The organism is uncultured Tateyamaria sp. (assembly GCF_947503045.1).
Lineage (GTDB): Bacteria > Pseudomonadota > Alphaproteobacteria > Rhodobacterales > Rhodobacteraceae > Tateyamaria.
This window is the reverse complement of the sequence record NZ_CANNCF010000007.1, coordinates 1-57,671: the sequence shown is the minus strand read 5'-3', so window position 1 is coordinate 57,671 and position 57,671 is coordinate 1. Positions and strand designations below refer to the sequence as shown.

General features: G+C 54.6%; 53 protein-coding genes and 1 pseudogene (1 of these 54 running past the window's edge). 25 read left to right on the top strand and 29 right to left on the bottom strand.

All coding sequences use genetic code 11. The annotated features are described in order from the left end of the window. The 7 genes from Q1A89_RS21230 to Q1A89_RS21200 form a co-directional block, all read left to right on the top strand. Positions 1-277, top strand: partial view of a hypothetical protein gene (locus Q1A89_RS21230; protein WP_299733381.1) — the 3' portion only. It extends 1,019 nt beyond the left edge of the window; 277 of the gene's 1,296 nt are visible here — the last part of the coding sequence; the start codon falls outside the window, past its left edge; the stop codon is at positions 275-277. Between the two features lie 16 nt (positions 278-293). Further along, entirely contained in the window at positions 294-638 is a 345-nt protein-coding gene (gene icmT / locus Q1A89_RS21225) for an IcmT/TraK family protein (RefSeq protein ID WP_299733380.1), read from the top strand. Between the two features lie 152 nt (positions 639-790). After that, entirely contained in the window at positions 791-2,149 is a 1,359-nt protein-coding gene (locus Q1A89_RS21220) for an AAA family ATPase (RefSeq protein ID WP_299211178.1), read from the top strand. Then, the gene (locus Q1A89_RS21215) at positions 2,146-3,183 is read left to right on the top strand and encodes a ParB N-terminal domain-containing protein (protein ID WP_299211181.1); all 1,038 of its coding nucleotides are present in this window, start codon (positions 2,146-2,148) and stop codon (positions 3,181-3,183) included. The genes Q1A89_RS21220 and Q1A89_RS21215 overlap by 4 nt, the downstream gene beginning before the upstream one ends. A gap of 242 nt (positions 3,184-3,425) precedes the next feature. Next, positions 3,426-4,739, top strand: coding sequence for a plasmid replication protein RepC (gene repC / locus Q1A89_RS21210; RefSeq protein WP_299733379.1), 1,314 nt, complete (start codon positions 3,426-3,428; stop codon positions 4,737-4,739). Beyond that, positions 4,740-5,234 (top strand): AAA family ATPase, encoded by a 495-nt coding sequence (locus tag Q1A89_RS21205; protein WP_299211187.1) that lies wholly within the window; start codon positions 4,740-4,742, stop codon positions 5,232-5,234. 82 nt (positions 5,235-5,316) lie between these two features. Beyond that, complete coding sequence (locus Q1A89_RS21200) at positions 5,317-5,601, top strand: TfoX/Sxy family protein (RefSeq protein WP_299211190.1); 285 nt, start codon at positions 5,317-5,319, stop codon at positions 5,599-5,601. A gap of 32 nt (positions 5,602-5,633) precedes the next feature. Here the strand turns inward: Q1A89_RS21200 and Q1A89_RS21195 are convergent, their stop codons facing one another. Beyond that, entirely contained in the window at positions 5,634-6,725 is a 1,092-nt protein-coding gene (locus tag Q1A89_RS21195; RefSeq protein WP_299733378.1) for a tyrosine-type recombinase/integrase, read from the bottom strand. 282 nt (positions 6,726-7,007) lie between these two features. Here Q1A89_RS21195 and Q1A89_RS21190 point away from each other — a divergent pair, with 282 nt between their 5' ends. Next, on the top strand, positions 7,008-7,886 hold the full coding sequence (locus tag Q1A89_RS21190; protein ID WP_299733376.1) for a DUF1403 family protein: 879 nt from the start codon (positions 7,008-7,010) through the stop codon (positions 7,884-7,886). A 2-nt stretch (positions 7,887-7,888) separates the two neighbouring features. Then, positions 7,889-8,482, top strand: a complete 594-nt coding sequence (locus Q1A89_RS21185) for an SMC-Scp complex subunit ScpB (RefSeq protein WP_299733373.1) — start codon at positions 7,889-7,891, stop codon at positions 8,480-8,482. A gap of 162 nt (positions 8,483-8,644) precedes the next feature. Here Q1A89_RS21185 and Q1A89_RS21180 read toward each other — a convergent pair whose 3' ends face one another. The 10 genes from Q1A89_RS21180 to Q1A89_RS21135 form a co-directional block, all read right to left on the bottom strand. Beyond that, positions 8,645-9,655 (bottom strand): nucleotidyl transferase AbiEii/AbiGii toxin family protein, encoded by a 1,011-nt coding sequence (locus Q1A89_RS21180; RefSeq protein ID WP_299733371.1) that lies wholly within the window; start codon positions 9,653-9,655, stop codon positions 8,645-8,647. Positions 9,656-9,657: 2 nt separating this feature from the next. Continuing rightward, complete coding sequence (locus tag Q1A89_RS21175) at positions 9,658-10,254, bottom strand: DUF6088 family protein (RefSeq protein WP_299733369.1); 597 nt, start codon at positions 10,252-10,254, stop codon at positions 9,658-9,660. Positions 10,255-10,535: 281 nt separating this feature from the next. Beyond that, positions 10,536-11,909 carry a hypothetical protein gene (locus Q1A89_RS21170; RefSeq protein WP_299733367.1) on the bottom strand — a complete coding sequence of 458 codons (1,374 nt, stop codon included), beginning with the start codon at positions 11,907-11,909 and terminating at the stop codon, positions 10,536-10,538. 476 nt (positions 11,910-12,385) lie between these two features. Then, the gene (locus tag Q1A89_RS21165) at positions 12,386-12,877 is read right to left on the bottom strand and encodes a hypothetical protein (protein ID WP_299733365.1); all 492 of its coding nucleotides are present in this window, start codon (positions 12,875-12,877) and stop codon (positions 12,386-12,388) included. Further along, positions 12,870-13,361 (bottom strand): hypothetical protein, encoded by a 492-nt coding sequence (locus Q1A89_RS21160; RefSeq protein WP_299733363.1) that lies wholly within the window; start codon positions 13,359-13,361, stop codon positions 12,870-12,872. Before Q1A89_RS21160 ends, Q1A89_RS21165 begins: the two co-directional genes overlap by 8 nt. Positions 13,362-13,465: 104 nt before the next feature. Then, entirely contained in the window at positions 13,466-16,903 is a 3,438-nt protein-coding gene (locus Q1A89_RS21155; RefSeq protein ID WP_299733361.1) for an ATP-dependent helicase, read from the bottom strand. Positions 16,904-16,906: 3 nt separating this feature from the next. Then, on the bottom strand, positions 16,907-17,569 hold the full coding sequence (locus Q1A89_RS21150; RefSeq protein WP_299733359.1) for a hypothetical protein: 663 nt from the start codon (positions 17,567-17,569) through the stop codon (positions 16,907-16,909). Next, positions 17,556-18,350 carry a hypothetical protein gene (locus tag Q1A89_RS21145; protein WP_299733357.1) on the bottom strand — a complete coding sequence of 265 codons (795 nt, stop codon included), beginning with the start codon at positions 18,348-18,350 and terminating at the stop codon, positions 17,556-17,558. Before Q1A89_RS21145 ends, Q1A89_RS21150 begins: the two co-directional genes overlap by 14 nt. A gap of 274 nt (positions 18,351-18,624) precedes the next feature. Beyond that, a complete protein-coding gene (locus Q1A89_RS21140) occupies positions 18,625-19,173 on the bottom strand; it encodes a hypothetical protein (protein WP_299733355.1) in 549 nt (182 codons plus the stop codon). 364 nt (positions 19,174-19,537) lie between these two features. After that, complete coding sequence (locus tag Q1A89_RS21135) at positions 19,538-20,668, bottom strand: DUF3800 domain-containing protein (protein WP_299733353.1); 1,131 nt, start codon at positions 20,666-20,668, stop codon at positions 19,538-19,540. A gap of 111 nt (positions 20,669-20,779) precedes the next feature. On the opposite strand from Q1A89_RS21135, the gene Q1A89_RS21130 reads away from it, so the two are divergent. Together Q1A89_RS21130 and Q1A89_RS21125 are read left to right on the top strand one after the other, a co-directional pair. Next, positions 20,780-21,589, top strand: coding sequence for a hypothetical protein (locus Q1A89_RS21130; RefSeq protein ID WP_299733351.1), 810 nt, complete (start codon positions 20,780-20,782; stop codon positions 21,587-21,589). 154 nt (positions 21,590-21,743) lie between these two features. After that, positions 21,744-22,901, top strand: coding sequence for a hypothetical protein (locus Q1A89_RS21125; RefSeq protein ID WP_299733348.1), 1,158 nt, complete (start codon positions 21,744-21,746; stop codon positions 22,899-22,901). 130 nt (positions 22,902-23,031) lie between these two features. Here the strand turns inward: Q1A89_RS21125 and Q1A89_RS21120 are convergent, their stop codons facing one another. The 3 genes from Q1A89_RS21120 to Q1A89_RS21110 are packed head-to-tail and all read right to left on the bottom strand — an operon-like array spanning position 23,032 to position 25,875. Next, the gene (locus Q1A89_RS21120; RefSeq protein WP_299733345.1) at positions 23,032-23,574 is read right to left on the bottom strand and encodes an AAA family ATPase; all 543 of its coding nucleotides are present in this window, start codon (positions 23,572-23,574) and stop codon (positions 23,032-23,034) included. Continuing rightward, positions 23,571-25,109, bottom strand: coding sequence for a GNAT family N-acetyltransferase (locus Q1A89_RS21115; protein ID WP_299733342.1), 1,539 nt, complete (start codon positions 25,107-25,109; stop codon positions 23,571-23,573). Before Q1A89_RS21115 ends, Q1A89_RS21120 begins: the two co-directional genes overlap by 4 nt. Next, the gene (locus Q1A89_RS21110) at positions 25,084-25,875 is read right to left on the bottom strand and encodes a helix-turn-helix domain-containing protein (RefSeq protein ID WP_299733339.1); all 792 of its coding nucleotides are present in this window, start codon (positions 25,873-25,875) and stop codon (positions 25,084-25,086) included. Before Q1A89_RS21110 ends, Q1A89_RS21115 begins: the two co-directional genes overlap by 26 nt. A 59-nt stretch (positions 25,876-25,934) precedes the next feature. Here Q1A89_RS21110 and Q1A89_RS23555 point away from each other — a divergent pair. Next, positions 25,935-26,156: pseudogene (locus Q1A89_RS23555) on the top strand (HNH endonuclease); the annotation flags it as partial. A gap of 48 nt (positions 26,157-26,204) precedes the next feature. Continuing rightward, entirely contained in the window at positions 26,205-26,795 is a 591-nt protein-coding gene (locus tag Q1A89_RS21105; RefSeq protein ID WP_299733336.1) for a hypothetical protein, read from the top strand. Positions 26,796-26,873: 78 nt separating this feature from the next. On the opposite strand, the gene Q1A89_RS21100 is transcribed toward Q1A89_RS21105, so the two are convergent. From Q1A89_RS21100 to Q1A89_RS21085, 4 genes are all read right to left on the bottom strand, one after another. Next, on the bottom strand, positions 26,874-27,812 hold the full coding sequence (locus Q1A89_RS21100; RefSeq protein ID WP_299733333.1) for a tyrosine-type recombinase/integrase: 939 nt from the start codon (positions 27,810-27,812) through the stop codon (positions 26,874-26,876). A 246-nt stretch (positions 27,813-28,058) separates the two neighbouring features. After that, positions 28,059-28,595: an ACT domain-containing protein gene (locus tag Q1A89_RS21095; protein WP_299209222.1), complete on the bottom strand. Its 537-nt coding sequence runs from the start codon at positions 28,593-28,595 to the stop codon at positions 28,059-28,061. A gap of 250 nt (positions 28,596-28,845) precedes the next feature. Next, entirely contained in the window at positions 28,846-30,276 is a 1,431-nt protein-coding gene (locus Q1A89_RS21090; protein WP_299209225.1) for an NAD-dependent succinate-semialdehyde dehydrogenase, read from the bottom strand. A 12-nt stretch (positions 30,277-30,288) separates the two neighbouring features. Continuing rightward, a complete protein-coding gene (locus Q1A89_RS21085) occupies positions 30,289-31,773 on the bottom strand; it encodes an aminotransferase (protein WP_299733329.1) in 1,485 nt (494 codons plus the stop codon). On the opposite strand from Q1A89_RS21085, the gene Q1A89_RS21080 reads away from it, so the two are divergent. Together Q1A89_RS21080 and Q1A89_RS21075 are read left to right on the top strand one after the other, a co-directional pair. Next, positions 31,773-32,714, top strand: a complete 942-nt coding sequence (locus Q1A89_RS21080; protein WP_299733326.1) for a LysR family transcriptional regulator — start codon at positions 31,773-31,775, stop codon at positions 32,712-32,714. The genes Q1A89_RS21085 and Q1A89_RS21080 overlap by 1 nt on opposite strands. Before the next feature lie 566 nt (positions 32,715-33,280). Further along, the gene (locus tag Q1A89_RS21075) at positions 33,281-33,835 is read left to right on the top strand and encodes a hypothetical protein (protein WP_299209232.1); all 555 of its coding nucleotides are present in this window, start codon (positions 33,281-33,283) and stop codon (positions 33,833-33,835) included. Positions 33,836-34,017: 182 nt separating this feature from the next. Here Q1A89_RS21075 and Q1A89_RS21070 read toward each other — a convergent pair whose 3' ends face one another. Then, positions 34,018-34,491, bottom strand: coding sequence for a MarR family transcriptional regulator (locus tag Q1A89_RS21070; protein WP_299733323.1), 474 nt, complete (start codon positions 34,489-34,491; stop codon positions 34,018-34,020). A 145-nt stretch (positions 34,492-34,636) separates the two neighbouring features. Here Q1A89_RS21070 and Q1A89_RS21065 point away from each other — a divergent pair, with 145 nt between their 5' ends. The 6 genes from Q1A89_RS21065 (at position 34,637) to Q1A89_RS21040 (ending at position 43,034) form a co-directional block, all read left to right on the top strand. Continuing rightward, positions 34,637-35,557: a TRAP transporter substrate-binding protein gene (locus Q1A89_RS21065; RefSeq protein WP_299733320.1), complete on the top strand. Its 921-nt coding sequence runs from the start codon at positions 34,637-34,639 to the stop codon at positions 35,555-35,557. Positions 35,558-35,637: 80 nt separating this feature from the next. Further along, positions 35,638-36,054 (top strand): TRAP transporter small permease, encoded by a 417-nt coding sequence (locus tag Q1A89_RS21060; protein WP_299733317.1) that lies wholly within the window; start codon positions 35,638-35,640, stop codon positions 36,052-36,054. Continuing rightward, on the top strand, positions 36,054-37,358 hold the full coding sequence (locus tag Q1A89_RS21055; protein WP_299733314.1) for a TRAP transporter large permease: 1,305 nt from the start codon (positions 36,054-36,056) through the stop codon (positions 37,356-37,358). The genes Q1A89_RS21060 and Q1A89_RS21055 overlap by 1 nt, the downstream gene beginning before the upstream one ends. A 10-nt stretch (positions 37,359-37,368) precedes the next feature. Further along, on the top strand, positions 37,369-40,572 hold the full coding sequence (locus Q1A89_RS21050; protein WP_299733311.1) for a reductive dehalogenase: 3,204 nt from the start codon (positions 37,369-37,371) through the stop codon (positions 40,570-40,572). Positions 40,573-41,202: 630 nt separating this feature from the next. Beyond that, positions 41,203-42,141 carry an alpha/beta hydrolase gene (locus Q1A89_RS21045; protein WP_299733308.1) on the top strand — a complete coding sequence of 313 codons (939 nt, stop codon included), beginning with the start codon at positions 41,203-41,205 and terminating at the stop codon, positions 42,139-42,141. 104 nt (positions 42,142-42,245) lie between these two features. Continuing rightward, a complete protein-coding gene (locus tag Q1A89_RS21040; protein WP_299733305.1) occupies positions 42,246-43,034 on the top strand; it encodes an MOSC domain-containing protein in 789 nt (262 codons plus the stop codon). A gap of 17 nt (positions 43,035-43,051) precedes the next feature. On the opposite strand, the gene Q1A89_RS21035 is transcribed toward Q1A89_RS21040, so the two are convergent. Continuing rightward, complete coding sequence (locus Q1A89_RS21035) at positions 43,052-43,948, bottom strand: LysR family transcriptional regulator (RefSeq protein WP_299212045.1); 897 nt, start codon at positions 43,946-43,948, stop codon at positions 43,052-43,054. Between the two features lie 128 nt (positions 43,949-44,076). Between Q1A89_RS21035 and Q1A89_RS21030 the strand changes: the two genes are divergently transcribed. The 4 genes from Q1A89_RS21030 to Q1A89_RS21015 all read left to right on the top strand — a co-directional run bounded on the left by Q1A89_RS21030 (position 44,077) and on the right by Q1A89_RS21015 (position 48,424). Continuing rightward, positions 44,077-44,553 carry a nuclear transport factor 2 family protein gene (locus Q1A89_RS21030; protein ID WP_299212042.1) on the top strand — a complete coding sequence of 159 codons (477 nt, stop codon included), beginning with the start codon at positions 44,077-44,079 and terminating at the stop codon, positions 44,551-44,553. Positions 44,554-44,577: 24 nt separating this feature from the next. Further along, entirely contained in the window at positions 44,578-45,201 is a 624-nt protein-coding gene (locus Q1A89_RS21025) for a glutathione S-transferase family protein (protein ID WP_299212040.1), read from the top strand. Positions 45,202-45,300: 99 nt separating this feature from the next. Next, positions 45,301-46,296 carry an alpha/beta hydrolase gene (locus Q1A89_RS21020; RefSeq protein ID WP_299212037.1) on the top strand — a complete coding sequence of 332 codons (996 nt, stop codon included), beginning with the start codon at positions 45,301-45,303 and terminating at the stop codon, positions 46,294-46,296. A 154-nt stretch (positions 46,297-46,450) separates the two neighbouring features. Continuing rightward, positions 46,451-48,424, top strand: a complete 1,974-nt coding sequence (locus Q1A89_RS21015; RefSeq protein WP_299733299.1) for a pyridoxamine 5'-phosphate oxidase family protein — start codon at positions 46,451-46,453, stop codon at positions 48,422-48,424. 149 nt (positions 48,425-48,573) lie between these two features. On the opposite strand, the gene Q1A89_RS21010 is transcribed toward Q1A89_RS21015, so the two are convergent. The 9 genes from Q1A89_RS21010 to Q1A89_RS20970 form a co-directional block, all read right to left on the bottom strand. Then, positions 48,574-48,981 (bottom strand): ACT domain-containing protein, encoded by a 408-nt coding sequence (locus Q1A89_RS21010; protein WP_299211830.1) that lies wholly within the window; start codon positions 48,979-48,981, stop codon positions 48,574-48,576. A 238-nt stretch (positions 48,982-49,219) separates the two neighbouring features. Further along, on the bottom strand, positions 49,220-52,372 hold the full coding sequence (locus tag Q1A89_RS21005; protein WP_299733295.1) for an efflux RND transporter permease subunit: 3,153 nt from the start codon (positions 52,370-52,372) through the stop codon (positions 49,220-49,222). A gap of 3 nt (positions 52,373-52,375) precedes the next feature. Continuing rightward, positions 52,376-53,434, bottom strand: coding sequence for an efflux RND transporter periplasmic adaptor subunit (locus Q1A89_RS21000; protein ID WP_299733292.1), 1,059 nt, complete (start codon positions 53,432-53,434; stop codon positions 52,376-52,378). 178 nt (positions 53,435-53,612) lie between these two features. Beyond that, entirely contained in the window at positions 53,613-54,152 is a 540-nt protein-coding gene (locus Q1A89_RS20995) for a peptide-methionine (R)-S-oxide reductase (protein WP_299733289.1), read from the bottom strand. A 467-nt stretch (positions 54,153-54,619) separates the two neighbouring features. Then, positions 54,620-54,814, bottom strand: coding sequence for a hypothetical protein (locus Q1A89_RS20990; protein ID WP_299733286.1), 195 nt, complete (start codon positions 54,812-54,814; stop codon positions 54,620-54,622). Between the two features lie 59 nt (positions 54,815-54,873). After that, a complete protein-coding gene (locus Q1A89_RS20985) occupies positions 54,874-56,130 on the bottom strand; it encodes an acetyl-CoA C-acyltransferase (protein ID WP_299733283.1) in 1,257 nt (418 codons plus the stop codon). A gap of 121 nt (positions 56,131-56,251) precedes the next feature. After that, positions 56,252-56,902, bottom strand: a complete 651-nt coding sequence (locus tag Q1A89_RS20980) for a carboxymuconolactone decarboxylase family protein (protein ID WP_299733280.1) — start codon at positions 56,900-56,902, stop codon at positions 56,252-56,254. Positions 56,903-57,018: 116 nt separating this feature from the next. Then, positions 57,019-57,495 carry an ester cyclase gene (locus tag Q1A89_RS20975; RefSeq protein WP_299733277.1) on the bottom strand — a complete coding sequence of 159 codons (477 nt, stop codon included), beginning with the start codon at positions 57,493-57,495 and terminating at the stop codon, positions 57,019-57,021. Continuing rightward, positions 57,492-57,671, bottom strand: a 180-nt coding sequence (locus Q1A89_RS20970) for a hypothetical protein (protein WP_299733274.1), incomplete at its 5' end; no start/stop codon positions are given. The genes Q1A89_RS20970 and Q1A89_RS20975, both read right to left, overlap by 4 nt.

Below are 57,671 nucleotides of genomic sequence, written 5' to 3'. Positions count from 1 at the left end.
GCGCTATGCACCACGCGTTGCGGCAGCTTTTGTCTCTGGCGTTGGTGAAGCGCTCTCCGATCCGGGAACCTCGCTGATTGATCTTGGCGGCGTCACAGGCGTCACGCGCCCGGCAGCCACCATCGAACAAGGGCTTTACAAAGGCCTTGCAGAGGTCGGGAACGATCTGGCTGGAGAGTTTGTACAAAGCGCTCCGAAAGGCCCACTGATCTCGCTGCGCTCGCGTCAGATCATCGGCGTCCTGTTCACCAATAATGTAGAAACGCCCACGCGCTGAGAGCGAAAGGTCGATCATGGCGGATGACCGTTACAATATCTATCGCTCGACGGTACATTGGCGCTACGCCATGGCGCGACCGCATCTCATGTTCTTCGACGCACGGCTGATCTTCTTCATCATCCTGTTCATCTTCCACATCCGATGGTGGACCTTCGCCGTGCTTGTCTTCGCGATCGCAGGGTTCACGGTGGCGAGCTACTTCAACTATTCGCTTGAGAACCTCATGCGCCTGGCGCGATCAAAGCTGGTCGGGGCATTCCGTCCAGCTGTCTCGTATACGCGGCTTCGGCCGATGGTCGAGTATGGAGCGGATGCTCTTCATACAAGTCTCCCCAATTCACAGACAGAGCGATCTTGAATATATTCAAGAATTCAAAGTTCGCTCTAGTAAGGCCCATAAGAAGCGTCTATTTAGCATAGAAGCGCGTTATCTGTACAAGATATGCCTAACCATGCTACTACGGGTGCAGAATCGATTCCATAAGAGAATCGGGAGCAGCGGTAAGTATCATGAGCGGTACATTAGAACAATTTTTGAACGACCTCTCACGCGGTCTCGACAAGACAATGGTCTCGGTCAACAAGGACCTTACCATCCGAAATCGTATCGAGCGATCTTGGTCAATGCGTCAGTGCGCACGGTTTCTCAATGTTAGCATTCAGTATCTGACAAAATTTGCCAGAGAGAATCATAACTTTCCTGCCGGCGAATATGTTGGCAGAGAGCGGGTCTTCACGCTTGTCGATTTGATGCACATACGGGCCCTCTTGGCTGCATCGGCAAAACGGCCATACGATTATCTTGCTTGGCGCAAACCTGGCGATTCACTTCCGGTAATTTCGTTCGCAAGCCAGAAAGGCGGCACGGCCAAATCGCTGACAGCGGCCCATTTTGCTCAATACTTGAGTTTACATTTTGGGATGCGGGTTGGTGTTATGGACGCCGACCCTCAAAGCACAATCACTCTTTACTTCGTTGGCGGCGAAGGGCTGCCTCAACTCCCTACTGAGGACACTGCAACACTCGTTGACTTCGCCGGATTGTATATGACCGAAGATGGCAAGCCATATACCGAGCACTCTGCAGAAACCTTAGACAGCTTCTTCCTGAAGACTTCATGGCCTGGTCTGCGGCTATTGCCTGCACATGGTGAAACCTCTGAGGGCGAGCTGCAGATCACCCGATTAATCCGTGACAATCCCCCCGAAAAAGCCTTTTACAGATATCTTCGGGACAGCATTGAGCGCTGGCGCGATCACCATGAACCTAAGACAGCTCCTAATGAGCTGGTGGAGAATGGCACCGTTGATCTAAAGAAGTTCGACGATGCGCTCGGCGAGACGCTTGATTGCATAATCATCGATTACCAGCCGGCTCTCACTCTATTCCAACTCAATAACGTTGTTGCTTCAACCAACTTGGTCATTCCACAGACGATGAAAGGTTTCGATATTGCGACCTTGTCTACGTTCGTTACCGGCCTTCGCGGAATGATAAATCATATCCTCGACCACGATCGCATTGAGATTGGCACTGGGGCTAACATGCTGTTGCCTACAATCGTACAGCGAACAAATGATCAAGATCTCAAGCAAGTAGCCAATCTGCTGGAGCACTGTCCAACCGAAGTTTTGCCAGTGTTCTATCTGCGGTCAGATGCGATTGCCAACGCGTCAGACGTTTATCAATCGGTTTATGAGTACGAGCCCGACACGCGGGGCAAGAAGAAGGGCATCGAACGGTTCCTCACAAATGCTGACGCTGTCAACGATGCAATTGTTTCTAGGATCTGGCCGGGCCGTGAGCGTGGCTATTCAGAAACTTGGATCAACGAATTCTATGAAGAAGATGCGGAGGAAACGGCATGAAACTTAAGCGTTCCTTGTTGCAGGATACAACCAAGACGGACGACAGCGGGTCTTCCGAAAGAGCTGATATAGAAACACCGTCAGTAGCCGAGAACCCGACGCCAGAGCCGTCTCCAGCTGCAAAGCCTCGCATCGGTGGTGCTGGGAGCGCCTGGAAGGCTGGTGCCGTTGAGCAAAACAAAGCGGCGTTGAGTAGAGCTCGTCAAAAAATGATGGACGATATCCTCAGTGGTCACCATGAGCTGTCCTTGAACCATGCATTTGTCACTGATCGGCTGGGATCTGATCGACGTACGGACTGGCAGTCCCAAGAGCAATTTCAGTCCCTAAAGAACAGTATTGAGGCCAACGGACAAGATACTCCGATACAAGTCTGGCCGAGTGATCCGAACTGGAAGCCCGATCCGCTCGACCCAGAGAATGTTGATGGCGTTCAGTTTAATTTGATTACAGGTCGTCGGCGACATGCAATTGCAGAGCAGCTTGGGAGACCTCTGCGTGCAGTGCTGGCATCGCCAGAGAAGCGCGGGTCCGAAGACGAAGAGTTCGAACTTCTCTTCATGCGATTTCGAGAGAACGAGGAGCGGGAAAACCTCGGCCCGTTCGAACGTCTCCTGTCAATTGGAGAGATGTTTGAAAATCTAAAGTTGAGTAGCCGCTCTGGCAGCGTAACCGCTGTTTCGTTTGCAAAGCGGATAGGCGTGCATGAGAGCATTGTTTCGCGCGGTAGAGCAGTTTTTAGAGATCGCGAGCAAATCTTGAATAAATTCAAGAATGCTTATGACCTCAGCTTTCCTGATCTTCAAAAAGCTGTTTCGAGCCTATCAGAAGACAAAGCGCTCAAGACTAAGGCGCCCGCAAAGCCCAAGAAATTGATTGTGACGCGATCAGTTGGATCGAGAAAACTCTCGATGTCATCGCAAGGCGGAAAGCTATCCGTCAGCGCTGCCGGAATGAATTTGGATAAGCAAAGCCTGGAAGGCTTGGGCGATGTCATCGCCGCTTACCTACAAGAACATGGGTCGAAGAAATGAAACGCTCACCTGCTACGACAGGGAAGGGCGCACGACCCTCATTGAGGCAAGAGCAGAAAGGGAACATCACGTGATCTAACGGCAAAAGAAAAGCCCCCAAACCTCGCGGTCAGAGAGCTCAACTTAATTCATCTAGCAGTGACTAAATAGCTTCTCCGCGAATCGATGTCAACGACACAACACCGATTTGGTGAACGGGACCCTTTTGCCTTCATTCAACTGATGGAGGTGTAAAAACACTCATGAAACATAACGGATGGCGCAAGCCAACGCCGGGCCTTGTGGTCGCTGAAAAGCACGCACAAGCCGGTGAACAGCTTTCTATACCCAAATCACAGGCAACCAGTGCCGCAAAGCGTGTGGCAGCTGCAATCGGCCTGCAGGCACAAGATCTCCTGCTGCTCGATACTTTTGCCGCCTTCACGCAGCCCCAGGACTGGGAGCAAGGTAGGCGGCCGATCGTCTGGGCCTCGAACAACTTCCTGATGGAACAGACAGGATTCTCACTGTCCACGCTGAGACGTCACGTGCGTCGGCTGGCGGAACTGGGCCTTATCTGGATCAAGGACAGCCCAAACGGCAAGCGCTACGGCCACAGGGACGAGGATGGTGTGATTGTGGAGGCCTATGGCTTCGATCTAGCGCCGCTCGCAGCGCGTGCAGAAGAGTTTGAGGCACTTTACGCCCAGCTGAAGCAGGAACGCGCGTTCTGTGCCTCTCTGAGGAACGTTGTGACGATTACACGGCGTGTTATCCGCGCGAAGATCGACAAAGCTCTGGAGAGCGGCCTCAGAGGTCCGTGGAAGGATTTGGAGGAAGAATTCGCCGTGCTGCTTCAGGGGCTGCCTAAGCGCACCACCACGGCCAATAAACTCCTGGACATCGTGGACTGGTTCAAAGCCTTCAAGGATCGTGTGGAGGAAGCTTTTGAAGCTGCTTTCGATTGGCCAGAGGAATCTGACTTCAAATCACCAAATCCGGAGGCGTCTTCTGCAAGAAATGATGTTCCAATCAATGTAAATATGACACCCACAGGTGTCTCTGATGGCACCCATATACTAACTACAAACCAACCTGATCCTGTATATAGTAACCGCTTTGAAAAAAAGCACGCGGCGGGCGTTGAGCCAGAAAAGCCAAAACCTGAGCGGGTTGAAAGGCCGGAAGAAGTGGATCTTGATATCCAGTGGAGTACCCATACCAACAAACGCACTTCAGAGGTCGATATCCCGATTCTGATGGCAACCTGTCCGCATTTTGCCGAGATAGCGCGGGATCTTGGGGGCGGATATATCCGAAACTGGAACGAGTTGCACCGTGCCGCCGGGCAGATCAGGGGAATGGCGGGGATATCCGAAGATGCCTGGAATCTTTCGCAGAAGGCGCTTGGACCCGCCGTTGCGGCCGCCGCGATCGCTCTGATCTTCGACAAGCACACAACCGGAGAGGTCAAATCGCCTGGTGGCTATCTCCGAGGAATGGTCGAGAAGGCTAGGGCAGGGGAATTGCATTTGGACCGCAGTTTTTATGGGCGATTGAGCGAAGTGAGAGCGTAAATGGGCTGTATTCATATTATCGAGGGGCCGGTGGGAGCCGGTAAGACGACATTTGCCGGGCAGCTAGGCAAAGAATTCAAGACGCCGCCGTTCATCCTGGACGATTGGATGATAAACTTGTACCGGCCTGACAGACCTGAAACAGACATTTGGACATGGTACGCAGAACGCAAGCAACGGTGCCTGGTCCAGATATGGAAGGTCGCTCTCGGGCTGCTGGACAGTGGAAATCAGGCTATTGTTGAACTCGGCCTTCTTAGAACGGCCGACCGTCGGCTCTTTTGCCAACAGGTAGAGAGCACGAGCCATACCTATCAGATATATGTGCTCGACCTACCCCAAGTGGACCGCTGGGCGCGGGTTCAGAAACGAAATGAGGAAAAGGGCGAGACGTTTTCGATGGAGGTTTCGGAGGACGTATTTACGATGGCCTCCCAAATGTGGGAACCACCAGGCGCAGAGGAGATTTCGGAGCTCAACGTAGAATTCGTCTGATGCAGGTTCTGATCTCATTGCTGACATAGGCTGTCAGTAGGTCTGTGCTAGAGTTGGGGCCGACAAAGAAAGGAGCGTTGACATGAAACGCGTGAGCCCGGCCGTCAGGGAGCTTAAGAATATCGGTGCCACCGTTGCTCGACGGCTTCATGAAATCGGTATTCAGACCAAAGATGATTTGGAGCGCGTTGGCGCAGCCACAGCATATTGCGAGATGAAACAACGTCATCCCGAAGCGCGGACACCGCTTTGCTACTACCTGTATTCACTCGAAGGTGCGCTACGGGATCTGCATTGGGACGATATCGGTGACGAGGTGAAGAATTCACTGCAAAATGATGTTGCTCGCTTTTCGGCAGCGACCTGACATTCAATCTCACTGATTGACAAGCACGAGCGTTACAATCCGGCAGCTTTGGTCAGGTTCACGCGGAACCGATCCCGTCGGCGTTGATAGCGCCGTGTCATCTCGGCCGAGGCATGCCCAAGCTGTTTTTGGACGTAGCGCTCGTCGACTTCAGCCCCGGAGGCGAGACCGGCGCGCAGGGAATGGCCGGAAAAGTGCTTCACACGCTCTTCATCGGATAATTTTGAGAGTGTTGGTCGGTCAAGGCCAACCCCGGAGTCCAGGACGAGACGCTTGATAAGCCGCACAACATGTTTGTCAGAGAGTCGCTCGATCCCGACGCCGGAATTGTCCCGATACACCCGCCGAAAAACCGGCCCGAAGTCGATCTTGGCAAAATGAAGCCATTGTTCGAGCGCGTGAACAGGGCAGGTCTGATCTGAGGATCCGCGACCGATCTCAACCTCGCGCCAGCCGGTCTTGCCCCTGATGTGTAGCACAACGCCGCCGTCTAGCATTTCCAGATAACCGCGACCGTCGTCGGTCTCTTCTTTACCGATATCCAGACCGGTGATTTCAGTGCGGCGCAACCCACCCGCATACCCGATCAGCAGGATCGCGCGGTCACGCATATCGCGCAGTCCAAAGCTGAGCAGCGCCACCATCTCGAGCACATCCTCGGCCAGCACCGCTTCCTTCTGTGTCGGTGGTTTGCCGTGCGTATTCTTGATCCCGGCCCAGACCGAGGCGATGTGGCGATCCTTCATGTCGAGGGTGAGGCCGCGATGCCGGTAGTTTGCGGCGAGGCCGGACAGACGCCGCTCGATCGTGCTGACGGAGAGGGCAGGGGACCCATCCTGGGGTTTGGCGCAGTCGGTGATATAGAGACCGATCACAGCGGGGGAGGGGACCAGCGCATCCACACCCTTTCGCCGGCACCAGCTGGCAAAGTGTTTCCAGTCCGTCTTGTAGGCTTTGTTGGTATTCTCGGCCGTGGCTGCAGCTGCGTAATCCCGAGCTTGGTCGACGAGGCGGTCGAGCGTTCCAGAACCGGCGACATGGGCGGGCAGGGCGATGCTCTGTTCACCATTGTCGTCCTTGCCGGCAGGCTCTGATAAAAGATCATCCAAATCGATGTCGGGCATACCTGCGGCAGATGCGCCGTCAGCGGGCGCGCCACTACGTGGCCTCTCGTCGTGCTGACGATTGTTCGACGGGCTTGGGGACGCTGCGGACGAAATCTCAGCCTCGCGTCCGTCTGGCGTGGGCGTTTTGTACCCTTTATTGTCGGAATCTTGCATGTTTCTGAGCATACCCTTTCTATGTCCGATAATGCAAACTTATTGGACATGAAAGAGAGCCGCAAGGTGGGGCGGTTTGCACATCATATTGTGGACGAAAGCGCCGTGGCAGGTTAGTGTTGTGGCATGACCTATGCCGCTGACAACTTCGATACGTTACCCAGAATGCCGCCGTGGGTCACGTCCGGGCGTGCCGAAACCCCTGAAGATGTGGCGTTTTTGTCAGGTGCTGCGCTGAACCATCTGCATCTTGTGTTGAATGATCAGAACGTGCCCCAGACCTTGCTGCGGGCGCGGCTGGCGCTGCGCGCCGCGGACGCCAGCATGACGCATCAGGGACGCCCCGAACGGGCTTCAGAGCTACGCGATGCGGTGGCGTTTCTGCAGCCTAACGATAGTCCGGGCCCTGCTGGCGAGGTTTACCTGTCCTGGCGACGGGCCATCGAACGACCTGTGTCAGTCAATGCACTTCACCGTGCCTTGTCTGATCTTCAGCCGGAGCAGATTGCGACCTGGCTCGACGCGGGGCAGGGAGCGCCGATCCCTCGTGCCGCAGCCGTGCTGCAATCCGTGATCAAGGAGCGACCTCGCGACCCCGCGACAGCGTTTGTTTTGGCTGATGCGGCTTTGGCACAGGTGCTTGGATGGTCACATGTGACGCCGCTTTTGGGGCTCAGTTTCAAGCGCGGCGATCTGCGAAAGTCAGATGAGGGGCTTCGGTTGACCTGCCATCAAGCGATTATCGCGGCGGTTGCGGAAGCGACACGACAGGCCACTGATCTGACGCGACGCGCAAGTCGCTTGCGAGCGGTAGCGCCAAAGCTGAGAGCGAGGGGCGCGGAGGAGGCGGTTTCGCAGTTACTGACACAGGATGCTGTCGCGCCCACATCATTGACATCGCTTCGGTCGGATCGCGCTGCACGTCGGTTTTGCGACCGTCTGGTTGAGCTCGGCGCCGTGCGCGAATTGACGGGGCGCGATACCTTTCGGCTCTACGGGGTCTGAGGATGGCCAAGGATCACACAGAAGAGGCGCTAGACTGTGAGCTGGAAGACTTGCCTGCTGACCTGCGGTGGCGCGAATGGATGCGCCGGATCGAAGCCGTGCTGTTTGCCTCAGCGTCACCCGTGCCGCGCGAGGACCTGGCGCGCGTAGTGGGGCAGGGGGCCTCGGTCGATCTGCTGATCGACGATCTCGCGGCTGATCTCGAGGGGCGGTCCTTCGAAGTCGCTAAAGTGGCCGGCGGATGGATGCTGCGGACGCGGCCGGCCTATGCGGCGGCGATCCAGACCGCGGCGGATGTCGGCGATCAGGATCTCGATCTACGCGAATACGACGTTGCCGTGTTGGCCGCCATCGCCTACCACCAGCCGATCACCCGGGACGGGCTCAAGGACATCTTCGGCAAGGAGATCAGCCGCGACCTGATCGGGCGGCTACATGCCCGCGGATTGATCGGGACCGGACCACGGTCGCCGCGGCGCGGAGCACCCTACACCTATGTAACGACGGAGAAGTTTCTCGTGGCGTTCGAGCTGGAGTCGCTCCAAGACCTGCCGGACCGTGAACAGCTGACGGATGCGGGACTGGCTGCAGAATGACATGCCAGCGGCGAAAATCGCGATCTATCGCTCAAATTTGGGCCATTTATGAGTTATAGAGCTGCATCCAATAACTCATCACCATTTGCTGGCCTGGCAGTCGAAGCTCTAATGGCTCTCAATCACCAGTTTTATGATCTCCAATAACCAAGCTCTGCGAGGTCAGGCTGAGTTGATTTCCGCTTCCAGCGCCGCGATCGCGCTCATCACGTCATCAAAGCTTGGCGCGTCACCCATGATCATCTCATGCATTCCGGCATAGTCCCGACGGAGTGCGGCCTCGAGGTCTTTGCCTGGGGCTAGGCGAAGCGATCCCGGTTTTGCGTCTTCGTATCTCGCCCAGGCCGCTTTGAAGAACACCGACTTATGATGGCTAACCTCGCTCAAGAGGTCGAGATTGGCCAAAGCCCGCGCCTTGGCGTTGTGCTGGGTCAGTTGCGCCATGTCATAGTAGTGCCGGGACATGCGGTCAGCGAGCGGTTTGCTTCTGTCCTGATGGAACAGCATGTGTAGGATCGTCGCCTTCTCCCAGAAGGTCCGTTCGATCCCGAGGGTGCGCACATCAACAGGGTTAAGGCCGGACAGATCGGGAAAGGCTTGTTGGACATAGGTTGAGAGGGTTCGTTGTTCGGCCGGAAGCTGTGCGCCACGCGCGCCGAACTCAAAACGCACAACGGGCTTGACGTAACCTTGGTCTTTGTCATCGAGAGACGGGTAGGCAAATAAGATGGTCTGAGGGTCGCCGTCGTCGATCTGGAGCGAGAACGGCTGATCCAGGCGCGCTGCGAAGGCGGTGTTGATTTCATCGAGCAGGGGGCCTGCCACTGTGGCCTCGGCGGCCTCCTGAAGATCCTGTAGCAGCGATTTGCGTTTGCCGCCCGAGAGGTCGGGGCTCTCAGGGTCACTGTCTCCCTCGAACCCGAGTTGGGCGCGATCAAGCGACAGATCGACGTCCTCAGAGAACCGCTGGATGACGTCATAGGCTTTCGAGAGCGATGTACCTCCTTTAAAGATCAGGTGATCGCCAAAGGAGGGCAGGGCAAACAGGTGCTGGAGCGACCAGCAGACCCAGAAGTCCTTTTCGACAATCGCCTTGGCAAACCCGAGTTCCGCTGCGCCTTGGCGGAACGCTTCGTCTCGGTGTTCAGGCGTGTCGTTCGCAAAAGCGTCCATGCTCAGGCGTGTGCTACGATCTGCTGCACGACGGGGTGCATCCAGGCCGGAACGTGTCGGCTTTGCTTTGCAAGCTGCGCCCGGTCCTTGGCACCCAGCGTGCGGGCGATCTTGCCGATCACCTGATCGTCGACGCGATCCTTGCCGACATAGCGGAGCGCCTGAAACACAGTGCCCGTCTTAGACCCGGCACCAACCAAGGTCTTCGGGGAGGCGTTTCGGAACTGGATCACCTGCCGTCCGATCTTCTTGGTTCGTGTCGGCCCGTCGGTCATGTAGGTCGGATTGGACGGCACTTGGGTGGATAGACCCAACTGGTTCGCCGCCATGGCAGGGGAGGGCTGCAGAACCTGGTTGTCCTTCCGAGCAACGGCGCGCGCGATGTCATCAGCAGACGGGGCCAAGACACCGAAACGGGGGCTTTGCTTTGGATAGTCGTAAAGCCCACGCGTCAGACGCCGGATCACACCCTGATCCGCCAGGCGTGACAATGCCTGATCGACGCTTGCGCGCGATCCGACATCGAGGAAGTCCGACGGCGCAAAGATGGCGCCTCGGCCCTTCCCAACAATGCGTTGCTTGATTTTCGACGTGATCATGGCTTAACTCCATGTCATAAAATAGGGTATGTTTTTCTGAACGTCAAGATGGAGAGATTTTGGTCGGGAGGGCGGAAACCAGACCCTCGCTGCGACTGAGCACGTTCACCCGCTGTTATCTCAAAGTGGACATGCACACCCTTATTTCGATCAGTCCTCGCAATGCGTCTTGTTCATGTCTATTGACCTGTCCCACGCGAGATAAACTAAGCCGGACTCAAATTGGGCACGAGATGGCTGGGTGCTTTGTGTATTGAAAAGCGATTTACCTGCAACGCAGTCTACAAATCCCCGGCGAGTGCGAATGCGGGCATTGTGGTTCTTTCGCCTTGGTTGGGCAAAGCGGTCGTCAAGCAATCCAATGCAATTACGTCTGCATCGATCTGGTGCACGGCTTTGCCACTATGTAACCGGCGGATAAGCTCACTAATCGCTAGGCTGGCTGCGAAAGCCCCCACAAATGGGCCGCCAACGGCTTTGTCGGCAAGCATTGTCATGCCGCAATGATCCAAGACTCCTTTTTCGACTAGCATACGGTAAGCTGGCAACTTATCTGAATTTTGCTCCATTGGTTTTTTGGCCCAAATCTCTGCTGCCGCCCGCTTTTGCGGAAACACATGCAGACGGATGCGCCTGAAGTCTTGATGGCCCCGACCAAGGCCTGCTTCGATCACAAGGTCGAATCCAGATGTGTCGAGGGCACGTCTGGCTTCCCTATTGTCCACTCCGCAGAGGGCAACCGCCGGTTCTTGTGGTTGCCGTTTGAAACTACCGTCAAACAGACGTTCACAAACTAGCGTACGGAACCCAATGTCCTCTGCCCAAGACGCCACGAGCCGCGTTTTGTGAATACCTTCCGTGTCTGGAGGAGTCAGCACCGAGGTGCTGAACGTAGACGGCGTGACCTGATCAGTGTCCTGCAAGCCCACGCAGACATCGCTCGCGTTTGTATAGGGCAGCATCCCGAGCGACCACAGAAAAGCTTGTCCAAGATGACCGAGGCCGACAATCCAAAGGTCTGAAGGCAGGTAGGCCAGATCTGGCTCGGTTTGATCGTCTTCTAACCAATCGCCCCTTGGATCAAGTGACCAAAGCGACAAACCGGTGTACTCGCGGTGCGCCGAAGGGCGCTCACCAGAAGCGTAGGCATACGCGTTACTGACCGCCAAAGATGCAGCTAGGACACCAGCGAGAGGGCTGCCTGGACGAGTGGATGATCCTTGCGTGTCGTCATCAACTGGCACGACGCCCCCGCGCCAGCCTTTTACAATCAACCGGGTTGAAAATCCTCTTGTGGCTGGCCTCCTTGGACCAACGACGAAGAGAGAAGCGGTATCGCTTGGTGGCCCAACTTCCGCTCCCAAGTCGGTCGCAACATCTCCAATCGAACGCCCTCGACCAAACATGGTCTTCAATGGTGTTTCAAGATGTCCGCTTACTGTAACCCCGCCGAGAAACACTCTCTTGCAGAGCGAGCACAGAGAAAGGAAGGCCGCTTGATATCCAATGTCGTCTGCGAACGATGCGTCGAAAGCAACATGCGCTGCGTAGCTTTGCAGCTTCTTCTGTGCTTCAGAGAAAGAACTTGCTTGGCCGCTATCAACCGCATGTTTCACTAAGCGATGGAGCGTATCAGGAAGAAATCCATCAGTCATTGCATCATCCCCATATACCTATGTAGAAAAACCGTCTGCACTCGTCCGACGGGATATCTGTCCAAGTCTTCGCCCCTTGATAAATGAAGATTCCCATGTTCGAGCGCGACTGTCGGCCTTTCGCGAATTTCGGCAAGATCATCGCGATATGATCTTTTGCGGTTATCATTGGATGGTTCTTGTCAGATGTGCTTTGCCGATATCCACCGGGATGCACATGAATGTCCGCGACGACTGCAAGTCCGGTGGACTTACAATGAGCCCACAAATCACTGAAGTACCGACCGTCAAACCTCACTATGCCCGTGCTTAAGCACTTCGGGTCTAGGTCGTCGTAAAGCACGAAGTCGACAATCCGGCGCGAGCTTCCATCCGAGTGTCCGAGAAGAAATGCCCCACTTTCGCGGCTTCCATTTGCACCGCGCTTCCGCAAATGTCGAACCAGTTTCCACCACAGCCACGGCGTGCAACTAATCTTATGCTGCGGCGCTAGTGCGCGGCTTATAGTCTTGCGAGTGTAGAAGCTCATGAACCAACTCCAGATATTGCGTGACGCCGTCGCTTGGCCGCCAAATTTTCGAGGGTGTTTCAGACCGCCAGTTGTCGTGTCCAACGACGCTCAGGCGATCGCAGGGTAAATAAAGCGCCGTCCCGCCCTTCCATTCTGGGCGGAACACAGCGCTCAACCGGCCTCCCTTGCCTTTTGGCCACTGGTCAAACGGAAGCACAGCATCGCGTTCAAGGTCCCATGGCCCTCCTGTCGGGGGACTTTGAGGGTAACCCGCACAATCGAGCCGAAGCAGCCACTCAAAGCTGTCCGCGGCAACGACGTAGACGTACAGGTAGGGCCATTTGACGTCTGCGAGAAGCCATTTGCCGTCGAGCACGCCCAGCCGGAATGCGGGCTTCGCGATATCATCACGAAGCGCGCGTTCGTCGGGAGGGAGCAATATCTCAGCCTCAGCCATTGATGCGCTCATCCGGGACAAGGTCAAAGTCAAGCTTGCAAGCGCCACGAGTCAGCAACGCACCGATGTGTGTGTTGAGAGGTGGGCGCTCATGAGTGCCGTCAATCTGGAGAGCGTGCTCCCCGGCTTCGTCGGGCGTCATGTTGAAACCACGCTCAGCCGCCCAACGCTTCACCCGAGCCAGCGTCCGCGCCGGCGAGAATTTACGTTCCACGGTGCAGCCATTGAAAGTAACTTCAACCTCGACGCGGCGGCACCGAGCAAGATGAACGCGCAAGCCCCGACGGCAATCGAAGTCATCCAGCCGACCGCAAGTTTCAGCGGGCTCGTTTTCATTTTCGATATAAAGCACCGTATCGTTGTCGGCGTGGCCGGCAGCGATGAGCTCCGCCTTCAGGTCCGCAAACGTCTTGTCGTCGCGAAGCTGCAAGTGTTCGATGTCATTCAGGCCTTGGCCTTGGTAAAAGATGTCGATGATCCGCATGGTTCACACTCCGATTAGGAACGGCGTGTGAGGCCCGATGCCTTCCGTCCGTTCTAATTGTGTAATCGGAGCCGGAGCGAAAAAACGGAAATCGGTCTTACAGATTATGTGAGTTTGAGCGATCCGCTGGGCGCGCCTGCACACGAAAAGAAGTGTGGGCAGCGTGGGCATACGGCGGGGTCAGGATCGGGAGGAAACTGACCTTCGGCGACACCAGTTAAGAGAAGCCGAGCTTTCTCTCTGTTGTTGCTCAAGGCTTGAGACTTGATGTTTACACGCTCAGATGTGTCATCGGTCAGATGAACAGCTTCAACCACGCCAGATCCGCCAAATTCCTGCTCAGCAGCCATCATATATAGAGCATACTCCAGCCTTCTGTACTCGTCGCTTCTCTTATAACCTGTCCGCACGCGCCGGATCGCTGTGGAGCCATCTGCGAGAACGGCAACATCATCGGGATAGAGACGAAACCGCGCTCCTTGGATATTGACGGTGATCGGGTCCACGGATGTGAACTGCATTGTTTCGCCTGTGCGAACAATGGAGCCGATCAGCTTTGAAGCAAGCGCTCGGTAGCTATCAGCATATGCATGGTCGATCGGTCCGCGTTCTTTCCAAATCGCATCAAAGGCTCTCTCTGTCGCTTCGATCGATGGATTTTGCGACAGTCTCTGCTCTGCGACCCAGTCGATCAGTCTGTAGATGCAATCGTGTGTCTTTGAAAAAGCTGTGGATTTCTTTGCGCCTCCCAACCCAAGCAAATGAGTATAGAAGTAACGCCTAGGGCACTTTTCGTATGCCTGCAGCTGAGCTTGGCTCACAACAAAATCTGGATTGTTCAAAACTTCGATCAGCGCATACTGATTGATGGACGCTTCTTGTACTGATCCGGCAGCGGGTTCGCTCTGTTTGACTTGCCCGGCAGGAAGCCAGTCAAGATACCTTGATGGACTGCGGTTGGTCTTGCCATTGCGCTGAGTTTTTGAGCGATAGATCCGAAGATCCTTCTTTGCTCGGGAAAGAGCGACGAAGAATAAGCACTCCTCTTCATCTTCGTGGGCTTTCCTTGCGGCGGGTTTAATTCCAATGCCAGCATCGCCTTCGATCATGCCTTCCGGCGGTGGGCAACGCACACCGCGATAGTTGGAAGGAAAACTCGATGTTGTGAGCCCTGGAAGATGAATGGCCTCAAACTCGAGCCCCTTGCTCGCGTGGACCGTCATCATTCGAACTGCATCGAGCTGCAAAGCAGCCTCGGGGACTTGCCGCAAATCGCGCTCCTCTGCGAGCAAGACCATTTGACGAATTCGGTCGAGCAGTCGGTGTATTGGTGAACCAACTCCTGCGCCCCTTTGGTCACGAACAAAGTTCAGAAACTGCCAGATCGCCACCGCACGCAGCTTGCCGGATATCGTGTCAGCCGATCCTAGTTCTCGTGCGAAGTCCGTCTTGTCCAGAAGTAAGTCGGCGAGGACATTCCACGGGGATGAGTTAGCGTTATGATCTTCTAGGTCCGAGCAAATCCGCCCTAAGGCTTCACGGCCATCTTTTGAGATACCAGGAGCGTCTTTTGCCGACGCTAGAACAGCAGGTTCGCCATCCGATTGATCTCGAAGATACGACATGATCACGTACGCATCCTGCAGCGACATCTCATACGGCGACATCGTTGCAGCCCGAACCAGGGCATCGGCATACGGATCAACAAGAAGTTTCAGCAAACTAAGAAGGTCACGAATATCGTCGCGTTCAAACAAACTGCCTAAATGAAGAACAGGAATGCCCTCTGCTTCGAGGTATTTTGTTACTTCATCGAGGCGACCGTTAGATCGACACAAAACCGCTTGATCGCGAAACGCGACCCCTTGCTCTCGGAGTTCTAATACACTTTCCGCCACGCCAGATGCCTCCGAGGAAAGCGTTGGGAATGCGCGCACCTCTGGCGGAACACCTGAGGCACCCTTTTCCGCTATCAGATCCAGGGGTAGCATGCCTTTGGACGCTCCCATATGCGGGGCTATGGCGGAAAAGGTTCGGACAACTTCATGCGCAGAACGATAATTCTTCTCAAGCCTATCAATCGTTGCTCCCGGATAATCCTCGGCAAAGGCCGCCATGTTTCGCGATGACGCTCCACGAAATCGGTAAATCGATTGGCGAGCATCACCTACGACCCAAAGCCGCGCCCCATTCCCCGCTACTGCCTTTAAGAGCTTTGCACTCGCTCTATTAACGTCTTGATATTCATCGACAAGAATATGGCGGTGTCGAAGTTGAGCAGTTGCGCGCGCTGCCTCATTGACTTCGAGAAGTTCCGCCGGGCGTTTAATCAAGTCACCAAAGTCGACGCCCCCGTGCTGACGCAGGGCGGTTTCATAGAGATCATAAACATCGGCAATCTCGAGGCTTTTTTCCGCTAGCTTGATCTGATCTTCATCATCAGGATCACAGGCGGCTCGCATTTCAACGGCCATACTGCGATAGGCTTCAGGCCCCGCCATCTCATCCTTCGCACGGGAGATAGCGGTCACGATGTCGCGTAGGACACGAGCGGGATCCCAAAGATCTCGATAGTGAACAAGCGGAAGCGTTGGCAGTATTTCTTCTAAAACAGAAATTGCATCGCTTCTGTCAAAGAGTGTTGGATCGCTTGAGATTCCCAGAAGGTCGTAGTGCCTTCGGATCAGATCAAGGCCGAACGCGTGAAACGTTCCGATCCAAATTTTTGTTGCCTCTTCCGGCTTGTCCTTGATCAAGCGTTCCGAAAGTTCTCCGGCAGCGCGATTTGAAAAAGTGAGTACAAGAATCGATGCGGGATCTGCTCCTGTTTCGAGCAACCAATTGATGCGCTTAATGAGGGTTCGGGTCTTCCCTGTGCCCGGGCCTGCTTGAAGTTGGAATGCCGAGCCCTCATGACGGGCAGCTGTTTCTTGTTTCTCATCCGGTTTGGCGATGAACGGGGCAGCCGTCGGCTTCAACAACTCAGCAGATATTTCTGGGAGTAGGAGAGCATCGAATAGCTGCTGACGCACCAAATTGAGAGGCAGTCCTGTTGTCCCCGCAACATCGCGTGCATTCCATTTCTTGCCTAGGAATAATTCTCTCGCAAACGCACGAGGGAGCAGAAATTCGCGCGCAAAGACATTCGCGTGCAGTTCTCGTCTTTCTTTTGCGCCGTAGTCCTCCACTCTATCGAGACCAACGGGCGCGCTTTCGGTTGAACGCGTCGGGTCGATGTCGGCGGTATCGCAGCTAGAACTCCCTGCGTGCAAACGAGCGTGCCCGATCTCGTGGCCGACCAAGAGCACTCGATCGATAGGCTGGTCAGTTTGTTCACAGAGTATGTGTCCAGCTTGATCGTCATATAGCGCTTTGGAGCCCTTCAAGGCCGGATCACCGGGTTCCAACAAAAACAACTCAAGATCAAGGTCGGCGATCGCAGCATCGATCAGAGCATTTGGGTCAAGTGCCTCGACGCCTTGTTGCGTAAGTTTGAGATGAAGTTCGGCGGCGTTCTGTCGAACTGCCTCAAACACGTCCATAACTTACAACCCCAACAGATGCTTCTGTTGATCGCGAGACAGTCCGGACGACCTAACCGCTTCCTCAAAGCTTTGCTTTTGTCCGGCTACAGGCTTCTCTTCGGCCTTATGGAAGAGAGCTGGAGCAGAGGCTATTGATCCTGCAGCTAAATGAGCGGCCATAACGCTAGGGTCGACAGGAAGTTTATCTGCTGCGTGCTTTATAAATCCAGCGGTGTACGTCGTTTCGTCTATCTCGCGATCCCGAAGCTTCGCAACAAATAGGGTATTTGCCCCGATCCGCTTCGCGTACTCACGTACATCTGGGCGCTCTAAACCAGAAAATGGGTTCACAGGGGTAGCAACCGCAATTGCTGATTTCGTTTCGAAAGGCGCTCCTCCTGTCGACTGAACTTCTTCTTGGAACAACGCGTTCTCAAATCGGCTCATCGCTCGTGAAACAGCGGGCGCTATTGCTTCTTGATCATCTTCTTGGACGATGTCAGCGACTGGAGTGAGGGCATCAACCGCAAGCTCAATAGCAAGCGTGGTAAGAGCTTCAGCATACCCCGGATACTGACGGATCACTTGCTCCAAAAGGCCGGCGTCTGGGTACTCTCTCTCGGTCGCTAGTGCATACAGTGCAGCTTCAGGGATCCTTACTTTGGCTTGATTAGGATTTGTCATGGAGGTCCTCCAGTAGTGGAGCCAATGCAGCATCAGCTTGCCTTAACCGATAGCGTATCATTCGATCGCTACATTTGCATCTTACGGCGGCAGTGACTTCATCAGGGTTTTTTGAGTGGGTTTTGTAGCCAAGTATCCGGACTAGAACGAAGGCGTCGCGTAGGTCAGTTGGTAGCGCCTTCACCGCATCCTTGATGCGAGAGAAGATGTAAGCTGTTTCTTGATAGGGAGGCGCGCGAAGCGCTTCGACCACGATTTCAGCGACATCATCTTTAAAGTCTTCGTTGCCGGCGCCCCTTGTTGTCGGCATTTCAACGATGTGGTCCTTACGGACGTCCTCGGTTCGAAGATGATCAATGCGCAACCCTCGGAACGCACGATTGAACCGACATTCGTAGAAGTCCAGCGGCGTCTTTTGCCCGGCACAATCCTTCGCGAAAAGCACCACAAATTCACCTATGATGTCTTCACAGATTGTGTCGCGGTCAGCATAGGCATCGGCATTGATCCTGTTTCGAAGAACGCGAAAACAGCGCTCGGTCAGTTCTGCAAGAAGCACCCGCGCGACTTTTTGTTCTCCGGTCTTCAGTGCCCGGCGCGTCAGATAAACAAGCGTCTCCGGTAATAGGTGCTCTGAGCTTGCTGGTGATCGCATGTTGGCGCGTTCAATGAGCTGAACCGGGGCGAGGTTTTTGACAGCCGCAATCTGCGCCTCAACTCTGGCAGGCCGCTTATAGCCCTTATCAGGAGGATCATCCTCAGTTTTTGCACTTTGGGTCATTCTGCCCCCTCCAAAGTTATTCTAAGCTGCCTTGCGGCCCTGTCCTATGGCCCCTTCTTCCCTTTAATCGAGCGCAGTCTGCAAAAGCGGAAAGCCGATGGTGATTTTTTTTCGCTTTCTTGCCGCTTATCTAACAGTAATGAGCTTTCGGCCGTGCAATTATCTCATTCTTGGCAAGCGCCGATTGCTTACTGCAAGACGTCCGATTTGGGGAAGCTGCACCGCAGCGCGGTCCCCCTGTTCGGATGGAAGTTTTGCGCCGCGAGGCATAATGTCAGGCGGTGTCGCTTTTCCTGGCTCGCCAACGGTCAAGGAGTTCGTTGATGTTCAAACCTAGGCCGAAGAAATTTGGCTGCAGCATCACGACTTTGTTCGAAGCATCAAGCAAGTCGCCTGTATCTTGGAACCTTCTCGCAAAATCATCGTTCTCGCCTCGAACGAACTGAGCAAGTGACTCAAAAAATTGATGCCAATTACCAAAATGACTCTCGGCATGTTTCAGGGGAACTATCAACCTGAGACTGTCCACCTTTAGATCGTCAGGATGATCATTTGTAATGAGAAGCGCAGGCAAGATCTTAGTGAAACTGCCATCGCTATTGCCATCTCCAAGGTATTTTCGCGCAACGGAAGTTGTGAAGGCCTTACTGTCCGTGCCCATGGCCACGACAGCGTTGTCGCCGATCTCCCGCGCAATTTGTACGAAATTACTCTGTATTACATCGTATAGTGGGTCGCGATACTGACCGTTCACCACAAATATGTAAAAATTGATGTTGTCATCAACCGGTAGGTTGCTCAATTGATTTAGGACGTATCCCATTTTGTCTTCACCTAAACAGTTGCTTCATCAACATGACACGTTGCTACTAGTTTGTCTAAGAAGGCAGGCCCTCAATGCTGTCGACGAATACTACGATAATGAAGGTCCGCTATGGGGGCTGCTCATGCAGCATCCGAAATGAACGTTGGATGTCGGTTTAGGGCCGCCAACGATTTTTTTTGACCGGACCATACCGGCCATTGAACCGATAGTCAGCATGCTGCGGCGCGGCCCGTCGAAATAGACATTCGCTGAAGGTGCGACACACATATGCGTCTCGTTGCGTGGTCGCAATTGTTGTGATTTTTTGGCTCTTAGGCATTCTGGACAGTAGCCGATGCCGGTCGTACTTCCCTTGGGAACTTTAAGCGCCGAACTGCCTTTGCGTCCTTTCAATAAAGGATCCAATCTGAGCCAAAGGATCCTCCCCTTTCTGCGCTCTACTAGCCAATTCTTTTAGTAGCTCTCGTCCTACTCTCACTGTTGGGTTACCCTTTCGCACCAATTCCGGATCGAACTCGACAGAATTAGACCACATGCGATTTCGCCGGACCCACTTCTCGATACCGAGAGGTGCGTCTCCCCTACGGATGCAGAAGTCAGCGGTCATACCGGCGAGCAGGTCTGCCAACTGGATTGATGGGTGTTGTTCCGACGATCCGAACTCAAGCGGTACAATTAGGTTCCCCCGTAGGTGGGAGGCGGTTCGGCCGTTTGTTACTGGAACGGACTGTTCCTGACCGACCCAAGCATCAAAAAACTCGGCCATCGGAGCAAGAGGTTTAGAGTCGTCGCATAAGACCCGCAGTCTTGGGTGCCGATGCCCCCACCATTGAAACAGCAGGCTGAACAGAGATGACGAAGTTAGATCTAGGGCCCACTTTCCTGTTTCATCATTCTCCGGTCGCAGATGTTTGGTCTCCGCCTCGATTTGATTGGCGTAACCCAAACAGAAGCTCTGGATGCGCTGCATCTCGATTGGATGTTGACCGCCGACCACGAAAATATCTGGTGCGTCAGCCGGATCAAAAGAGCGCATAAATGCTTGCATCTGGGCGCTCAGTCCGGAGTAGTCAGCACCACTTTTCCACATTAGCGAGGTTATCGTATTCATCATGTAGCGGTGAAAATCGATACGGTAGAATGCGAGGCTATTTTTTGCGAGGACCGGCTCGAAGAAGTACTCAAAGAACTTGCCTGCCAGTGCGGCACGCTTATCGAATGTGACCACCCTCGATCTTTGGTCTGAAATCTCGCAAATCCGATTTGCTAAATATTCCCAGTCACCACGCTTCTTGAGACGTGTGGCCTTCAGTTCGTTACCTTGAAAACTGAAGTCGGCTTTAAGTTTGTCGAGGAAGTCCGCCGCTTCTTCTGCCGACAAGTCGTGAGAGGCATAGACGAAGTAGGGTTGAGATTCGTTTAGTAGATCGGGACCAGTGAAGCCCGATTCATCAAACGAAATTAATGTTCCAACCTGATCTAAGTCAGTCATATTTGCCCCCTGAATTCTCTTATCCCGAACATGCATCGGAGCGAAGAGAAAGGCTACTGACTACTAAAGTTCCACGCTAGACCATGGTGTAAATTACAAGGAGTTATGTGAATGACCACGATTGTTTGTTGGAAGTCGGTAGACGGTGGTGGGCGCGCGACCCTGAACCTATGTGCCGACAGTAGGTTTAGGGATGGGGTAGGAAACACTTGGGATCGCGGTCGGAAACTCTTCTTCTCAAACGTTCACGCCGATGTGTTCGGTTTCGTAGGTGAGGCTCTACCTCCCCAGACCGCGCTGGGACAACTTGTCGAAGCGATCGACAGTTCGTCTTTGGGCCCGCGCAGTGCCGATCCAAACCAGCGCCTGACGAACTACAAGTCTCATCTTGACGCTACTATTGGCACGTATCCCAAAACCAGTTCGGTCGAGATTCTGTTTGCTACGCGTGACGACCGCTCAATAGCAAAACCACTCTGTATGTGGAGTATATTTTTTAGTCCGGGAGCGATCTCTGGAACAATAAGTGTGGTGCCAATAGGTGCATCAAGGTCAGGACTCATCAGTGTTTTTGGATCAGGGGCAGGTGATTTCAGAACTGTCTTCACAACTGTTCGGTCAAAGCCACAGGGCGACAAAAGCCGTGCCGTGTATTGGGCATTCATGGACCATTTGGCTGCCGCCAGTGACCCATACACAGGAGGACCACCACAACTGGTCAGACTTGGGAACAATGGGCCCGCAATTCCTGTCGGAGTTTCCTATAGTGGGAAGAGGTTCTTATTGGGCTGCGAGCTCAACAAGTCACAACTGACGGAAACACGAATTAAAGATTGGCATGATGAGTTGTATCAATTCATCGACCCAGTGACTGGTGAGCGCCGGTCAAACGCTCAGAAGATCGCGCGGCCTATGAAATAATTTTGATTGGCGGAGAATCCTCACTGCAAAACGTGCGGTGTGGTAGATTCAAGCGATAGCCTACACAGTGAAAGTAGCGGTGAGCGGTTGCAAAATCTGGTACGAAAAGTTTGATACGGGCGAACACTAACCGTGGAAGTTTTGAAGCTTGCCAATGGATAAATCGAACCATTCCAAAAAGGAAGCAGTAGAGCTTTGGTCTCAGATGCTTGACCGGGCGAAAGAACACGAATGGTCCACATTTGATGACCCCGACTATGTGCATCCAGGCCGAGATGCGGCCAGCACTCGGCAAGCTTTCTCTGACGCCGGCTGGAGCGATGATGAAATCGATCTCAAAGACGAAATCGCTAAGGCACAGAGCAATGAAGCTCCAATCACCAGCCCAGGCGTCGCGCGGTTTACAGAAGCAGCACTGCATCGGTTGTCTCAACCAATTGAAAGTGCTGCCGCTCAGCTAAATGTGAGCAACAGGGACAAAGTTCACTTTGCTGTTGAACCAAAGTCGGGGCCGCTCCTATCAAAGATAAATGTCGTGATGACTGATCAATCGATCATCACGATGGGGTCTTTCTTTACGCGATACTGCGGGCTCGTTTCCCGAGCCTATATCCGAACAATGTTTCTGGCACCCATGTCCGTCGGCAGCGACTTCAACGAAGAATTTTTGAGGAAAGAGCTTCGCAAACGCCCCGATCTGATATTCTATTGGTGGCGCATATTCATCTCCTTCGCGCTGACAGGCACGCACGCATTGGCCCCTTTTAAGCCATCTTCCAAAGACGAAATATTGCTTATGGAGCAGGTCGCATTCGCTATGGAAATATTTGGTCTCGCTCATGAATACGCGCATCATGCATTGGATCATGGACGAACAGTAGTCTCTGAGACTGACGCGCATGGAGAGGAATTTGAGGCGGATGCTTTTGCTCTTAAGATTTGCAAAATCGTAGAAGCCGATCACAGGTATGCATGGGTTAAAGGTCAATCCGTCCCAAACCCATATCTTGAGACCGGAGCTGGCGGGGTCTTGCTCTTGTCCTCATTGGAGGTTTTTCGAAAGGCAAAGGACAGAATCTTTGTCAACAAAGCATATGACACCCACCCAAGTTTTCTCAACCGTAGCACCAAGATTAAGAACACCTACATCATGCAGCCTAACATGTACGCGACCTCTCTAGATTTCTGTGACGCAGTTGAAAACGTGTTACGATGTGTGATGCTCGAACTGGAACCCATGATGGGAAAATTCTCTCCCAAGGGTCTTGGTGATCTCGCGCCTGATGACTGGGAAGTGAAATCATTCGAATAGTCAGACCCTCCGCCCAAATTTACTTTCACTCCGGTGATCGGGAGTTGCGTGGCGTCCAGTAAATTGGCGCTCTGCTATAAATTTCAGTTTTGGAAACGCCCAACGATCACGATCTGCGACGCGTAGTATTTCAGCCCTCGCCCTCCAACACCTTTACTAGATGGGCGACATCATCATGTGTCACGACATGGAAACCAATGTGAAGGGTCTTGGCGATAGACTGGGCATGCGCCCGTGACATGTTTTGATGCTGTGCAAGCATATCCGGTTTGTGGCCAGGGCGTGAACGGGAGGTGTCCAGCGATCGGTTCCTAGCAACGCGTGCTGGATCAGCCTCCAGATGCACCATGACCTTCACTTCTAGCGCTTTGAACACGTCGCTCGATATATTCGTCAGACCTTCTCCATGATCAATAACCACATGCCCATCCATAATAATCAGTTCCGCGGTCGGATCACGTACCAGCGCAAACCCTCGGATTAGAAGGCGCTGGTTCTCATCAAGATTAGCGTGGCGCATGGCATCGCGGCCATCCGGAGCGGCCTCGCGGGCGGTTGCAATGAGGCTGCCGCCGGTGACATGCTGAAAGGCCACAAGGTTAGCAAACTTGACCAGAAACGTCGTCTTCCCGACGCCAGAAATACCCGTGAATGCGACGACGCGCTGCCTCATACTTCAAATTCCAAATCAGCCCGCTCGACAAGACCTTCGATCAACGCATGAGAGAGCTTGTAGATTGACTGCTGAGGATGGCCTTTTATGACGCCCATTGTTTTGAGCTCGTCAATCGAAACCGCTGGTTCGATATAGGAGACCAGCAGATAATTTATCACCTTGACTGGTCGCACCGGCGTCGCACCCCACTCCTTGAGTTGTTCCTCACTGTAGACGGATCGCCCACCTGTCAGCTGCATGAGGTCTTTTGTAGACCTTGCCAGTGTGACGCTCTCCAAGATGCCGAGTGCCGTGATCGCCTGTGACGGGGGATTCTTGGACGTGCTCTTGTAGAAGAAAAGCAGCGATCCTGCCGGTCCCAGTTTCGACTGGGCGCGACAAAGATAGACTTTGCGGATCGTATTGCCCGGTCGGGTGATCGTTTCAGCGCGCGATGCTCCACCGAAAAGATCCGCTTGGATCGGCCGATAAAGGTCAGGATAGAGCGTGTCGTGATAGCCCTCCTGGATCGGGATACCGAACCCGAGCGTATCATCATCGAGCACAAAACGCGGATAGTGCTCACGCGCTTGCTCAAAGTCTGTCTTGTCATCACGCCGAGTAAGCGCCACCGCAGAAAAATCGCGTTCATAGATGAACTCGCCATTGGCATTCGCACCAGCATTCCGAAATCCGTAGTATTCCAGAAGCTCCATCAGCGCTTCCTGATCTTCATAAGTCGTGAGGTAGGCAAGTTCGTATCGGTTGCTCTGCGCATACCAGAGGACCTGCTTCAGAAGCAGCTCCCCCAACTTAACCCCGCGACTATCAGGTGCCACCTTAAAGGTGCAGATCTTGAGAATCTTATCAGCTTTCGTGACAGCGTCGGTATCGCTCCCGGGCTCGTCCTTTCGAACGATCAGCCCGGCCAACTGCTCGTTGTCATAGACGACCCAACACGAACGGTGCTGCTTTACGCATTTCTCTCGCCACCAGTCGTCAAATTCGGGATAATCGTTCTTAAGACTGTCGAAGAACCTGTCCTGACTGTCAATCTCATGCGCCTCGACCTCGCCGACATGGCGGATTGGCACTTCTTTAGGCTCATATGTCTGGATGAGCAGTTCAGTCGCGTCGCTGACGAAAAGTACGCGCCGCGCCAAATCGGGTGAACGGTTCTGAGCGCGCTGATGAAGCCCCTTGTCTTGGGTGACAAGAAAATCTGCGGCACCCTTTTCAAGGGCATGGAGAAGGGTCGCATCTACAACATCATTGGGCTTTTTGAGCGGACCAAAAGCTGCATCAAGATCAGACCGTGCCAATCCGCGCTGTTTTTTCAGAAGGCGGTACTTTGCAATCTTGCTGAGCGAGATTTGTCGTCGCGCAGCCTGTTTGTCACGCGCCAAGTCATCCTTGGCAGCCTCATGCACGAAGATGTCGACCTTGTGGGTGAAGGCGAGTGCGTGAAACCGTGAATACGCCGCTTCAACTGTATGGTTATCCTCGAGCCCGATCAGGATGTTCGTATCAATGAGATACGATTGCTGGCTCATCTTGAAGGGCCTTTCTCAGATCGTGCTTGGCGTAAAGGAAGGATTGTGGAGGCTCAAAACCGAACTTTTCGCGAAGTTCGCTGAGCGGTAGGGGCCGGGAGAACGCTTTCACTTCGTCAAAGACCAGAGCAAACCCGTGATCAAGCCCATCAAAATACTTTTCAAAATGGGGCCGCTCGATAAACGCGGTGCTCTCAAACTCTGTCCAGATCTGTTCCACTGGAAGTTTCAAAACATCCCGGATGGACGCCGTGCCGACCATCGCCTTCACAGGTGAACTTGAATAGATATAGGCCAAAGCGCCATTCGGCGCAGCGACCGGGAAACGGCGCCTGAGTTCGACAGTCTTGTGGCCGGCCAAGATTTTCTCTGAGTAAATGGGTTTGATCGAAAGAACCACGTCGCGCTGCGGTTTGAAAGGTTCATCTCCGAGCAAAGGCAGCACAAGTTGATCATCATGTCCCTGTTCGATGTCGAATGCACCATCGAGACGCGCTGAGAATGGCGCATCCACGGGAAAATGGGCGTTCAGGCGCAGAGAGGCCCCAAGAGCTTCGACATAGCGTTGCACGGTGCTGAGATAAATCTCGCCCCCCTTTTCAATCTTTGAGATTGCCGCCTGTTGAACGGCCATGCGCTCTGCGATCTGATCTTGGGTCAAACCAGCTAGCAGGCGCAGCCTGCGCAGCTCAGGGCCAACGGATGCCGCACCATGTGCGCTTGGCACCGCCTTGGCTTCGACTATCTGTCCTGTGAGTTTGCCCATATCTTACCTCCTGCTTTTGGGAAGTCTTGTAGGCGTCCACAACATTCCACGCAAGGAATATTTGGTGGCATACCACAACATATGGTGCTATATCGTCTCCATACAGCCAATTTTGTCAGCTAAGGAGATCTCCGTTCAAGCCATGTATCTTTTGCCGTGAAGACGCGGCGCAATCGCTCTCGCGCGAACATATCCTTCCAGAGTCTCTAGGCAACACTGAGCATTTTTTGCCGCCAGGCGTCGTTTGTGACAGGTGCAACAACTACTTTGCACGCAAGATCGAAGGTCCTCTGCTTGAGACCGAGTACTTCCGGCATGCGCGAGCGACGATGCAGGTGGAAAACAAGCGCAAGCGTGTCCCCCCTCAATTTGGTGTGATCCCGCAGTTGAGGATGCCCGCAGACGTTTGGCTGGACGGGCAATCAATCACAGTGCAACCGCATGACAGGTCGCGCGACGGAGAGTTTGAACGATTTCTGCTGACCAACAAAGGGGGCTCACTCTGGTTGCCAAACCCTACCCATTTCGACGACCGACTTATGTCCCGCTTTCTTGGAAAGGTCGCAATTGAAGCCTTAGCAAAACGACTGAGCGGCACAGAGGGCTGGCGGAAAGAGATGCTGTCACAGGAGGCAATGGAGCCGTTGCGACGATATGTGCGCATCGGCGACCAAAGGGAAAGCTGGCGTTTTAATCGCAGGCGTCTCTATCCCCAACATCAGAGCTTTGGATCAGATAAAGCGCCCTATCAGATATTGCATGAGTTTGATTTTCTCTACACGAGGGACTGCGAGCTGATTTTCGTCCTCGCGCTCTTCGGGGAAGAGTTCGCAATCAACATGGGCGGATCAGAAACCGAGCGCTACCAAGAATATCTTCAGGAGAGCAAAGGAACGAGCATTTTGGCACCGTGGCATTAGTGACTTCTCAAATAGATGTCCGTTTTTGTGACGTTGCAAATAGAACCTCGCGCTCGCAGCGCATGGCCGGAAACCGCTCTAATTTCTGAGGACTTCCAGAATATCGACGCGCTCAAGCGCCCGTTTAAGCGCATGGTTCGAGACCCGCACGTAGATCTCGGTCGTCTTGAGGTTCGCATGCCCAAGGAGCGCCTGGACCATACGGATGTCGATGCCCGCTTCGATGAGAAGCGTCGCGGCCGAGTGCCGGAAACGGTGCGGGGTCAGATGCGGTTCAATGCTAAGGCGTTTTGACAGTGCCCGGAGCCGCTTGCGGAAGGTGGCCGCGCGGAGCCGACGCCCGGCCATGTTAAGGAACAGTGGCGAGGCAATCGAGCCGTCTTTGGAACGCATCTGACAGAAGCGTCGAAAGTCCTCTTGCAGCTCCCGGTTCGGCACGAAGACGATCCGTTCTTTGCTGCCTTTGCCTTGCACGAGTATCTGGCTTCCGTCCGACGACACATTGCGGACCTTCAGATTCGTGAGTTCACTGATGCGCAGACCTGTGACGATCAACAGCTTGATGAGCAGGATCGTAACGGCATTCTGCGCGTCCGGTACAGCGTGGTCCGCGCCCGGGCTCGACCGCGCATCGATTGCGCCGCCGTTGGCTCGAAGAACCAATTTGAGCGTGTCGCGATCAATTGGGCGCGGGAGACGCCGCGGGATCTTCACGGTGATCCGGATATCTGCGAATGGGGAGGGCAGGGCGCTGTTTCGATCCTCGCGCCAAGCATAGTACGATTTGAGGGTCACGAGCCGGCGTTCGATAGTCGCAGGCTTGGCGCACAGCTCGTCGCGTAAATGCCGATGATAGGCGAGGATGTCGTCTTTCGACAGCGGGTCGCTGAGTTGCTGGGCCTTGGTGAAGCGCGCGAAGGTGCGAAGATCTTGGGCATACGCACGGAGCGTATGGTGGCCAAGGCTGCGCTCATCGCGGCGCGAGTTGACGAAGGCGGTGTGATCGAAGCGAGACATGCTGAACTCCTATGTTTGAGTTCAGCCAGTTCAGCACAGGCAGTTCGCTCCGCCGAAATTACCCGCCGGAGCGGTAACGATAATGGGACCCATTACCCTCCGGGCTGACATTTAGATCTGACCTCATAAACTCGCCCTTCGCGGACGAAGTGACCCTTTGCTGCATCAGCTCCAACGGCCGTTTGCAAACTCGTTACGATTTTCTTATGCGATATCGTGACCCCCCTGAGGAACTACTTTCGCAGGTTAAATTTCATCAGATAAGGCCTTTTGCCTCAGCTCGGTCAAAGCACAAATTGCTGCATCAAGATCCCTCTCGTTGACCAGAACATGATCGTAGATCAATGCACATTGCGGAACGATGGATATCCCGGCATCCGCGAGGCAGTTCACAGCGGGTTGAAGATAGCCCGCGACTTCAACGTCGAGTGGAATATCGAACGTCAGGCAAGCAAACGGTCCGTGACTGTTGCGACAAATGACTGATGCGTCCCAATCATTCCAAATAGTATCAGGCAAGATCACGGCGACTTCGTGTTGATCGCAAATGATTGAGAAATAGTGGTCGAACGGAGCGGCTTTCGCGACCAGATTCAACGCACTCGCTCTATCCTTAGGATCAAAACTCACCATGCAATAAAGATCTGGCCAAACGATCAGCCGTGACTTTTTCCAAAGGTCTTTGATTGCGTCATTTTTGAAAACCCTCAATTTCGCCTCCAAGCAAACGGTATCGTCGCCACACAGAAAGTAAGGAATGTTTGCAGATTGGCCAAAACGCACGCTCTCGAATAGTTGTTTCCGGGCGATAGGCGGCCAGTGCGCGACTCGTAAAGTATTTTGAGATAACAGGAAACTGGTCGTTCAGGATACATGTAGTTCGAGGGTAGAACACCAGTTCATCACCACAGATATGTGGCTAAGAGCTTCGCTATCTTAGTGTTCTGAATTTTTTGGAGGGTCGAGTAGATATTGAAATGGGAACGTTTAACGCATTCCGCACACGACCTTTGTTAAAGGAACAGCACGTGATTCAGACCGCGAGCTGGCTGATAAACTTGATCTTAAGGTAAGCGTCAAATCCTTCGGGGCCGCCTTCTGCGCCAAGACCGCTGTCTTTGAAGCCACAAAACGGTGCCTCGGCCAAAGCGGGAGAGAATTCATTGATCCCAACCCACCCGGCCTCAAAATCATTAGCGATATCCGTGGCAATTTTGAGGGAATTGGTAAATGCATAGGCGGCCAACCCATAGGGGAGCGCGTTGGCGCGCGCTAACACCTCGGCATAGGTTGTGAATGACACAATCGGCGTGACCGGGCCAAAGGGCTCTTCCGTCATCAAAAGGGCGTTGTCAGGAACATCACGGATCAGCGTGGGTTCGAAAAAGCACCCGCCTTCGTACCGTTTGCCGCCATGGGTGACCGTCGCGCCGTGCTTGACCGCATCATCGACTATCTGTTCCATCGCTTTGACCCGGCTTTCATTGGTCATCGGCCCCATGGTTGTGGATGGGGCCATGCCATCGCCGACCTTCAATGCTTCGACATGTTTTGCAAAGGCCGCATAGAAGGCGTCAAAGGCGGATTCCTGTACAAAAATGCGGCTGACACCAAGGCAGACCTGACCCGCGTTGCGGTATTTGAAATCGGCCGTCAGAGCTGCGGCGCGTTCAATATCGGCATCGCTAAAAACAACGACGGGGGCGTGGCCACCCAGTTCCATTGTCACGGGCTTCAACTGGGCTCCGGCCAACTGGCCCAGCAATTTACCAACCCGAACTGACCCGGTCAGGGACACTTTGGCAATTTCAGGCGCGTTCACCTGACGTTCAGACAAATGGGCGGGATTGCCCGTCAGCTGCCCGATGGCGCCGTTGGGAACACCGGCATCGTGCAAGGCGCGAATGATGTCAGACACAGCGCTTGGTGCCTCATTGGGGGGATTAAGAATGATCGAACACCCAGCGCCCAAGGCGGCGGCGAGCTTGCGACAGCTTAATACAACCGGGAAATTCCACGGTGTAAAGGCCGCGACCGGGCCGACCGGTTCCTTGATCGTCATCTGACGGCCTGATGGCCTCCGCTGCGGATACATCCGACCATAGGACCGGATTGCTTCTGCGGCGCACCATTCAAATGTCTCGGCACAACGGCTCAACTCTCCGCGCGCCTCGGCGATGGGTTTGCCTTGCTCAGCGGTTAGTTTCAGCGCGATGTCTTCTTTGCGGTCGTCGATCAGCCGCGCGGCCTTGCACAAGATTTCGGCGCGGTCCCATGCAGAGGTTTTACGCCAGATTCCAAATCCTGATTTGGCAGCGTGCAGGGCCCAGTCAATATCAGCATCTGTCGCAACGGCAACTTGGCCAATTACCTGATTGTTGGCTGGGTTGACCAGATCAACGGTGGTTCCATCAGAGGCGTGGACCCAAGCGCCATCAATGAACAGCTGTACGTTGTCCGTCATGATATTCGGTCCCTACAAATTCGCTGAAACGCGATCGAGCGCGTGTTGCAGAATATCGAAAATTTCATTCACGTCGTTTTCGGTTACGATCAACGGAGGGCAGAACAATAGCTGGTCGTCCGCATTGCGGAACAACAGCCCGTTCTTTTTTGCTTCATCGAACACTTTCACACCCAAACCAAGGGACGGGTCGAACCGTTCCTTGGTGGCTTTGTCCGCGACCATTTCAACTGCGCCCAAAAGCCCGACGCCACGCGTTTCACCCACCAGGTGGTGTTCGCTAAGCGCATTCAGTCTGGCTTGAAACACGGGCGCAATGGCCCGCACATGCCCAACAATATCGCGTTCCTGATAGATGTTTTGCGCTTCAAGCGCGACAGCGGCCGCAACGGGATGGCCGCCATAGGTAAACCCATGTCCGAATGCACCCTTTTGATCCCCAAGTTCTTGAATGCCTTCAAAGACGTCTTGGGTAATACCCACTGCAGAAATGGGCTGGTAGCTGGCCGATAATCCCTTAGCCATGGTCATGATGTCGGGTCTGAGATTGTAGGTTTCGGAGCCGAACAGATTTCCGGTCCGCCCAAAGCCACAGATCACCTCATCCACCACAAAGAGGATGTCATATTTCTTTAGGATCGGTTGGATTGCGTCGAAATATCCCTTGGCCGGGGGCAATACCCCACCGGCACCTTGCACAGGTTCGGCAAAGAAGGCGGCGATGGTGTCCGGGCCTTCGTCTTGGATCAATTGCTCTAACTCGGTGGCGCGGCGCGCAACGAACGCTTCTTCGGTTTCGCCCACTTCGCCGTAGCGATAGAAATGCGATCCGCCGATCTGCAAGAACCGCTCAATCGGCAGGTCAAAGCCGTCTTGATTGATTGGAATCCGGGTCAGCGACGCGCCTGCAACCGTGACACCGTGATAGGAATTTTGCCGGGAGATGATCTTTTTCTTGGCGGGGCGCCCCTTGGAATTATTGAAATACCAGACCATCTTTATCGCTGTATCAATCGCCTCTGATCCCGAGCAGGCGAAAAAGAATTTCTCAATTCCCTCTGGTGTGATCTCTGCCAGTTTGGCCGCCAGCTTGATCGTGGGCACCGGCGCGCGGCCAAAGAATCCATGGTAATAGGGCAATTCGCGCATTTGCTTTTCTGCGGCGACCACCAGACGTTCTTCGTTAAAGCCGAGCGAAGCACACCACAGCCCGGCCAGTCCTTCGATATATTGCTTGCCGTCTTCGTCGGTGACACGAATGCCGCTCCCGCCAGTCATGACCATTGCGCCATTTTCCACAACCGCCCGCGGGTTGGTGTTCCCGTGAATGTGATGTCGTGCATCAAGCCCCGAAAGTGTGTTCAAGCCAAGCGTGTCCACAATGATCCCCTTCCATGCATTATCCTGGTGCCCATTAGGCGGCCGTTGCACCTGTGTAGCATCTACTCCTATGTTGGAAAAATACATAAAGCCACCAATCAATGTTGGGAAAACCAATGAAACCTTCTATCCGCACCATCAGATATTTCGTCGCCGCATGCGAACTTGGTAGCATCAGCAAAGCATCCGTCAGCCTGTCAATCTCAAACTCGGCGATCTCGGCAGCGATTGATGCGATGGAGCAGGAGTTCGGGATGAAGCTTTTGCTGCGTCAACGGTCCAAAGGCGTGGCTCTTACGGCGGCTGGCCGCAAAATATTTGCCAACGCCAAGCATCTGCTGGACGATTTTGAACATTTCCTGTCGCGCGGAAAAGAGATAGGCACAAAACTGACCGGGACGCTGAAAATTGGATACTTTGCGCCTGTCAGCCCGGCCTTTCTGCCCGAAATATTGGCACAAGTCATCGATCAGGGCGAAGATGTTTATTTCGACTTGATCGCTTGTAACAATGAACAGTCGCAAGAGGGGCTATTGAGCGGCAGGTTCGACGTCGCCATTTTTTTGAATTACGCGGTTCACTCGGACATCGCCCACAGCACGTTAATGCAAATTCCACCCTATCTGATTGTTCCCGAACAGCATTGCTTTGCGACACGTTCCTCGGTCCGGTTCGCTGAGCTAGAAGGCGAGGATTTCATCCTACTAAATCTTCCGACGACCCAAGACTATTACGACAATATGCTTCGGAAATTCGACGTAAGACCCAATCTGGTAATGGGTGCCAGTAGTGTTGAGATGGTCCGCTCGGCGGTCGCCAAGGGGCTTGGGTGTTCTATTTTAAATATGAAGCCCGCAACCAATGAAACCTATAGTGGTGCCCGTGTAGTTTGCGTGCCTATTTCAGATCCTTTGGAGCCAACACTGGAATTGGTTATCGGGCATCTCGAAGGGCCGCTCCAAATGCTCTCTCAGGTCTTTGTTGATCGGTGCAAAACCTACTTTTCGAGCGGCATGGCGCAGTTGCATAAAGTTGTTCAGGCCGAAAGTACGCAATGACAAATCAACGCAACACCAAATGCAGACATTCACCGCATTGAAAAAATTGGTAAGATGATTTCTCTAAAGACTTTCGCAGTGCTATTCACCAATGGCCGCCATCACGGGCGGGAAAGACAATTTTTGGTTATCGGTACTCCAAGATCCGAAGCTGCCAAGCGGGCAGGGCGGTAACGATAATGAGACCTCCGTATCATCATTACTGCCGTTCGTAGCCGCTTGCTCAGTGTCGCGCATGCTTTAGCCTACGAGCGAGAGATCAATTTAGATCGGAATGACACATCGGTCTGAAGGTGCCCAACGAGGTCAGATCAATGTCCGGCTATCGCCACCAATACGCGGATAAATGACTGATCGGGGGAGATTGACATTCCCGGCTGGCGAAGCGGAGTTGAGCCTGCTCTCCCTCTCCCTCTCCCTGTCATGGTCATGTTCAGGGCCGGGGTAGTTTGACCCCTTGGGTCACGCCTCGCCTTGGACGTCGACTTGGCAGTTAAACGGCAAATGCGTATCTTGGAATCCGGGAATGGGACAGCGCGCCCAGCCTGGCAAAGGGAGACAGAAAAATGCGAAGCAAGATCATCGGAGCGGTCCTTGCTCTGATCGGTTTGTTGGTGACGCTGAGCTGTATGGACCAATCGAATGCGCCAGGACCCTTCGTCGAGGTCACGCGGGCGGAACTGGATGTTGCTCTGGCAACGACGCTGGCGCAGAGCCGAGAGGTCGATTTCCCGGAGAAGACCCGCTTCGAGGAACTGCGGTTCCGCCATGTCGTGGGCTTGGGCATCGAGGGACGGGCGCGGTTCTTCGACCCGGTTACAGGGGGCTATCCGCCGCCCGACATTCGGTTCTTCGGGTCGGTGCCGATGGGCTGGTGGCGCTTTGAGGACGGGGCGCTGAACATGAAGCTCGCCTCGGTCGACGGGATTGAGCCAATCCCCGGCGGGGCCGCCTCCACCAGCCAGGTGGCGGAACGGATCCGCGATAGCCTAGGCACTGGGGTCGGCGACCTGCTGTCGCGGATGTCCTTCGCCACCGACCTGGACCCGGACCGCCGCTGGTTCATTGCCAGTGGCCAAAGCACGCCTGAGGCGCTGCGCTTCGAGCTGTGGCCTCGATGAGGCCCGGCCATAGCAGATCAATGCCGTTTTAGGCTTTGGGACGAGAATGGCCGCGCATATGTGGTTCCGCGGCGTACGATGGGGTCGGCGAGATGTAGGTGTTCAGTCGGTTCGGCTAACCGCACAAGCTCTTGACCATTTTCCGTTGGGCTTACTGCGATAGTGAATGTACCGCCATGACCTCACGATCGGGACCCAAGCCACACTGAGCGTTCATCAGACTGGATTAAGTCAAGCAATTCGCTAAGAAGCACGATTTGGTTCGGCGACAAATCGAGAAAATATGGCTCGCAAGCCTTCTGTATGACATTCGGTACCTTGTTACACAGTTCCAGACCCTTAGTGGTAACCGTTAGTCGGCTGGATCGACGGTCGGACCTGTGTTCTGCGCGTTCCAAAACCCCGTCTCTTTCGAGCTGGGACGTCATACGCGATACGGTTGTTCGTTCGATCCCGGAGTGTTTTGACACCTCCGTTACCGTGTTTTTCTGGTCAAAGTGGATTGAGGCGAGGATGATCCAGGACAGGCGCGTCAGGCCATGGGACGCCAGTGCCTTCTCCACGGCAGTTTGAACTATCATCGACGCGCGACTCAATCGAAAGCCAATGCCTGCCTTGAAGCTGTGTCGTGTAATCTGTGTGGCAAGCTCGCTCATTGATCGTCAAACTCCGTGCAAAGTACACTTTTAAATTGGTGCAATCACCCAAAGAAAACAAGGTTGTTTGAGAAAAGTACGTGCAAATTGCACATAAATGTGTTTGCCTAAAGCGAAGTAATTCGACGTTGCTAGGGAGGAAACTATGAAATTGACCAAACTTTTGGGGGCCGTTTTGGCCACCTTCATGGGCACGCAGGCCTTTGCTGATGAACTGAAACTGGCCAGCTTTGTGCCGCCGACGCACCCGATGGATCGCGTCGTCATGACGCCGATGGCTGAGGCGTTCAATGCAGCGACCGGTGGCTCCAGCACGATCAAGATTTTTCCGTCGGGTGAATTAGGCAAGGGTCCGCAACAGCAGTACAAACGCGTGGCGACTGGCGTAGCCGAGATCGGCTTTGTCTTACCTGCCTTCACTGAGCAGCTGTTTCCTGTCCTGACCAGCTATGAGACGCCCGGTCTTTATCCGGACGGGGCTTCTGCGACCGCAGCGATGTGGGCGAACATTGATGCCATCAAGGACGAAGTGAAACAGGCGGTGCCACTTGCCGTGTGGTCCAATAACCCAACCATTCTAATTACCAAGGGCAAACCAGTGCGCTATCCGGCTGATCTCGCGGGCATGAAGATCCGCATCGCTAACTCCAAGACGGCTGCTATGATCACGGCCTGGGGCGGCGTCCCGGTCAACATGCCCCCGACAGAAGCCTATCAGGCGCTCAGCACTGGCACGGTTGACGGCATCTATATCGATCCGGCCGCGTTCAGAGCCTACAATCTTCAAGAGGTGACGGATTATGCAACCGTGAACATTCCTGGATCGGTTTCGAGTTTTCTTATCGCGATCAATAACGAAGCCTATGCCGCTTTGACGGAAGCAGAACAGCAATCCCTAATGGACGCGTCCGGTGAGGTGCTGAGTTCAAAAGCAGCAGAAGCATTCTTAGCAGCTGGTGAGGCCGGCCTGAAGATCGCGGCTGAGGGTGGCGTGGAGCTTGTTACGCTAACTGACGATGAAATTGCAGCGTTTCAATCCCTGTCACCTTTCGCAGCCTCGAACTGAGGACCGGGCTTGAGGCGCGGCGTATGAGAGCTTTGATTTCTCTCGCGGGGATTGCCTTCGGAGGCACATCCGTTGTGGTAATGATGATCCTTTCCGTTGCGGACGTTGTGAGCCGCGCCTTAGGTGCGCCGGTGCTGGGGCTCAAGGAACTCAGCGAAGTCTTTCTGTTGGTGTGCGTCGGTGCGGCCTTGCCTCTGGCCATTCTGGGTGGGCGGTCCATTGCAATCGAGGGGCTGGTCGACCGGTTTCCCAGACGCCTCCGTTTGGCCGTGACATGGGCAGGGATCGCATTGTCTATCCTTATGTTGGCAATCCTGGGCTGGTCTCTGGTGGGAGCCAGCGCGAATGCGCGTGATTTTGCGGAAACCTCGGCCTTGCTGTTGATCCCTTACGCGCCACTGTACCTGTTTCTGGCGGTTGCACATTTTGTTGCCGCCGTGGCGGTTGCGATCCACGCCTTTGGCGCATTTCGCAAAGACGTCACAGAGGTGTCCTAGTGGACCAGATTGCGGGTATCTTGGGGTTCGCCTCTCTTCTTTCTTTGATCTTTCTGCGGGTGCCTGTCGGCATTGCAATGTTGATTGTTGGCGTCGTGGGGACCGCGCAGCTGACCTCCCTCACAGGCGCGTTGCATAGCATGACCGGGCAGGCTTTTGCGATCACGACCACCTATAGTCTGTCGGTCCTGCCGCTGTTTATCTTTATGGGCAACCTCGCGACAAAGGCGAACCTCAGCCGCGATCTTTACGACGCGGCCTACAAGCTGGTTGGGCATCTGCGGGGCGGTCTGGCCAGTGCAACCATCGTGGGTTGTGCCGGATTTGCCGCGCTTTCCGGCTCTTCGATTGCGTCTGCCTCGACCATGGGCCGTGTGTCTTATCCCGAGATGAAACGCCGGAGCTATGAGCCCGGGCTGGCTACGGGGACAATCGCAGCCGGAGGAACGCTGGGCATACTGCTGCCGCCGTCAACTGGCTTTGTGCTTTATGCGGTACTGACAGAAGAGAGCATTGGGCGTCTGTTCATGGCGGGCATCCTGCCTGGGCTTTTGCTGACTGGGTTGTTTCTGGCGACCATCGCGTTTGTAGTCTGGCGCACACCGAGCGCGGGCGGCGTGTTAAACACCGAAGAAGACTTGCCCACATCGCAAGAGGTCTTATTGCGGGCGCTTCCAATCACCGGGATCATCCTGGCTACGATCGGTGGGATATACCTAGGCTTTTTCACACCTGTCGAGGCCGCGGGTGTTGGTGCCGCTCTGACGCTGATAGTGGCGCTTGTACGGCGACGCCTGAACTGGATGGCATTCGTTGACGTGCTGTCAGAGACGTTGCAGACGACTGGATTATGCTTCTTGATCTTGATCGGCGCGATGGTGTTCGCGCCTTTCGTCGCACTGTCTGGCCTACCTGCCGTTGTGGCAGAAAATACGATCGGGCTGAGCGATAACCCGTATGTCGTGCTGGCCGCCATTCTAATTCTTTATGCACTGCTGGGCATGGTGATCGAGGGTCTGTCCCTGATGGTGATCACGCTTCCGATTGTCTTTCCCGTCATCACAGGCCTTGGCTTTGACCCGATCTGGTTCGGCGTGATCATGGTGCTGGTTCTTGAAATGGGTTTGATAAGCCCGCCAGTGGGTGTGAACTGTTTTGTTGTGAGATCGGTCGCAGATGATGTGCCGCTTGGCACCATCTTTCGCGGTGTTATGCCGTTCTGGGGCGCGATGGCCCTGTGCATTGTGGTGTTGGTGGCATTTCCGCAGATCGCGCTTTTGATCCCGAACGCGATGTTTGATTGAGGCAGGCGGCATGACCCGATATTTCTCGTCCAAGGATCGCCCGTTCCACATGGGGCCGTACCCATGCGAGCTTTTGGCTCGGGGCGCTATGCCTGATCTGGCAGGTATACCGCAAGCGCAGCAACTGGTCTTTCGCGACGACACCGATCCGCGTTCAATCCTGAATGCTATGCGCGAACATCAGGCCATGCTGGATGCGATCCGAGACGGGTTGATCAACAAAGCCGTTGCCGAGGTGCCAACTGACCGACAGGAACGGGCAAATCATCTGAAGTCTTTTGGGTACTTCGCCGATGCCGCACTAATGGGTGTGTGCGAATTGCCGCCCGAGGCGGTACTGGATCAACCGCACGTCAATCCGGACGTGCAGCGGCTGGCGAATGACCTCAAGACGCGTCAGACTAAGACCTTGGCTGCAGGCATTGACCAAATCATGGCTGACCTCAAAGAGTCGATGGAAGCCCCGCCGACCGGCATTCAGTATCACACCCATTGTCTGGTCATCCTTTACGAAAACCCGCGTGACATCGCGCCAGACGAAGTGGGATGTGATTGGATTCGTGGGGCGTCGGCCCATCGTGCGGGTATGATTGCGGCCGAAACCGCGATCGTACTGTCAAATTACCTGCGCCTTCTCGGGTATCAGGCGCGTGGGCATACAGTGTCGAGTTCGGATGTCGATCTGAATAGGCTCGCCGTAGCGGCGGGGCTTGCAACCCTTGAGGACGGCGCGTTGCGCCACCCCTACATCGGCAGCTGCTTTGGTCTTGCGGCTGTGACGACCACGTTCGCCCTAGCCCCGGATCAACCGCTGAAACCGCTGGCCAAACAACCCAAATCCGCCTTTGGCGTCCGGTGGAGGTTGGGTGCCGGATCGTCGAAGAATGCCGCGAACGCCGTTCCTTATGCCAAGCGCCGGTTTGTCGATGGCGCGCATCCGTTCGAGAAACTGAAACGGGTGGAGACTCCGACCACTTACATTGATGAACCGAATATTCCACGCGTACCCAAACGCGCCGATATGTTCGCGCGTGCGCAATTCGGCGACATGGGAAAGAAAGTGCAAGAGGCCACCACAGGCGGCCACCATATCCGTAAGGCGGCCCCGTCGATGGCGCAGCGACGTGCCCTTGGTGCGTTTGTCTTGTTGCAGGACGGCGCGCCCACGCCCGAGAAGGTGCAGCTCGAACGACAAGAGGCCTCGGAATTGATCAAGGCGACAAGCTATTGGCTGGGCATCGACGCGGTCGGGATTTCGCGCTGTCCGGACTGGACCTGGTACAGCCATGATGCCCGCGGCGATGTCATTGATCCGCCCCACGAGCAGGCCATCAATATGGTCATCGATCAGGGCTATGAGACGATGGAGGGCTCGTCCGGCGATGACTGGATCGCGGTGTCGCAGTCCATGCGTGCCTATTTGCGTTTCTCTCTATTGGGTGGGGTGATCGCCAAGCAGATCCGCAATTTGGGCTTCAGTGCCAAGGCCCATACGGTGATGGATGGAGAGGTCTTGCAACCTCCCCTGCTCTTGCTGTCGGGTCTGGGCGAGGTTAGCCGCATTGGCGAAGTGATACTGAACCCATATCTTGGGCCCCGGCTCAAATCCGGGACCGTGACAACCGATCTGCCGCTCGCCCACGACAAACCGATAGACTTTGGTCTTCAGACATTTTGCGAAAGCTGCAATAAATGTGCGCGCGAATGTCCGTCCGGGGCGATCACTGCTGGGCCGAAGACCATGTTCAACGGCTATGAAATCTGGAAATCGGACAGCCAGAAATGTACCACCTATCGGCTGACCAATATGGGCGGGTCTATGTGTGGTCGCTGCATGAAAACCTGCCCCTGGAATCTTGAAGGGATATTCAAGGAAATGCCATTTCGTTGGGCGGCGATGCATGTCCCGGCGCTGGCGCCCGCCCTTGCAAAACTCGATGATATGGCCGGCAACGGGTCGTTGAATCCGGTCAAGAAATGGTGGTGGGACATCGAGATACAAGAGGATGGCGGGTACCGGGCCACGGCATCCCCGGTCAACAAGCGCGCCTTGCTAAAAGACCTTGATCTGAAATTCGAGGATCAAACCATGGCGGTCTATCCGGCACCCCTGGTTCCTCATCCGCATCCCTATCCTTTTCATATGGACCGCGAAAAGGGGATTGAGGCTTATAAGGCTATGGTGTCCGCTGAGGAGCACAAGTCGCGTTTGGCGCAAGGTGATCAAAGTGTGCTACACAAGCGGCCTTCTGAGGGCGCCGTTCCTGTGATCCCGGTCGTTGTGACGCTGGCCAAGGAAACAGCGAGCGGCGTGATGAAATACGAATTCCAATCGGTTTCCGGAGCGCCATTGCCTGAATGGCAAGCTGGCGCACATCTCGATATCGTTATTGCTCCGGATTTCCTGCGCCAGTACTCGATGTCCGGTGATCCGAGCGATCGTTCGACCTATCAGATTGCTGTGCTGCAAGAGGAGGAGGGACGTGGAGGCTCCAAGCTGATGCACCGAATTTTCAATGAAGGTCGTCGAGTCTTCATCTCGCATCCCATCAACCATTTCCCACTGGATCACAGCGCCAAGAGGTCAATCCTCATGGGCGGGGGCATCGGGATTACACCAATGATCGCGATGGCCCATGAACTATACGCCGAAGGCGCTGCGTTCGAACTGCATTATTCTGGCCGCTCCCGTGACCGCATGGGGCTTTTGTCGGACATCGAAGGGTTTGCCTGGGCCGACCGGGTTCACCTGCATATCACGGATGAAGGGTTACGCGCCGATCTGAATAAAATCCTGTCGGGCTACCGCCCAGGTTGGCACGTGTATACTTGTGGGGCGACCCGGTACATGGATGCGGTCATGGCTGCGGCCGAGCACGCTGGCTTTCCCGAGGACGCGCGGCACCTCGAATACTTCTCAGTCCCCGAACAGCCAGACTATGTGAACCATCCGTTCACGTTGAAATTGGCCAGGTCCGGGAAAGAGGTCGCCGTTCCTGCTGAAAAATCCGCTGCAGATGTTCTGATTGAACATGGATTTCCTATCGACCTAAAGTGCAGCGACGGACTGTGCGGGGTCTGCAAATGTGGTGTTTTGTCTGGCGACGTTGAACACCGCGATTTCGTGCTCTCCAAGGCGCAGCGGGCAGACTTAATGATTCTCTGCCAAAGCCGGGCAGCAGAACCAGAAGGTGTGGTCGAGCTGGACATCTGAATGGTCGCTTCTGATGTCCAGACCGGAATGACAAGTGGCGGATTTCTTTGATTTCCATATCGGGCGGCCGCCCCGCGTTTTGGTGCCGTTTTCAGAAAACTCAGCAGGTTCAGCCGCATGCGAGAGGCTGTTTCAAACCCTTTGGCAAAAGCGTCGAGAACCATCGTGTGTTTTTGGGTAAGACAAGGTCGGTCATGGATCCTTCGTATCTAAATGGCTGGGTACTCAGCTTTTAGCAGGAACGGATGCATGTTGGGCTTCTGCGGTTCGGCCGGAACTAACTGCGAACGCATAGGCGGATGCACGAATTCGGCTGTCAATCGGTTATCCAGGCTTGCCTCGCACCGGAGACATACTCTGCATGTCCGAATTTTCTGGATAATCTCTGTTACTTAACCTCGGTTGCGCCCTCTCAGCCCCACCGGCGAGGTAAACACTCATACCCAAATTCGAAGTCGGCACGGTCCTATTACTATCATGTAATAAATCAATGAATTTTGAAATACCCAAATTGTTTCAAGCAATAGGGTTAACTACGTCCATTTGGCACGAAGCACCACCTTTCCTGGTCTGCGCTCAAACACGATCTCGATGTCGCAGCGGACCACGACAAAATCACAGGAGACTACCATGAAACACCTACTGACCAGTGCCGTTATCGCGATCGCAAGTTTGAACGTCACACAAGCGTCGGCGGATGACGTCCGTGTCGGCTATGAGACAGTCGACGGCGTCGAAATCTTTTACCGCGAGGCGGGGGATCCTGCTGATCCGGCCATTGTCCTGCTGCACGGATTTCCAAGCTCGTCACACCAGTATCGCAAGCTGCTGGCTGATTTGTCTGATGACTACTACTTGATAGCGCCTGACTATCCCGGGTTCGGGTCCAGCGACTTCCCGTCGCCGGAAAACTACAGCTATACGTTCGACAACATTGCGGAGACGGTAGACACATTCCTTGAGCAAAAGGGCGTCGACAATTTCTCAATGTATCTGCAGGACTATGGCGCGCCCGTTGGCTTTCGGATCGCGACAGCCAACCCCGAAAAGATTGAAACGCTGATCATCCAAAACGGTAATGCTTACGAGGAAGGCGTCAATCCGGAGACCTGGGCACCAGTAACCCTTCTTTGGGAAAACGGGCGCGATGCAGAATACGAAGCAACGCTGATACCCAACATCTTTTCAGTCGAAGGCCTACGCTGGCAGTACACACACGGTACGCGTAATCCCGATGGTATTTTGCCAGACAACTGGTTGCTGGATCACCAGGCAATGAGCCGCCCCGGCATGCACGACGTGCAGCTCGGACTGATCTACGACTATCGCAACAATGTGGCCAAGTATCCCGAATGGCAGGCCTATATGCGCGAGCACCAACCTCCAGCACTGATTGTTTGGGCCAAGAATGATGCGTACTTCCCGGTTCCAGGCGCTGAAGGATATCTGCGTGATCTGAAGGATGTGGACTATAACATCCTCGAGACCGGTCATTTCGCGCTGGAAGAAGACGGCGATGTCATCGCACTGCGAATGCGCAACTTCCTGTCAAAGCGGTTGGCACGCTGACACCTTCCCGACACTGTCTTTGAAGCAAACAACCGCGTTGGCACCATTTGGTGCCAACGCGGTGAACTGATAGAAATCAATAACGAAATGCGTAGGAGTGGACGATGACCGAGGCATCCATAACCATCAAAGAGTTGAACCGATTTCCGGTCAAAGGCCTGTCCGCAGATCCGCTCACTTTCGTAAACCTTGTTGCGGGTGAAGGAATCCCGGGAGACCGGCTGTTTGGGTTTGCGCGGTTCAATTCAGGCTTTGATCCTAAAGACCCCAAGCCCTTGCCCAAGGATCGCTTTGTCGTGCTGCTGAAGGTTGCGGGTCTCGCAGGATTGCGCACAACGTTCCATGACGAAACCCAGGAGTTGGAGATCCGGCAAGGCGACAACACCCAGACCTTCGATATGCGCGATCCGGAAGCATCCACAAAAGCGGCCCGGCATCTCCATGAAGCATTGGAGCTTTCGGATCCGCATCCTCCCACATTTGTGTCGTCCGCGCCGCATCGTTTTACTGACGTGTCTGTTGTCTCTCCGCAGATGATGAATGCGATCTCCGTGTTGAACCTAAATTCTGTTCGGGACATGGAAAAACGGATTGATGCGAAGATTCATCCTGATCGGTTCCGGGCCAATGTTGTTATCGACGGATTGCCACCTTACGCGGAGCTTGATGCAGTCGGTAATGTTCTGGATTTCGGAGAGGTATCGTTCAGGATATTGTCCCGCACCAAACGTTGTGCTGCGACCGAGGTGAACCCGGAAACGGCCGAGCGCGATTTGAAAATCCCCTATCTGCTTCGCAAAGAGTTGGGCCACACGGATATGGGTGTCTATGTCGAAGTTGTCTCGGGCGGCACTCTCAACGTGGAGCAGGCCGGGGGGCTGAAGCTCCCGTAGCAGTTTTGTGACTGCGCTCAGTTCAGCACTGACGTTGCTTTCAGACGATCCTTCGCGAGATCAATGAATGCTCTGATTTTGGCCGGGGCCCGGCGTCCCTCGACATGCACAAGATGGATGGGCAACGGAGCGGGTTCAAACTCTTCAAGGACCGTTTCCAGTGTGCCGTTCTGGAGGTCAGGTCCAACCTGATATGACAGAACCCGACAGAGCCCCCAACTGCGCTTGGCAACAGAAATAGCCGTAGCAACACTGCTGACGGTCAAGCGTGGTTTGATCCTTACAGTCTCCTGCATGTCATGGCCAAAGCGCCATTCAGTGGTTGGGCTGACAGGCGCCGCAGACACGATCTGATGTGCTTGCAAGTCCGCAGGCGTTTTCGGTCTGCCGTTTGCTTCAAAGTAGCCTGGTGTGCCAAACACGATCCGGCGCACCTGTCCAACGCGGACGGCGGCCAGACCGGAAGACGGCAGCTCTCCAATCCGGACCGCAAGATCAAAGCCTTCTTCAACCATGTTCACGATCCGATCGACCATCAACACGTCGGCGGTGACACCAGGGTGCGTATCGAGAAACTCAGTTAGGATTGGTGCCACGTAAATTCGTCCAAACTCGTTTGAACAGGTGATCCGTAGCTGCCCAACGGGATTTGTAGCTGCCCCTTTGGCCGCATCATCAGCCGCCTGCATCTGAGCGAGGATATGGCGTGCATCCTCAAGATAGGTCTGGCCAACTTCCGTCAACCGGACTTTACGGGTTGTCCGGGTAAAGAGTCGTGCACCCAGGCGCGCTTCAAGTGCATTGACGCCGCGCGTGGCCGAGGGCGCGCTTAGACCGCTTTTGCGCGCACCACCAGCGAAGCTCTCTGCCTCAGCAACAGCGATGAATACTTCCAAGCTTTGCAGTCGATCCACAGCGGAATCCGCCTCACAATGTTCGTTTCATGAAATAATGTCTTTCACACTTGGATTATTAATTCAGCTGCTGGCCCAAGTTATCAATACCCAAAGCGCAAATATGTTGAGCTAAAGAGGACCCGAAAATGTCAACTGAACCGCCCCGCCACCCTTTGCCGCCGTTTAGCAAGGCGACGGCTATTGAAAAAGTTCGGCTTGCAGAGGACGGCTGGAATGGCCGGGATCCGGCAAAGGTCGCGTTGGCCTATACGCCCGACAGCAAGTGGCGCAACCGGGCGGAGTTCCCGCAGGGTCGTGCCGAGATCGCAGAATTCCTGACCCGCAAATGGAACAAGGAACTGGACTATCGGCTGATCAAGGAGCTGTGGGCCTATACCGACAATCGCATCGCGGTGCGCTACGCCTATGAATATCACGATGATAGCGGCAACTGGTTCCGGGCCTATGGTAACGAGAATTGGGAGTTCGATGAGAACGGCTTCATGGCTAATCGCCATGCCTCCATCAACGAAAAACCGATCTCGGAAGATGAACGCAAATTTCACTGGCCTTTGGGTCGGCGGCCCGATGATCACGCTGGTCTGAGCGACCTTGGCCTTTAACTCCTCACAAAACGGAAATTTCCAATGACACCGATCAAACTCTACCGTAACCCAAAATCCGGTCACTGCCACCGTGTCGAACTGATGCTGGCCCTGCTGGACTTGCCTTACGAAACCATCGATCTGGATATGGCAAACGGTGCGCATAAAGCGCCCGACTATCTCAAGATCAGCCCTTTTGGTCTGGTGCCTGCCATTGATGACCGCGGCTATACGCTCGCGGACTCGAATGCGATCCTTGTGTATCTCGTCCAGACTTACGCGAAGGGCTCTACTTGGATGCCCGAAGACCCCAAGGCGGCTGCAGATGTGCAGCGATGGCTGACGGTCGCGGCGGACAACATTTTTTCTGGGCCGTGCGCGGCCCGTTTGGTCAAGGTCTTCGGTGCGCCGCTGGACCACGAAGGTGCGGTCGGCAAAGCGCATGACTTGTTCAAGATGATGGAAGTGCATCTAGCCGATCGCCAATGGCTGGCAACAGACACAATCACAATCGCTGACGTCGCTGGCTACAGCTATATTGCACATGCGCCGGAAGGCGGCGTTGATCTTGCGCCTTACCCAAATATTCGAGCTTGGCTTGGTCGCATTGAAGCAGAACCAAAATTTGTCGGTATGGCAACTTCGCCAATCCCAGAATTGGCATGATCCGACCGTCTGGGTAACGCCCCATGCTGGGTCCTTACGCTCTGCGCCCAAAATGATGCCCCGAAAGACTAAATACACAAACACTAGAAGGAGATAGAAATGAAACGCATCGAGACACTGACACTCGCTCCGTTGGTAGAAACTGGGCATCAAAAGCTTAGCACCGTTTTGGTCGGGGCGGCGATTGCGCTGTCCATCGCCATCGCACCGGGGCACCTGGAAGCTGCGCCGACAAGCTATGGCTATGAAACTGTCGATGGCGTCAAGATCTTCTATCGCGAGGCTGGCGATCCATCGAAGCCAAGCATAGTCATGCTGCACGGTTTCCCTAGCTCCTCACATCAATATCGCGACCTGATCCGTGACCTGAGTGACGATTACTACGTCATCGCTCCAGACTACCCGGGCTTCGGGTCCAGCGACGCGCCATCACCGGAGGAATTCACTTACACCTTTGATAACGTCGCCCAGTACATGGGGTCGTTTATCGAACAGCGGGGTATCGATGAATATGCTTTGGTCATTCACGACTATGGCGCACCGATTGGGTTCCGAATTGCCGTTGAGCAACCTGAGCGCGTGACGGCTTTGCTCGTTCAAAACGGAAATGCTTACATTGAAGGCGTGAGCCCCGCATCAAGCGAACCATTGAAGGCACTGTCAGAAAACAGGACCCCAGAGCTTGATGCGCAATTTGTCACCGAACTATTCACCGTTGAAGCGCTGAAATGGCAATACACGCATGGAACACGCAACCCAGACGGTATTCTTCCGGACAACTGGTTGATGGATTTCGAGCGTGTTCAAAGGCCGGGGCTGTCCACTATCCAGTTGGATTTGTTAGCCAACTATCCCAGCAACATCGCAGCTTATCCCGCCTGGCAGGAATATCTGCGAGAACACCAACCCCCAGTTCTCGTCACGTGGGGAAAAAATGACGCATTCTTTCTTCCTCCTGGCGCAGAAGCCTACGCTCGCGATGTGGAGGACATCGAGATTCATATGCTCGACACCGGTCACTTTCCTCTCGAGGAAGATGGCGAATTCATTGCCGAAAAAACCATTGAGTTCCTGAGGGCCCGCGGCATCGAGTAACTGATCAGCGAAACGAAACATCCCGAAGACTTGCTAGGCGCGTGCAACATACAAGAAGTTGCTCGCACCCTGGCAACCTTAAACGGCAGCATCTTTTGGCAGCCAAGAACGGCATGAATGCAGCCTGTTACGAGACAAGCAAAAGGAACTTACAATGGCGCAGATACATAAATCGCATAAGGGTGAGTTGCGGCTGCAAGAGCGTCTTAACTCACCGCGAGAAATCATCGACGGACTGCCGCAATTCATTGACCCCGACATGCCGCAACAGCATGCAGACTTCTTTGCTGGCTTGTCTTACTTGCCATTGGCCACGCTCGATAATCGGGGGCGCCCGTGGATCAGCCTTTTGGTCACGACGTCGGATGATGACCCGTCCATCGGCATCAAGGTGTTAGGTAACAACACAACGGATGTCGTTGCAGAGACGTCGCCCTATGACCCATTTGCGCGTGCGTTGCGGCAGGAGCCATCCTCTACGGATGAAGGACGGCTGTTTGCAGGCGTCGGGGTCGATTTCAGCAACCGTCGGCGCAACAAGCTAGCGGGGTCAATCGGCGCGGCCTCTGTCGAAGATACAGGAAAGGTGCAGCTTCGGCTCCACTCCAACCAGCACCTTGGGAATTGCCCGAAATACATAACCGTGCGCACATTGGTTCACGCTCAGCGCACAGCTGAGCTGTCTTATGACAGCTTTGACGTGAGCACATCTGCCTTGCCTGCTCACGCCAAAGCCGTGGTTGATCGTGCAAGCACTGTCTTTCTGGCAACGAAACACAGCGCCGAAGACAGTGCCTCGGGCATTCAGACTGATATGGGTGTTAACCATCGCGGCGGTGCCCCCGGATTTACGCGTATCTATGAAGAGGAAGATGGCGACGATGTCGCGACATATCTGGTTCTGCCGGACCACTCCGGCAATCGCTTCTATCAAACCTTGGGCAATATCGAGACCGATCCACAAGTCGGGCTTGTCTTCCCCGACTTCGTCAATGGCCACGTTCTTTATGTGACCGGCGAGGCGGAAAATTTGCTTGATACGGACGCCGAAGCCCTCATGCCGCGAACCAACCTGTTGACGCGTATCAAGGTAACCGGTGCGGTCCTGGTCAAAAATGGTCTCAACCTCAGGCTGACGTCCGAGGAGCAGTTCTCGCCTTACAACCCGCCGGTAAAGCATTTGCGGCAGGAACTGGATCAAATGGGACACGCCATCGCCGCCCATGACGGTATGGCCACGATCACAGCCACGCTTGCGTCAACGCAAGACCTTTCCGACAGTATCAAGACGTTCAACTTCGAACTGTCGTCTGCAGTCGATGCGCCTTTGCCCGGCGGGTTCGGCGTATTCGATTTCTCGAAGATTTTGGACACCGGATACAGCCATATGAACGAGGCAAACCCTCAGTTGGTCAATGAAGACTATGTGCGCACGTGGACGATCTCGAGCGCACCCGATTTTGACGCCGAAGGTCGTTCGTTCCGCGCAAGCAACCGGGTCAGCGTTACCGTCAAACGCAAGCCCGGCGGTTTGATGTCCAATGTCATGCACGACAATGCAGACAAGCTGATCGCGCAAAAGATACCGATTGACTTCAAAGGCACCGGTGCCGGCTTCACGTGCTTCTCACCGGACCCTGACGAGGGGTTTCCAAGTATCCCTTCAAAGATGCTGTGGATCGCGGGCGGTGTTGGCGTCACCCCGTTCATGGCAATGTGGGATGGGATCAAACAGGTTGCAGATGCGCACCCGGGCCACCTATCGAGTGACATCGTTCTTATGTTTTCCGGACGCGATGACGACATCAATGTCGTGAGGCATTTTGTATCGCAGAGCGACTCCAGCCCCGCAGGTCTGACCCTTCGCGTTCTTGTGTTCCAGAGCGTCACGGAACATGCCGCAAACTCTCAATCCGCTTTAGATGATCTGCGCCAGAACTTCTCCGACGGGGGGCTGACACTTGAGCAAAGGCGCTTGCAGATCGGCGACCTACAAGGCGTTGCAGACGTGGAGGATCGCGAAGTATTTATGTGCGGACCCGATTCCTTGATGAATTGGAGCAACGCCGCACTTACAGAGCTAAAGGTCGAAGATACGCGCAGACATCGCGAGTCCTTTATCTTCTGATGAGTTGGTTGAGGATCTTGGTGGCTTCTACATCTGTAGGATGATGCAATGACCTGCGTTGTAATTCTGGATCCTCCTCTTTTGCAATTCGCAACAACAGCAACAGGAATTGATCCTCCTAGCCCCGTTGTGCCGGACAAACCTGCCGTCTAGTCAGAGGATGAGACTTTCGACAACTCATCTAGAACCTTTATTGCGTCACCCTGGCGGCCATCGGGGACAAACAAATGGTCATGGAAGTAGCCAGAAACAGGGTTAACGCCCATATCATGCTTGGCAAGCTCAGTTGCAATGCGGGCCATGAAACCCACCGCTTCAAGCGAAGAATGAATGTTCAAAGTAATCATTCGGCAAGGGAAATCGTATTCTAGGTCGAGTGAGTCTGCCTCAGGTTTTAAAAGGATATATGTCATTCCTTCTGCCTCTCTGAAGGCCATGCGCGGGACAATGTCTAACGATTGTTGATCGTGTGGAACGGTCGCAAATACGTACAATCCTTCAACGAGAGTTGCAGACATCGACGCAATCAAAGTGCCGATATTTGTCTCGCCATTCATTCTGACACTCCCAAACCTAAACTGCTTTTTGTTGATATTAGACGAGAGCGCCAACCGAGTGTCTAGTACTAAGGTCAATGACCTCAGAAACGCCTCGGTTTAGACTCAAAGTGCATCCAAGAGGTACAATTGATGGTTACCCAGAATGGAAGGCACGTTTCGCCATTGGCAATCCGCTCTCGCGCAGATTGTTACTAGTATTCGTTCAGCTACGTGCAATGAACCTTGCCCTTATTTCCTACTCCGCTGCAACTTGAAGCCTTTTCGGGAGGATTGCGTCATTGGACATAGGTGCCTTGCCCTTGCGGGGCATGGCTTGTGAGATGCGCGCGCCGCTCCGCCTTTCTGATCTTCGTTCCTTACGCATATAAGTATGGTAGAGAGCGGGAATTCCGATCAACGTCAGCACTGAAGCAAATCCCAAACCGCCCATGATGGTCACTGCCATAGACGCAAAGAACGGGTCCATGAGAAGAGGCACCATGCCCAGAATCGTGGTAGCCGCTGCCAAAATGACAGGTCGCAAACGGCTGACAGAGGCTGTCACGATGGCCTGCGATTGCGGCAAGCCTTCCTCGCTGACCTGCGCGTCGATCTCTTCGACCAGAACGATGGCGTTCTTGATCAACATGCCCGACAGGCTCAGCAGGCCCAAAAGCGCGGTAAAGCTGAAAGGCAGATCCGCAAAGAGCAGCCCAAAGCCCACACCGGTTACTGCCATGGGTACGACCGTCCAGATCACCGCCGTCTGGCGCAGCTTGCCGAATAGCAAGATGGTAATCAGCAGCATTGTGCCAAAGGCCAGAGGCATTTGCCGCCCCAGGCTGGCTTGAGCGGTGCTGGCGCTTTCGAACTCGCCGCCCCATTCCATCTTGTAGCCTGCCGGCAGCAGCAAAGCTTCGATTGCAGCGCGCACTTCGGCAAAGGCCTGAGGCGGCAGTACATCAGGTTTTGCAAAGCCTTGCACGCTGATGGTCGGCGACCGGTCACGTCGCTGGATCAGGGTGTTGCGCGGCACCACCTCAAACCCGTCGATGACCTGTCCTATCTGGGTGTAGCTGCTTGTGCTGGGGGCGTAGACCAGCTGATCCAGCAATGAATTGTCCTGCGCCTGTTCCGATTTCGGGGTCCGCAGGATGATCGGGATCTGACGATCGTTTTCCCGGAAAGTCCCCAATGGCACCCCATCCGTGGCCATTGAGATCGACTGGGACACATTCGCGCGCGATATACCCAAGGCCTGCGCGCGCCCGCTGGCAAAGATGGGCTGGGTGGTCAACTCCAGCTCGCGCCAGTCGGTCCGTTCGGTCACCAGTAGTTTGGTTTCAGTCTCAAAGATGGTTTGCGCCTGTGCCGCTAAGCGCCGCAAAACGACAGGGTCCGGGCCAGATAGGCGCAGTTCCACATCCGCACCCGTTGGCGGGCCATAGATAATCTGTTGTACACGCGTTTCTGCCCAGGGAAGCTGGCGTGCGGTGAACTCGGTCAATGCACGACGAAGCTCAGGGATTTGCGTGTGGTCAGCCACCCGGATGATCAACTGCCCGTAAGACGGGTTCGGGTCCTCGGGCGTGTAGGTGAGCAGATACCGGGTCATGCTACGGCCAACCGTGGTTGTGACCGCCTCGACCGCCGGATGATCCAGCAGCCAGGTTTCAACCGTGGCCAAATCCTTGCTTGTGGCCGCAATAGAGGTGCCCTGCGCTGCCTTGTAATTCAGATAGACCAGCGGCGTCGTGGCAGGCGGAAAGAATTGCTGTTTGACCAATCCCATTGAGGCAACGCCCGCCGCCGTCGCCCCGACCAATGCGATGATGACAAGCCAGCGTACCCGCAGCACGCCACGCACCACGGTGCCGTAAGCCCGAAAGAACCGGGTGTCGTAGGGGTCGTTTTCATCGGCTCCAGTTTGCGGATGGGTGCGAAAAAGGTAGCTGGCCAGCAACGGCGTCACGGTGACAGCCAGCAGCCAGGACAGCATCAGAGAGATGCTGATTACCGCGAAAAGTGTAAATAGGAACTCTCCCGAACTGTCGGGGCTGAGCCCGATCCCGGCAAAGGCCATTACCCCGATCACTGTGGCCCCCAGCAGTGGAATCTGCGTGCGCCGGGCCACGTCATCAGCCGCGTCTACGGCCTTGCGCCCGCGACGCATCTGCACCTGCATCCCCTCAGCTACCACGATGGCGTTATCGACCAGCATCCCCATCGCGATGATCAACGCACCGAGGCTGATCCGCTCGACCTTGATGTCGAATATATTCATGAAGAAGAAAGTAAAGCTTACGGTCAACAGCAGCGAGCCGCCGACGACCACGGCCGCGCGCCAGCCCATGAACAGCGCCAAGACGCCGATCACCACGCCAACAGACAGCGCAAGGTTGATCAGAAAATCCTGGTTTGCTTTGTCTACAACGAGGTGCTGCTCATAGATCGGGTCTATCGTGACACCGACCGGTAAAAGCGGGGTGATCTGTGCCAGCCGATTTTCGACCCGAGCGCCAACCGTGACGATGTTTTGGGATGTCAGACCGGCAACCCCGATGGTGAAGGCTTCGGCCCCGTTATGGCGGATGATCTGGCTTGGGGCGTCGACTCGGCCCCGTGTGACCTCTGCTACATCCGTTAGGTTTAACACTTCGCCCTGAAATCCGAAGGTAAGCGCGCTGATCTCGCTGACGCTGTTATCGGGTTCCGGCGCTGCGACGCGCACATCTTGTCGGCTGTTGCTAGCGGTTCCTGTGGGCACCACCTGGTCCACGGATGACACAGCGCCAATCACGACGTCCGGCGGGACACCGATGGATGACATGGTTTCGCTGGACGGTTCGACGAAAATTGCCTCTTCGGGCAGGCCAAGCACCTCGGCATTGGCTACACCCTCAACGGTCAACAGTTCGCGCCGCAGGAAGGTCGAAATGTCCCAAATCGTGTCATCGTCATAGCCAGGTGCGCTGATAGCATAGAGTAGTCCAAACACGTCCCCGAAACTGTCATTCACCGTCGGTGGCAAAGCACCGGCAGGCAGCGCGCCTTGCGCATCTACGATCCGGTCACGCATGTCATCCCAAACCTGAGGCAGTTCCGTGCCGTCGTAGGTGTCTTGGATATTGACCTCGATCACCGACAACCCGGGAGTGTTACTTGAGGTTATGAAATCCACTTCGCTCATTTGCTGGATCTCAGCCTCCAGCACCTCAGAGACCTCGATCGCTACCTCGGCCGCCGTGGCACCGGGATAAGGAGTTATCACCAAGGCGGATTTTAGTGTGAAGACCGGGTCCTCAAGCTTGCCGACGCTCAAATACCCAATACTGCCGCCGACAAGGCAGAACAGGATCAGCAACCAAGTATAGAGCGGTCTTTCGATGGCGAAGCGGGCAAATTTCATGGCTCAGGACCCTTCAACAGTCAGGCTGATAAACCGTTTCACGGCTTGACCATCGGACAAGAGATGTGCGCCGACAGAAACGATTTCCGTATCGGATGAGATGCCGTTGATGATGAATTCAACCCCGTTGGAGGATTGGACCTCGACGGGAACAAAACGCGCGCGCAGCCCGTCGCTGTTCGGTTCAATAGTGACAACCGCAGTTGAGCCATCCGGCAGCGTTGCAATCGCAGTTGCAGGAACTGTGATCCCATCGCTCCTGCCTGAAATGCTGGCCTCGACAACAGTGGTCCGCCCGGGGAGCAAGAATGAGCCTCTGGTCTCTGCCGCTGCAAGAGAAATTCGGTAGCTTTGGCCAACCGTGTCGGTTTCGGCGCGGAGTTCGCGAAATTCTAGTGGAATGGGAGTGTCACTGCCGCCCAATTGGCCCTTAAATGTTACGTCGTCAAGTCCCCCGATTTGAGTGAGCAAGCGTTCGGGAAGATCAAATTCGACGCGGATCTCTGACATGTTATGCAACCGCAGGATTGCCTGACCCGGTGTGATGGTGGTGAAATTGGCGCCGATGCGATCAGCCACCAAAGCATCGTAGGGCGCATGTATCTGCGCGTCCGCCAGAGCAGCACGCGCCTCGCGCAGCTCTACTTCTGCGAGGTCGCGTGCTGTCACTGTGTTATCTGCATCAAGCTGCGTTCCTACATTGCGGGTCACCAGCGCCCTGGCACGATCCACGTCACGTTCCGCCTGTGCCAAAGACAGCTCTGCGCGTTCTACCGCCCGTTGGAACGGTTTGAGGTCCAACCCTGCCAGCAACGTTCCTGCCTCGACCCGCGTGCCTTCTGTCGCGTCTATGAAGGTCAGGTAGCCGCCCACCTTGAAGGAAATGTCTACCGTCTCCTTTGCCGCAATCTGGCCGAAGAACCGGCGGGTGACGGCTTCATCGGTCGCAGACACATTCTCGGTGCGCACATAGACTGCAGCAGGTGTCTCCTGAGCTGATGCTGCACCTGCCAATCCAAGGGCCATGGAAATCAGCACGGTCTTGACCAATGGTTTTGTCACAGCAAATACTCCTTTTGAATTTTCCCGTTGAGATAGGGTATGCAGACCCCAGCGTCTAAGAGCGGACCGGCCCGTTCGAGCGATCAAGACCGCCGAACATCGAGGCCGATGTTACAGTCGTTAAGTTCAGTCTGAAGTCGCTAGAAAAGGTCTTCAGATGAGATAAAAAAATGCATTATCAGCTTATCTCTGGGTGGAAATTCAGCGCGGTACCGTTGATGCAGTGAACCATTTGTTTCTCAACGATCAGCCAATGGCCAAGATGGGATCCGCAGCGGCTGCAATGGACCTCTGCCACAGCAAGTGTCGCATCGGCCGATTGACCGTATTCTGGCGTAGGGCCATCAATATCTGTCAGGACCGTGTTCTGCTGAGAGTGTTCAAAGAAAACCCACCCTTTATCTAGTGGAACCTTCCAGCGAGCATCATAAGTGTACAGACCACAGCCCTTGCAATGGTATGTGCCCGTACGCGTTTCTTGCCACAATGGGCTTGTGCGTGGCTTCTCGGTGAATCCTTCGCGCAGAATTGCGAATTCGTCCTCGGTCAACCGAGACTGCCATTCTGCGTCGGTGTAGTTGATATCATATGAGAAGTCTGAAGTGCTGGCACGAGCAGGGACGCGGGCGGATGCAGCAGGTGCCAATGCTACAGCAGCACTGCCAGTTGCTGCCAAAAAGCCGCGGCGATTCAAACGGATCGGATTCGTCTTGGTCATGGGACTCTCCTTTATGTCTCTATTTCTAAATTGAGAATAAGCTTGGTCGGAGAGTTGGTATTTCAGGATTGAGTCAAACAATTACAGATCTATGCTAGTAGGAAATATATATATATCTATCAGTATGATCTAACTCGTTCGTGCAATGAGCTTTGGGTTCCGGTACCCGTTGCGTCAGTTGCCAAAATTGTAGCTTTCTTGAAGGGCATCTATTGAAGAGGTCGTGCAGATCTACTTCGATAGCCGTGTCTTCAGAAGACGTTCTACCTGACGAAAGAAATAAACCCTACTACATCAGTTTGGGTCGGAGGCGGCACCCCGCAAGGTCGGCCTACCTTAGATCCAATGTGCGAAGACGTTGGCATATACAAGTCGGCCAAAATACCGAACTTTTCTGAAAAAACTGCACAAGCAATCGAATAGAAAGCCGACTAAGTTGCGGCTGGTGCCTCCGCGAAACGATAGGATCAAATAGGGCCTTGTGTCTCGAAGACAGAGTCCCAGAGATCATCCCCGCAGGCATCACTTACCCACTGTCCTTCTTCCAAGACTTTGATCTCGTCTTTGAGGTGCGCGATCTGATCTCTTTGTGCTCTAACAGTACGCTCCAACTCTTGGATGCGTGCTGCGCTTGGCTGCAGCTCTAGTTTGGTATCATTCATAGTGACTTCTCCTTGATGTGATGTGCGTTCCGATAGGTTTAAACGCACAAACGAAAACTCTACTCTGGCTTGCGCAAAAGCATGACGGAGCCTTGGCCGCCATCGGCGCAGACCGATACGACCGCGTAAGAACCTGATGTTCGTTCGAGCAACTGTTTAGCCGCTTGGCTGAGTACACGTGCACCGGTTGCGCCAAACGGGTGGCCGATTGCGAGAGACCCGCCAGTCTGGTTCAACCTGTCAATTGGGAAGGCTCCTAAATCAGATGTCACGCCGGCCTTGTCGCGCAGGTAACTCGAGTCGGTGATGCCTTGTATGTTTGCAAGCACCTGTGCCGCGAAGGCTTCATGAATTTCCCAGACCGCAATGTCATCAAGGGTCAAACCGTGGGCGCTAAGAAGTTGTGGAATAGCGCGCGCCGGAGCCATGAGAATACCTTCTTCTTGATAGTCCATCGCCCCAAGGCGCCAGTCCACGATCTCAATCGCGTTCTGTTGCTCGATACCCAACCGCTCCAGGCCGGTTTCGTCTGCAACCCAAATCGCGGCGGCACCGTCTGTCAGCGGAGATGAATTCCCAGCTGTCAGCGTTCCTGACTCAGAGCGATCAAAGACCGGCGATAGGCTGTTGAGTTTTTCCAAAGTGCTGTCGGCGCGCGGGATCGTGTCTTGGCTGATGTCACCAAGCGGGATAATCAGATCATCAAAGAAACCGGCGTTCTGCGCAGCGATTGCGTTTTGATGACTTTCGAAAGCAATTTTGTCCTGATCGACCCGAGCGATGTCGAAGAATTTTGCTGTATCTTCGGTATGCTCCCCCATGGATCGCCCTGACAAGCGATTGGCCCAGCCTTTGATGGGGAGATTGAAATGCCCGGCATTCAGATCATTGACCATAACTAGTGCTGCTTGCGGGTCCTTCATGGCAAGGCCTGCAACTTGCTGCGCCACTTCGGGCTTAAGGGCAATCGGAACGTGGCTCATCGATTCCGCGCCGCCCACAAGAGCCAGATGCGATCCACCAAAACCTAACATGCCACTGGCCTGGATAACGGCCATCATTGAGGTTGAGCAGGCTAGAACGGAGGAAACCCCGGGTACAGTCGGATCTAGTTTCGCTTCAAGCCAAGCTTCGCGTGCAATGTTTGAGACATTAGCGCTTGGGATTACCTGACCCCAGGCGACGAAGTCGGGGAGGGATCGGTTGGCCATGGCTTGCATGACCGGGATCGAGAGCTCAATCGAGTTCAGAGAGACGAACTCAGCTCCAGCTTTTACAAAGGGCGTCCGAACGCCCGGGACGATATAGCGCTTCATGTCATTTCCTTTTCGGTATTCCCAAAGCCATGCACTGGTTCGACGCCAGTCGTGGCAACGCGATGAGTCCATTCCATCGCCGCGCTGCCACTTTGGTATGCCGCAGGCTGGATGTTTGACCCTAAGCCGCGCGGGCAGCTTTCACGTGAGGGAAATCGACTTCAACGTCGAAGACCTCGAACATGTAGTTGGTCAATACGTTGACCGCGACGTGGCTGACGATTTCGACCAGCTCGCCATCTGAATAGCCGGCAAGCTTGACCGCGGCGATATCCTGGGCATCTACCTGCCCACGGTTTTGGGCGACCTTCAGCGCAAACCGCACAGCCGCATCGGCTTTCGGGTCTGTCGACTTTCCTTCACGGTTTGCGGCAAGCTCTGCGTCGTCCATTTTGACGAGGTTCTTGCCGAGATAGGTGTGCGCGCTGTTACAGTAGTCACACCCATTGTGGTTCGCGATGGCCAACGCGATCCGTTCGCGCGTTGCTGCAGAAAGCGAGCCTTTGCCCAAAGCACCATTCAGGCCGAGATACCCCTCAAGCGCAGCTGGGCTGTTAGAGATTAGACGGAATCCGTTCGGAGCCGATCCGAGCATTTTTTCAACGCCTTTCAGCAGGCCCTGGCTGCCTTCAGGGGCGTCAGCGATAGTGGCGGGGGTTGGAATTCTTGACATCGTGTTTTCCTTTTTTAGCGTGATTGCGCTTAATGCGCGGGTTCTAGAGAGAGATAGAGATCTTGCGGCAAGAACTAATACCGGCAACTTGAAACTCATTATTCCGCGAATTGAGTATAATTTCTGCCGAGTAAGTCGTTTGCGGGAGACGGTGCGCTTCCTGAGGGGAGCCGGCCGGCTTCACCGCGAGCTTTGGTCGCTCATGCAAACAGTGCTTATTGCGCCTTCAATTGCTGGAACATGGTGGCAAGTTCTTCGACGTGCCACAGGCCCGAGATTTTCCCGTCCTTGAATTCCCAAAGCTCCATACCAGAGATATCGATGGCGTTTCCGGTTGCAGGAAATCCAAACATGTTTCCATCATGAGTCCCGACAAATTGCCAACGAACCAGTGCCTTGTCGTCTCCAACAGGAACGATGTAGTCGATGACGTGCTTGGAATCTGTTGATCCGGCAGCAAGTCCAGAAAAGAAAGTTGCCACGTCTTCGCCGCTCTTCAGTCCGCCCGTCGGCTGGGGGTCATGATCCTTGAACGTATCGGCAAAGAACGGCGCGAACTTGGTGGGATCAAACGGGCGCTCGTCGGCGGTTTCGTAGAATTCTGCCATTATTTCGACAGGTGTATCCGCTTCGGCAACGTTTGCTAGGAGAGCCAGTGATGTCGCGCTGATCAGTGTTACCAGTTCTTTCATAGTGTTTCCTTTCGATTCTTGGATTGGTTGGTGTTGTTTTTGTTGGCTTGATGTTCGGAGTTGGTTTTCGCACGCGCTGCTGGCTTGAGCGCGTGCGGATGATGGCGAGGTCGGAGGCTACGACCAGCTGTTGATGTGATCGGCGACGCTTGTGAGCTTGACGCCGAACGTGGTTT

What these genes read in the sequence shown, in the direction of transcription:
- icmT (WP_299733380.1), top strand. Translation starts at nt 294, where the DNA reads ATGGCGGATGACCGTTACAATATCTATCGCTCGACGGTACATTGGCGC.
- Q1A89_RS21220 (WP_299211178.1), top strand. Translation starts at nt 791, where the DNA reads ATGAGCGGTACATTAGAACAATTTTTGAACGACCTCTCACGCGGTCTC.
- Q1A89_RS21215 (WP_299211181.1), top strand. Translation starts at nt 2,146, where the DNA reads ATGAAACTTAAGCGTTCCTTGTTGCAGGATACAACCAAGACGGACGAC.
- repC (WP_299733379.1), top strand. Translation starts at nt 3,426, where the DNA reads ATGAAACATAACGGATGGCGCAAGCCAACGCCGGGCCTTGTGGTCGCT.
- Q1A89_RS21205 (WP_299211187.1), top strand. Translation starts at nt 4,740, where the DNA reads ATGGGCTGTATTCATATTATCGAGGGGCCGGTGGGAGCCGGTAAGACG.
- Q1A89_RS21200 (WP_299211190.1), top strand. Translation starts at nt 5,317, where the DNA reads ATGAAACGCGTGAGCCCGGCCGTCAGGGAGCTTAAGAATATCGGTGCC.
- Q1A89_RS21195 (WP_299733378.1), bottom strand. Translation starts at nt 6,725, where the DNA reads ATGCCCGACATCGATTTGGATGATCTTTTATCAGAGCCTGCCGGCAAG.
- Q1A89_RS21190 (WP_299733376.1), top strand. Translation starts at nt 7,008, where the DNA reads ATGACCTATGCCGCTGACAACTTCGATACGTTACCCAGAATGCCGCCG.
- Q1A89_RS21185 (WP_299733373.1), top strand. Translation starts at nt 7,889, where the DNA reads ATGGCCAAGGATCACACAGAAGAGGCGCTAGACTGTGAGCTGGAAGAC.
- Q1A89_RS21180 (WP_299733371.1), bottom strand. Translation starts at nt 9,655, where the DNA reads ATGGACGCTTTTGCGAACGACACGCCTGAACACCGAGACGAAGCGTTC.
- Q1A89_RS21175 (WP_299733369.1), bottom strand. Translation starts at nt 10,254, where the DNA reads ATGATCACGTCGAAAATCAAGCAACGCATTGTTGGGAAGGGCCGAGGC.
- Q1A89_RS21170 (WP_299733367.1), bottom strand. Translation starts at nt 11,909, where the DNA reads ATGACTGATGGATTTCTTCCTGATACGCTCCATCGCTTAGTGAAACAT.
- Q1A89_RS21165 (WP_299733365.1), bottom strand. Translation starts at nt 12,877, where the DNA reads ATGGCTGAGGCTGAGATATTGCTCCCTCCCGACGAACGCGCGCTTCGT.
- Q1A89_RS21160 (WP_299733363.1), bottom strand. Translation starts at nt 13,361, where the DNA reads ATGCGGATCATCGACATCTTTTACCAAGGCCAAGGCCTGAATGACATC.
- Q1A89_RS21155 (WP_299733361.1), bottom strand. Translation starts at nt 16,903, where the DNA reads ATGGACGTGTTTGAGGCAGTTCGACAGAACGCCGCCGAACTTCATCTC.
- Q1A89_RS21150 (WP_299733359.1), bottom strand. Translation starts at nt 17,569, where the DNA reads ATGACAAATCCTAATCAAGCCAAAGTAAGGATCCCTGAAGCTGCACTG.
- Q1A89_RS21145 (WP_299733357.1), bottom strand. Translation starts at nt 18,350, where the DNA reads ATGACCCAAAGTGCAAAAACTGAGGATGATCCTCCTGATAAGGGCTAT.
- Q1A89_RS21140 (WP_299733355.1), bottom strand. Translation starts at nt 19,173, where the DNA reads ATGGGATACGTCCTAAATCAATTGAGCAACCTACCGGTTGATGACAAC.
- Q1A89_RS21135 (WP_299733353.1), bottom strand. Translation starts at nt 20,668, where the DNA reads ATGACTGACTTAGATCAGGTTGGAACATTAATTTCGTTTGATGAATCG.
- Q1A89_RS21130 (WP_299733351.1), top strand. Translation starts at nt 20,780, where the DNA reads ATGACCACGATTGTTTGTTGGAAGTCGGTAGACGGTGGTGGGCGCGCG.
- Q1A89_RS21125 (WP_299733348.1), top strand. Translation starts at nt 21,744, where the DNA reads ATGGATAAATCGAACCATTCCAAAAAGGAAGCAGTAGAGCTTTGGTCT.
- Q1A89_RS21120 (WP_299733345.1), bottom strand. Translation starts at nt 23,574, where the DNA reads ATGAGGCAGCGCGTCGTCGCATTCACGGGTATTTCTGGCGTCGGGAAG.
- Q1A89_RS21115 (WP_299733342.1), bottom strand. Translation starts at nt 25,109, where the DNA reads ATGAGCCAGCAATCGTATCTCATTGATACGAACATCCTGATCGGGCTC.
- Q1A89_RS21110 (WP_299733339.1), bottom strand. Translation starts at nt 25,875, where the DNA reads ATGGGCAAACTCACAGGACAGATAGTCGAAGCCAAGGCGGTGCCAAGC.
- Q1A89_RS21105 (WP_299733336.1), top strand. Translation starts at nt 26,205, where the DNA reads ATGCAGGTGGAAAACAAGCGCAAGCGTGTCCCCCCTCAATTTGGTGTG.
- Q1A89_RS21100 (WP_299733333.1), bottom strand. Translation starts at nt 27,812, where the DNA reads ATGTCTCGCTTCGATCACACCGCCTTCGTCAACTCGCGCCGCGATGAG.
- Q1A89_RS21090 (WP_299209225.1), bottom strand. Translation starts at nt 30,276, where the DNA reads ATGACGGACAACGTACAGCTGTTCATTGATGGCGCTTGGGTCCACGCC.
- Q1A89_RS21080 (WP_299733326.1), top strand. Translation starts at nt 31,773, where the DNA reads ATGAAACCTTCTATCCGCACCATCAGATATTTCGTCGCCGCATGCGAA.
- Q1A89_RS21075 (WP_299209232.1), top strand. Translation starts at nt 33,281, where the DNA reads ATGCGAAGCAAGATCATCGGAGCGGTCCTTGCTCTGATCGGTTTGTTG.
- Q1A89_RS21070 (WP_299733323.1), bottom strand. Translation starts at nt 34,491, where the DNA reads ATGAGCGAGCTTGCCACACAGATTACACGACACAGCTTCAAGGCAGGC.
- Q1A89_RS21065 (WP_299733320.1), top strand. Translation starts at nt 34,637, where the DNA reads ATGAAATTGACCAAACTTTTGGGGGCCGTTTTGGCCACCTTCATGGGC.
- Q1A89_RS21060 (WP_299733317.1), top strand. Translation starts at nt 35,638, where the DNA reads ATGATGATCCTTTCCGTTGCGGACGTTGTGAGCCGCGCCTTAGGTGCG.
- Q1A89_RS21050 (WP_299733311.1), top strand. Translation starts at nt 37,369, where the DNA reads ATGACCCGATATTTCTCGTCCAAGGATCGCCCGTTCCACATGGGGCCG.
- Q1A89_RS21045 (WP_299733308.1), top strand. Translation starts at nt 41,203, where the DNA reads ATGAAACACCTACTGACCAGTGCCGTTATCGCGATCGCAAGTTTGAAC.
- Q1A89_RS21040 (WP_299733305.1), top strand. Translation starts at nt 42,246, where the DNA reads ATGACCGAGGCATCCATAACCATCAAAGAGTTGAACCGATTTCCGGTC.
- Q1A89_RS21030 (WP_299212042.1), top strand. Translation starts at nt 44,077, where the DNA reads ATGTCAACTGAACCGCCCCGCCACCCTTTGCCGCCGTTTAGCAAGGCG.
- Q1A89_RS21025 (WP_299212040.1), top strand. Translation starts at nt 44,578, where the DNA reads ATGACACCGATCAAACTCTACCGTAACCCAAAATCCGGTCACTGCCAC.
- Q1A89_RS21020 (WP_299212037.1), top strand. Translation starts at nt 45,301, where the DNA reads ATGAAACGCATCGAGACACTGACACTCGCTCCGTTGGTAGAAACTGGG.
- Q1A89_RS21015 (WP_299733299.1), top strand. Translation starts at nt 46,451, where the DNA reads ATGGCGCAGATACATAAATCGCATAAGGGTGAGTTGCGGCTGCAAGAG.
- Q1A89_RS21010 (WP_299211830.1), bottom strand. Translation starts at nt 48,981, where the DNA reads ATGAATGGCGAGACAAATATCGGCACTTTGATTGCGTCGATGTCTGCA.
- Q1A89_RS21005 (WP_299733295.1), bottom strand. Translation starts at nt 52,372, where the DNA reads ATGAAATTTGCCCGCTTCGCCATCGAAAGACCGCTCTATACTTGGTTG.
- Q1A89_RS20995 (WP_299733289.1), bottom strand. Translation starts at nt 54,152, where the DNA reads ATGACCAAGACGAATCCGATCCGTTTGAATCGCCGCGGCTTTTTGGCA.
- Q1A89_RS20990 (WP_299733286.1), bottom strand. Translation starts at nt 54,814, where the DNA reads ATGAATGATACCAAACTAGAGCTGCAGCCAAGCGCAGCACGCATCCAA.
- Q1A89_RS20985 (WP_299733283.1), bottom strand. Translation starts at nt 56,130, where the DNA reads ATGAAGCGCTATATCGTCCCGGGCGTTCGGACGCCCTTTGTAAAAGCT.
- Q1A89_RS20980 (WP_299733280.1), bottom strand. Translation starts at nt 56,902, where the DNA reads ATGAGTTTCAAGTTGCCGGTATTAGTTCTTGCCGCAAGATCTCTATCT.
- Q1A89_RS20975 (WP_299733277.1), bottom strand. Translation starts at nt 57,495, where the DNA reads ATGAAAGAACTGGTAACACTGATCAGCGCGACATCACTGGCTCTCCTA.